Source organism: Afipia broomeae ATCC 49717 (assembly GCF_000314675.2).
In the GTDB taxonomy this organism is placed as follows: Bacteria; Pseudomonadota; Alphaproteobacteria; order Rhizobiales; family Xanthobacteraceae; genus Afipia; species Afipia broomeae.
In genome coordinates this window covers 271168-328141 of record NZ_KB375283.1, presented here as the reverse complement: position 1 = coordinate 328141, position 56974 = coordinate 271168, and the positions used below count along the sequence as shown (strand labels likewise).

The 56974-nt window shown below is 58.6% G+C and carries 51 protein-coding genes (2 of these 51 running past the window's edge); 40 read left to right on the top strand and 11 right to left on the bottom strand.

Going from position 1 to position 56974, the window contains the following annotated elements; translation table 11 throughout:
• Positions 1-946: the 3' portion of an ABC transporter ATP-binding protein gene (locus tag HMPREF9695_RS14030; protein ID WP_006021518.1), read on the top strand. 788 nt of this gene lie to the left of the window's left edge; only the last 946 of its 1734 coding nucleotides appear in the window; its start codon lies off the left edge, out of view; the stop codon is at positions 944-946.
• A gap of 8 nt (positions 947-954) precedes the next feature.
• On the opposite strand, the gene rfbC is transcribed toward HMPREF9695_RS14030, so the two are convergent.
• The 3 genes from rfbC to rfbG are packed head-to-tail and all read right to left on the bottom strand — an operon-like array spanning position 955 to position 3765.
• Positions 955-1488: a dTDP-4-dehydrorhamnose 3,5-epimerase gene (gene rfbC, locus HMPREF9695_RS25830; RefSeq protein ID WP_006021517.1), complete on the bottom strand. Its 534-nt coding sequence runs from the start codon at positions 1486-1488 to the stop codon at positions 955-957.
• A 7-nt stretch (positions 1489-1495) separates the two neighbouring features.
• A complete protein-coding gene (locus HMPREF9695_RS14020; RefSeq protein WP_006021516.1) occupies positions 1496-2719 on the bottom strand; it encodes a class I SAM-dependent methyltransferase in 1224 nt (407 codons plus the stop codon).
• Positions 2716-3765: a CDP-glucose 4,6-dehydratase gene (gene rfbG, locus HMPREF9695_RS14015; RefSeq protein WP_006021515.1), complete on the bottom strand. Its 1050-nt coding sequence runs from the start codon at positions 3763-3765 to the stop codon at positions 2716-2718. The genes HMPREF9695_RS14020 and rfbG overlap by 4 nt, the downstream gene beginning before the upstream one ends.
• Positions 3766-3940: 175 nt before the next feature.
• On the opposite strand from rfbG, the gene HMPREF9695_RS14010 reads away from it, so the two are divergent.
• Complete coding sequence (locus HMPREF9695_RS14010; protein WP_006021514.1) at positions 3941-4684, top strand: cephalosporin hydroxylase family protein; 744 nt, start codon at positions 3941-3943, stop codon at positions 4682-4684.
• A 14-nt stretch (positions 4685-4698) separates the two neighbouring features.
• On the opposite strand, the gene HMPREF9695_RS14005 is transcribed toward HMPREF9695_RS14010, so the two are convergent.
• Positions 4699-5604: an NAD-dependent epimerase/dehydratase family protein gene (locus HMPREF9695_RS14005; protein WP_006021513.1), complete on the bottom strand. Its 906-nt coding sequence runs from the start codon at positions 5602-5604 to the stop codon at positions 4699-4701.
• Positions 5601-6800 (bottom strand): class I SAM-dependent methyltransferase, encoded by a 1200-nt coding sequence (locus HMPREF9695_RS14000; protein WP_051055013.1) that lies wholly within the window; start codon positions 6798-6800, stop codon positions 5601-5603. The genes HMPREF9695_RS14005 and HMPREF9695_RS14000 overlap by 4 nt, the downstream gene beginning before the upstream one ends.
• Before the next feature lie 164 nt (positions 6801-6964).
• Here HMPREF9695_RS14000 and HMPREF9695_RS13995 point away from each other — a divergent pair, with 164 nt between their 5' ends.
• Together HMPREF9695_RS13995 and rfbF are read left to right on the top strand one after the other, a co-directional pair.
• The gene (locus tag HMPREF9695_RS13995) at positions 6965-7963 is read left to right on the top strand and encodes a glycosyltransferase family 2 protein (RefSeq protein WP_006021511.1); all 999 of its coding nucleotides are present in this window, start codon (positions 6965-6967) and stop codon (positions 7961-7963) included.
• The gene (gene rfbF / locus HMPREF9695_RS13990) at positions 7960-8730 is read left to right on the top strand and encodes a glucose-1-phosphate cytidylyltransferase (RefSeq protein WP_006021510.1); all 771 of its coding nucleotides are present in this window, start codon (positions 7960-7962) and stop codon (positions 8728-8730) included. The genes HMPREF9695_RS13995 and rfbF overlap by 4 nt, the downstream gene beginning before the upstream one ends.
• A 79-nt stretch (positions 8731-8809) precedes the next feature.
• Here rfbF and HMPREF9695_RS13985 read toward each other — a convergent pair whose 3' ends face one another.
• Positions 8810-9643 carry a class I SAM-dependent methyltransferase gene (locus tag HMPREF9695_RS13985; RefSeq protein WP_006021509.1) on the bottom strand — a complete coding sequence of 278 codons (834 nt, stop codon included), beginning with the start codon at positions 9641-9643 and terminating at the stop codon, positions 8810-8812.
• Between the two features lie 271 nt (positions 9644-9914).
• Between HMPREF9695_RS13985 and HMPREF9695_RS13980 the strand changes: the two genes are divergently transcribed.
• The 17 genes from HMPREF9695_RS13980 to HMPREF9695_RS13900 all read left to right on the top strand — a co-directional run bounded on the left by HMPREF9695_RS13980 (position 9915) and on the right by HMPREF9695_RS13900 (position 30732).
• A complete protein-coding gene (locus HMPREF9695_RS13980; RefSeq protein WP_041712427.1) occupies positions 9915-11831 on the top strand; it encodes a carbamoyltransferase C-terminal domain-containing protein in 1917 nt (638 codons plus the stop codon).
• 54 nt (positions 11832-11885) lie between these two features.
• Positions 11886-12761, top strand: coding sequence for an SDR family oxidoreductase (locus HMPREF9695_RS13975; RefSeq protein ID WP_006021507.1), 876 nt, complete (start codon positions 11886-11888; stop codon positions 12759-12761).
• The gene (locus HMPREF9695_RS13970) at positions 12758-13834 is read left to right on the top strand and encodes an N-acetylneuraminate synthase family protein (protein ID WP_006021506.1); all 1077 of its coding nucleotides are present in this window, start codon (positions 12758-12760) and stop codon (positions 13832-13834) included. The genes HMPREF9695_RS13975 and HMPREF9695_RS13970 overlap by 4 nt, the downstream gene beginning before the upstream one ends.
• Complete coding sequence (locus HMPREF9695_RS25825; RefSeq protein ID WP_006021505.1) at positions 13816-14496, top strand: glycosyltransferase family 2 protein; 681 nt, start codon at positions 13816-13818, stop codon at positions 14494-14496. The genes HMPREF9695_RS13970 and HMPREF9695_RS25825 overlap by 19 nt, the downstream gene beginning before the upstream one ends.
• A 75-nt stretch (positions 14497-14571) precedes the next feature.
• The gene (locus HMPREF9695_RS13960; protein WP_006021504.1) at positions 14572-15861 is read left to right on the top strand and encodes an aminotransferase class III-fold pyridoxal phosphate-dependent enzyme; all 1290 of its coding nucleotides are present in this window, start codon (positions 14572-14574) and stop codon (positions 15859-15861) included.
• 403 nt (positions 15862-16264) lie between these two features.
• Positions 16265-17293, top strand: a complete 1029-nt coding sequence (gene pseB, locus HMPREF9695_RS13955; protein ID WP_041712795.1) for a UDP-N-acetylglucosamine 4,6-dehydratase (inverting) — start codon at positions 16265-16267, stop codon at positions 17291-17293.
• Positions 17294-17342: 49 nt separating this feature from the next.
• Positions 17343-18344, top strand: a complete 1002-nt coding sequence (locus HMPREF9695_RS25295) for a GNAT family protein (protein ID WP_006021502.1) — start codon at positions 17343-17345, stop codon at positions 18342-18344.
• 39 nt (positions 18345-18383) lie between these two features.
• Complete coding sequence (locus HMPREF9695_RS13945; protein WP_006021501.1) at positions 18384-19337, top strand: aldo/keto reductase; 954 nt, start codon at positions 18384-18386, stop codon at positions 19335-19337.
• Positions 19334-20023 carry a pseudaminic acid cytidylyltransferase gene (gene pseF / locus HMPREF9695_RS13940; protein ID WP_006021500.1) on the top strand — a complete coding sequence of 230 codons (690 nt, stop codon included), beginning with the start codon at positions 19334-19336 and terminating at the stop codon, positions 20021-20023. Before HMPREF9695_RS13945 ends, pseF begins: the two co-directional genes overlap by 4 nt.
• Positions 20024-20031: 8 nt before the next feature.
• On the top strand, positions 20032-21216 hold the full coding sequence (locus HMPREF9695_RS13935; RefSeq protein WP_006021499.1) for a polysaccharide pyruvyl transferase family protein: 1185 nt from the start codon (positions 20032-20034) through the stop codon (positions 21214-21216).
• Positions 21217-21247: 31 nt separating this feature from the next.
• Positions 21248-22747, top strand: a complete 1500-nt coding sequence (locus HMPREF9695_RS13930; RefSeq protein WP_006021498.1) for a hypothetical protein — start codon at positions 21248-21250, stop codon at positions 22745-22747.
• Complete coding sequence (gene wecB, locus HMPREF9695_RS13925; protein WP_006021497.1) at positions 22744-23883, top strand: non-hydrolyzing UDP-N-acetylglucosamine 2-epimerase; 1140 nt, start codon at positions 22744-22746, stop codon at positions 23881-23883. Before HMPREF9695_RS13930 ends, wecB begins: the two co-directional genes overlap by 4 nt.
• The gene (locus tag HMPREF9695_RS13920) at positions 23880-25121 is read left to right on the top strand and encodes a glycosyltransferase (protein WP_006021496.1); all 1242 of its coding nucleotides are present in this window, start codon (positions 23880-23882) and stop codon (positions 25119-25121) included. The genes wecB and HMPREF9695_RS13920 overlap by 4 nt, the downstream gene beginning before the upstream one ends.
• 38 nt (positions 25122-25159) lie before the next feature.
• On the top strand, positions 25160-26020 hold the full coding sequence (locus HMPREF9695_RS13915) for a class I SAM-dependent methyltransferase (RefSeq protein WP_006021495.1): 861 nt from the start codon (positions 25160-25162) through the stop codon (positions 26018-26020).
• A 33-nt stretch (positions 26021-26053) separates the two neighbouring features.
• A complete protein-coding gene (gene asnB / locus HMPREF9695_RS13910; protein WP_006021494.1) occupies positions 26054-27988 on the top strand; it encodes an asparagine synthase (glutamine-hydrolyzing) in 1935 nt (644 codons plus the stop codon).
• Positions 27981-29171, top strand: a complete 1191-nt coding sequence (locus HMPREF9695_RS13905) for a glycosyltransferase (RefSeq protein ID WP_006021493.1) — start codon at positions 27981-27983, stop codon at positions 29169-29171. The genes asnB and HMPREF9695_RS13905 overlap by 8 nt, the downstream gene beginning before the upstream one ends.
• 121 nt (positions 29172-29292) lie before the next feature.
• Positions 29293-30732: a glycosyltransferase gene (locus tag HMPREF9695_RS13900; protein ID WP_006021492.1), complete on the top strand. Its 1440-nt coding sequence runs from the start codon at positions 29293-29295 to the stop codon at positions 30730-30732.
• Between the two features lie 66 nt (positions 30733-30798).
• On the opposite strand, the gene HMPREF9695_RS13895 is transcribed toward HMPREF9695_RS13900, so the two are convergent.
• Positions 30799-31761 (bottom strand): lysylphosphatidylglycerol synthase transmembrane domain-containing protein, encoded by a 963-nt coding sequence (locus HMPREF9695_RS13895; protein WP_006021491.1) that lies wholly within the window; start codon positions 31759-31761, stop codon positions 30799-30801.
• 217 nt (positions 31762-31978) lie between these two features.
• Here HMPREF9695_RS13895 and HMPREF9695_RS13890 point away from each other — a divergent pair, with 217 nt between their 5' ends.
• The 8 genes from HMPREF9695_RS13890 to HMPREF9695_RS13855 all read left to right on the top strand — a co-directional run bounded on the left by HMPREF9695_RS13890 (position 31979) and on the right by HMPREF9695_RS13855 (position 42753).
• Entirely contained in the window at positions 31979-33262 is a 1284-nt protein-coding gene (locus HMPREF9695_RS13890) for a nucleotide sugar dehydrogenase (protein WP_006021490.1), read from the top strand.
• A 19-nt stretch (positions 33263-33281) separates the two neighbouring features.
• Positions 33282-34298: an NAD-dependent epimerase gene (locus HMPREF9695_RS13885; RefSeq protein ID WP_006021489.1), complete on the top strand. Its 1017-nt coding sequence runs from the start codon at positions 33282-33284 to the stop codon at positions 34296-34298.
• Between the two features lie 24 nt (positions 34299-34322).
• A complete protein-coding gene (locus HMPREF9695_RS13880; protein WP_006021488.1) occupies positions 34323-35735 on the top strand; it encodes a mannose-1-phosphate guanylyltransferase/mannose-6-phosphate isomerase in 1413 nt (470 codons plus the stop codon).
• Between the two features lie 180 nt (positions 35736-35915).
• Positions 35916-36929 (top strand): Gfo/Idh/MocA family protein, encoded by a 1014-nt coding sequence (locus HMPREF9695_RS13875; RefSeq protein WP_024918896.1) that lies wholly within the window; start codon positions 35916-35918, stop codon positions 36927-36929.
• A 42-nt stretch (positions 36930-36971) separates the two neighbouring features.
• A complete protein-coding gene (locus HMPREF9695_RS13870; protein ID WP_006021486.1) occupies positions 36972-38117 on the top strand; it encodes a DegT/DnrJ/EryC1/StrS family aminotransferase in 1146 nt (381 codons plus the stop codon).
• 168 nt (positions 38118-38285) lie between these two features.
• Complete coding sequence (gene murJ, locus HMPREF9695_RS13865) at positions 38286-39815, top strand: murein biosynthesis integral membrane protein MurJ (protein ID WP_006021485.1); 1530 nt, start codon at positions 38286-38288, stop codon at positions 39813-39815.
• A 72-nt stretch (positions 39816-39887) separates the two neighbouring features.
• Entirely contained in the window at positions 39888-42188 is a 2301-nt protein-coding gene (locus HMPREF9695_RS13860) for a xanthine dehydrogenase family protein molybdopterin-binding subunit (RefSeq protein ID WP_006021484.1), read from the top strand.
• A 115-nt stretch (positions 42189-42303) separates the two neighbouring features.
• Positions 42304-42753, top strand: a complete 450-nt coding sequence (locus HMPREF9695_RS13855; protein WP_006021483.1) for a cytochrome c — start codon at positions 42304-42306, stop codon at positions 42751-42753.
• Positions 42754-42849: 96 nt separating this feature from the next.
• On the opposite strand, the gene HMPREF9695_RS13850 is transcribed toward HMPREF9695_RS13855, so the two are convergent.
• On the bottom strand, positions 42850-43278 hold the full coding sequence (locus tag HMPREF9695_RS13850; protein WP_006021482.1) for a CHRD domain-containing protein: 429 nt from the start codon (positions 43276-43278) through the stop codon (positions 42850-42852).
• 88 nt (positions 43279-43366) lie between these two features.
• Here HMPREF9695_RS13850 and HMPREF9695_RS13845 point away from each other — a divergent pair, with 88 nt between their 5' ends.
• Both HMPREF9695_RS13845 and HMPREF9695_RS13840 read left to right on the top strand, forming a co-directional pair.
• A complete protein-coding gene (locus HMPREF9695_RS13845) occupies positions 43367-44284 on the top strand; it encodes a c-type cytochrome (protein ID WP_006021481.1) in 918 nt (305 codons plus the stop codon).
• Positions 44285-44414: 130 nt separating this feature from the next.
• Positions 44415-45392, top strand: a complete 978-nt coding sequence (locus HMPREF9695_RS13840; protein WP_006021480.1) for a DMT family transporter — start codon at positions 44415-44417, stop codon at positions 45390-45392.
• Between the two features lie 17 nt (positions 45393-45409).
• Here HMPREF9695_RS13840 and HMPREF9695_RS13835 read toward each other — a convergent pair whose 3' ends face one another.
• Positions 45410-45652, bottom strand: a complete 243-nt coding sequence (locus tag HMPREF9695_RS13835; RefSeq protein ID WP_006021479.1) for an Lrp/AsnC ligand binding domain-containing protein — start codon at positions 45650-45652, stop codon at positions 45410-45412.
• A 305-nt stretch (positions 45653-45957) separates the two neighbouring features.
• Here HMPREF9695_RS13835 and thiD point away from each other — a divergent pair, with 305 nt between their 5' ends.
• From thiD to HMPREF9695_RS13810, 5 genes are all read left to right on the top strand, one after another.
• Positions 45958-46758: a bifunctional hydroxymethylpyrimidine kinase/phosphomethylpyrimidine kinase gene (gene thiD, locus HMPREF9695_RS13830; RefSeq protein ID WP_006021478.1), complete on the top strand. Its 801-nt coding sequence runs from the start codon at positions 45958-45960 to the stop codon at positions 46756-46758.
• A gap of 298 nt (positions 46759-47056) precedes the next feature.
• Positions 47057-47716, top strand: coding sequence for a class I SAM-dependent methyltransferase (locus HMPREF9695_RS13825; protein WP_006021477.1), 660 nt, complete (start codon positions 47057-47059; stop codon positions 47714-47716).
• Between the two features lie 57 nt (positions 47717-47773).
• Positions 47774-48571 carry a UDP-2,3-diacylglucosamine diphosphatase gene (locus HMPREF9695_RS13820; RefSeq protein WP_006021476.1) on the top strand — a complete coding sequence of 266 codons (798 nt, stop codon included), beginning with the start codon at positions 47774-47776 and terminating at the stop codon, positions 48569-48571.
• Positions 48571-49644: a glycosyltransferase family 4 protein gene (locus tag HMPREF9695_RS13815; protein WP_006021475.1), complete on the top strand. Its 1074-nt coding sequence runs from the start codon at positions 48571-48573 to the stop codon at positions 49642-49644. The genes HMPREF9695_RS13820 and HMPREF9695_RS13815 overlap by 1 nt, the downstream gene beginning before the upstream one ends.
• A 63-nt stretch (positions 49645-49707) precedes the next feature.
• Positions 49708-50688 (top strand): threonine ammonia-lyase, encoded by a 981-nt coding sequence (locus HMPREF9695_RS13810; protein WP_006021474.1) that lies wholly within the window; start codon positions 49708-49710, stop codon positions 50686-50688.
• Positions 50689-50746: 58 nt separating this feature from the next.
• Here HMPREF9695_RS13810 and HMPREF9695_RS13805 read toward each other — a convergent pair whose 3' ends face one another.
• Positions 50747-51766, bottom strand: a complete 1020-nt coding sequence (locus tag HMPREF9695_RS13805; RefSeq protein WP_006021473.1) for a hypothetical protein — start codon at positions 51764-51766, stop codon at positions 50747-50749.
• Positions 51767-51830: 64 nt separating this feature from the next.
• Here HMPREF9695_RS13805 and HMPREF9695_RS13800 point away from each other — a divergent pair, with 64 nt between their 5' ends.
• On the top strand, positions 51831-53090 hold the full coding sequence (locus tag HMPREF9695_RS13800) for an MFS transporter (protein WP_006021472.1): 1260 nt from the start codon (positions 51831-51833) through the stop codon (positions 53088-53090).
• Here the strand turns inward: HMPREF9695_RS13800 and dgcA are convergent.
• Complete coding sequence (gene dgcA / locus HMPREF9695_RS13795) at positions 53087-54091, bottom strand: N-acetyl-D-Glu racemase DgcA (protein ID WP_006021471.1); 1005 nt, start codon at positions 54089-54091, stop codon at positions 53087-53089. The genes HMPREF9695_RS13800 and dgcA overlap by 4 nt on opposite strands.
• A gap of 125 nt (positions 54092-54216) precedes the next feature.
• Here dgcA and HMPREF9695_RS13790 point away from each other — a divergent pair, with 125 nt between their 5' ends.
• The 3 genes in view from HMPREF9695_RS13790 to HMPREF9695_RS13780 are tightly spaced (at most 27 nt apart) and all read left to right on the top strand, a layout consistent with a single transcriptional unit that may run on beyond the window.
• A complete protein-coding gene (locus HMPREF9695_RS13790; RefSeq protein ID WP_006021470.1) occupies positions 54217-55350 on the top strand; it encodes an ABC transporter permease in 1134 nt (377 codons plus the stop codon).
• A gap of 9 nt (positions 55351-55359) precedes the next feature.
• Positions 55360-56130 (top strand): ABC transporter ATP-binding protein, encoded by a 771-nt coding sequence (locus HMPREF9695_RS13785; RefSeq protein WP_006021469.1) that lies wholly within the window; start codon positions 55360-55362, stop codon positions 56128-56130.
• A gap of 27 nt (positions 56131-56157) precedes the next feature.
• Positions 56158-56974: the 5' portion of an MlaD family protein gene (locus HMPREF9695_RS13780; RefSeq protein WP_006021468.1), read on the top strand. The gene runs 23 nt beyond the window's last position; 817 of the gene's 840 nt are visible here — the first part of the coding sequence; it begins with the start codon at positions 56158-56160; the stop codon falls past the right edge of the window.

The following is a 56974-nucleotide window of genomic DNA, read 5'->3' as shown; positions in this document are numbered from 1 at the left end:
TTTCGAATACAGCGGCGGTCTGTTGATTGTCGCGCTGCTCGTTGTTGGGCCGAGCCTGCTATCTGTTGATATCGGTGCAATCCTTGTAACGGTTGCGATATTTATCAGGCTGTTCCCGCGCGTGACGGGATTGCGTCAGAATCTGCAGATCGCCGACTTTCACATGCCTGCATTCCGCGGAGCCATGCAGTTGGTCCAGAATGCACAATCGAAACGCGAGGCAATTTTGCCCGAGCCACTAGACGCGTGGCGCGCAAACGGGCCGGTATCTATTGTTTTCGACGGCGTTTCGGTCACATTGGGGGAGCGCGTGGTGCTCGATGATATCAACATTGAAATTCCGGCTGGGGCTTTCGTTGCTTTGACGGGGCACACTGGTGCAGGCAAGACGACGTTGCTCGATTGCATTCTCGGATTGCGGCGGCCGACGCATGGTTCGGTTAGGGTCAACGGGCATACGTTGGACAGTCTATCAACGGCAACCTGGAGGCGCCGGATTGGCTATCTTGGCCAAGACCCTATCCTCTTTAACGCTTCCATCCGTGAGAATCTAAGTTGGATATTTCCGCAGGCGTCAGACGAGGAGATGCTGTTTTCTCTGGATAGAGCTGCAGCAGGTTTCATAGGCCGCTTGCCCGATGGACTGGATACGCTCGTTGGAGATCATGGAAGCAAGCTGTCTGGCGGTGAACGCCAGCGCATCGCGCTCGCTCGCGCTTTGCTGGGGGCGCCCGATCTGTTAGTGCTCGATGAAGCGACCAGCGCGCTCGACGCTGAGACGGAAAAAACTGTTGTCACGGCTCTTTCAAAGCTCAAGGGGAGTATGACAGTCGTTGCGATCTCACATCGCCCGGCGCTGGTCGATGAGGCCGACTTTGTGATCAATCTCAGTGGGGGTAAGGCCGATAGGGTTGTGTCGCCGCTCTTACATCAGGCGCAGAAGTAACTGCAGTTTTAGTCTGGGAGGAAATCAGGATACCCGGCGTCGCGGCTATTGATGATCGCCGGCTCCCTGGGCCAGACAATTTTGAAGATAGGATCGTTCCACCGCACGCCCGCTGCATCGGCGGGAATCTCTATATGGCTGATCTCGTACAGGATATTGGTGTTATCCTCGAGGGTCAAAAACCCGTGCGCAAAGCCAGCTGGCACGAACAGTGCACGATGGCTATTCGCACTGAGCTCGAGGCCAAACCATCGGCAATAGGTCGGAGATTGCGGCCGCAGATCAATCGCAACATCAAACAGTCTCCCATTCAGGCAGCGAACCAGCTTGGCTTGTGCGCTCGGATGCTTTTGGTAGTGCAGGCCGCGCAGCGTTCCTGTGTGCGCGTTGTGACTGATGCCACTTTGGCGGGCGATAAAGGGGATACCTGCGGCTTCGAAAGTTTCTACATCGAAGAGCCGGTGAAAATAGCCGCGTTCGTCACGATGGGGATCGCTCTCGACAACGATTAGATCCCTGATATCTGTCGGAACAAGGCGCATCGCAATCCTAGAAGATGTTTATTTGTGGGATCGCGGTAACGAAACGGCCGCCCCATTCCCGGATCACGCTCTGCTCTTTCGCGATCTCCGAACTTAGATTCCATGGCAGAATAAGAATGATATCGGGCTTGATTTGCACGATCTCTTCAGGGGATTTTACAGGAATTCTGGAGCCTGGAAGCAAATTTCCCTGCTTGTGGGGATTTTTGTCGAAGACTGCGGACACCAGAGTGCTGTCGACTTCACAATAGTTCAACAGCGTATTCCCTTTTGCTGCGGCGCCGTAGGCAGTCACAGTCAGGCCATCCTTTTTGGCCTTCTCCAGGAATTTCCGAAGCTGTTCTCTGATCTTCTGAGCCTGAGGAGCAAAAAGTTCGTATGCTGCGGAACGATCAAAACCAGCAGCCTTTTCTTTGCTCCGTATAGTGTGGAGACCAGCGCCCTCGGCAAAGTTGGCTGTAAGATGGCAAACGAACAAGCGAAGTGAGCCCCCATGTGTCGGCAGTTCCTCGACATCGAAAACGCGCAGTCCGTGGGCTGCGAGTGCGCGTTCGGAAGCCAGCAGCGACAGATATGAATAGTGCTCGTGATAGATCGTATCGAATTGACATTGCTGAATGAGATTGAGCAGATGCGGGAATTCGATTGTTAGTACGCCCTGAGTTTTGAGAACAAGGGGGAATCCGGCGATAAAATCGTTCAGATCCGGCACGTGCGCCATCACATTGTTCGCGGCAATCAAATCTGCTTGGACACCCGCTGCGCCCAGCCTGCCCGCCGTATACTTGTTAAAGAATGCGATCTCGGTTTTGACGCCATGGGCTTCGGCCTCCCGAACGACATTGGCCGCAGGTTCGATGCCGAGCACATCAATCCCTGCTGCCTTGAAATGTTTCAAGAGGTAGCCATCATTACTCGCTATTTCGACAACCAGCGACGAGGGTTTAAGCGCAAGGCGCGAGATCATTGCTTCTGCATAAAGGCGCGAATGTTCGACCCAGCTGGACGAATAGGAGGAGAAATAGGCATAGTCTGAAAAGATGGCTTCGGCTGCGACGTCGTGGTCGGCCTGCACCAGAAAACATGAATCGCAGACCTTTGCGTGCAGCGGATAGCGCGCCTCCGGTTGTGTCAGTTGATCGTATTTGAGATAGGAGTTCGCAAGCGGTTGCTGGCCGAGATCTATGAACGTTCTTGTTACTGGGGTTCGGCAGAGGCGGCATAAACTCATAATTTGTCTTCGAAGCTGGCGATCTGACGATCGGTTAGTGTTCTGACGTCTTCATCTAGCGCCCATGCCTTGTACCATTCAATGGTGCTGGCGATAGCATCGCTTCCGTTGAAAGTTGGCTTCCATCCAAGCGTCATGTGCGCCAGTGAGGCATCCAGCGCCAATGCATTTTTTTCTTTTGTTTCGGGGACAGGAACGTGTTCCCATCCTGGAATGCCAAATATCCTTGTCAATGAATCCGCAATTTCGCGGACTCTCAGTTGCGTTGTGTCGTCTGGGGCGAAGTTCAGACTCGAGGGCAGAGACTTTCCGGAGGCCAGTTCCTGTGCATAGAGAAGATACCCATGAAGTGGGTCTAGAACGTGTTGCCATGGACGCGTAGCGTCAGGGCGCCGGATTTGGAGGCGATGACCTGAGCGGGCGGCTCGAATGATATCCGGAATGAGGCGGTGCGCAGCCCAATCCCCGCCACCGATCACATTTCCGGCGCGTGCTGTGGCGAGAGGCGGCCCGTCGAGCATAAACGATCGCTTCCAGGCGTGCACGATGATTTCTGCTGCAGTCTTGGACGCGGAATAGGGATCATCGCCTCCAAGCCGGTCTGTCTCGGTGAATGCGACGCCGCTTTCGTCGTTTGCGTAGACCTTATCTGTCGTCACAACGATAATGGCTTGCGAACCCTTCCATGCCTGCAGCGCGTCCAGGAGATGAATCGTTCCCATGGCATTTGTGCGAAACGTCCCGGTGGGATCTTCGTAGCTTGCAGGGACAAGCGACTGAGCCGCCAGATGCAGAACAATATCCGCGCGTGCGTTATGAACGGCACGCCGCGTAGTGACAGGATCGCCAAGATCAACGATGTATTCGGCCGCCAAAGGGGTCGAAAGAATCTCATGCAGGCTAGGAGATGTCGGCGGTGGCAGGCTAAGGCCCACAACTTCCGCGCCCAGCTGCGCCAGCCAGCGCGAGAGCCACGCGCCCTTGAAGCCTGTATGCCCGGTGAGGAGGACACGTTTGCTGCGCCAGAACTCTCGGTTAAGCGGCATTTGGTTGCCCGTGGCTCAGCCGTACTGATAAAGCCAGTACAAATCGGTGTATGAGGTTGATGGTTTCCAATCTATGCCCGATCCGGTAGGTTTTCGTCAATCAATCCAACAAGAGAAGCCAGATGAGGGATGGCGCCTTCCCACGCTGCTTCCACAGCTAGAAAATTCGCATCAAATGACCGCATCTCCGACTTCGCCTGCCGATCAGTTCCGTCTTGAATGTGAGGAGGAAATTGCCCGCCAGGGGACGGATCAGGCTCTGCAGGCCGCCACGCGCGAGTGGTTCAATGCCTCAGCCCGGACCAAGTATTCCTACCATTTTGAATGGATGGGGCGGCCTATCATCCAGTATCCGCAAGACATGATTGCAATGCAGGAGATACTGTGGCGCGTCCAGCCGGATATTCTGATCGAGACAGGTGTCGCACATGGCGGGTCGCTGATCTTTTACGCGTCGATGATGGAACTGATCGGGAAGGGCGAGGTCTTGGGCATCGATATCGACATTCGCTCTCACAATCGGGCGGCTATCGAGGCGCATCCCATGTTCAAGCGTATCCGCTTGCTACAGGGGTCGAGTATCTCACCGGACATCGTTGCGGCTGCAAGTTCGGCTGCTGCCGGCAAGCGAGTGCTGGTGGTGCTCGATTCAAATCACACACACGAACATGTGCTGGCTGAGCTTGACGCTTATGCGCCTCTGGTTTCTGTCGGCAGCTACTGCGTTGTCATGGACACAGTCGTGGAAGATATGCCCCCGGACTGGTTTTCAGATCGGCCATGGGACAAAGGAGATAATCCAAAAACCGCGGTGCGGGATTACATCAAGGATCATTCAGAGTTTGAGATTGATCATGCGATTGAGAACAAGATCATGATTACGGTCGCCCCGAGCGGATATTTGAGGCGTGTGCGATAATAGTTATAATCCCCTCAATTTTCAGTCCGGCTTCTCCAGAAGTCAAAAGTCTCGGCGAGCCGCTGCTCCAATGAGGGAATGGACGAGAAGCTTGGCATGGAGGAAACTCGTTTGGTGTCTCCGGTGATCCGCAAAGGATCACCATCGCGGTCTGGTAGTGCTCCAAGGTGAATCAGATCTGGCTTGTCAGATATCTCGCCGAGACAAGTCGCTATGTCCGCAATGCTTGTCGACCGGCCGGTAGCAATGTTGACGCTACCCTTCACGTCACTGAGGCAAAGGTCAGCGAGTAGCCTTCCCGCATCCTCGACGGCAATAAAGTCGCGGATTTTGTCGCCTCTGGTGCAGCGCGCGGGCGCACCGCGCGCCAAAGACTGACAGATATAGGGGATCAACCGCTCCGCCGCTTCTCCAGAACCGAATGGGAAAAACAGGCGAGGCCAGCAGAAATCCATTCCTGTTTCGAGAGCGACGCTCTCAATGGCAAGCCGGGTCTGGGTTTTCGCGGTATCGTAGGGAGTGTGGGGCGCGATCGGGGTGATGAGCTCATCGCAATCGGCGTCGACAGGCCAGTCGTACTCATGACATGTTCCTAGCGAGACAAATCTCCGGACTCCGAGGCCGGCGGCTTGTCGGGCCAGCGCGATTGTCGCATCGCGCCAATCATCATTTATGGCATGGTTCCAGAATTTTCCATGTTCGACATACCAGGCTGCATGAAGAACGTGCGAAATGTTTTTGTCACGAAGAAGGTTGTTAAGATCCCCCGACAAGATATCCGCTTCGCGCCATGAGTAATTTCCCGCGATCAAGGGGCGTCGCCGTGAGACAGCAACAAGTTCAACGTTCCGCTGAAGAAGGGATCGCAGAATGTGGCTGCCGACGAACCCGGTCGCTCCAGTGAGGAGGACTCTGATCAATGATCGTCTCCGCCGATCACAGGAATCACCGTTGCCGATGAGCCCAGTGATTTCAGTTTTCTGGTGATTTCTTCCAAATAGTTCGGATTCATGACAAGAACGGTCTGAATCCCGAGGTCGATGGCGGCGCTCGGTGAAATGATAGGGATCCCGGTCTTTGGTAGATAATGACCTTGCTTCTCAGGATTTATGTCAACAACGGCTTTGATGGCATCGGCCCCGGGGTCCACCAGCATGGCAAAGGTTACGCCCTTTGCTCCGGCGCCCCAAAGAGCGATTGGTTGATTAGCTGAGTGGATGACCTGCTTCCAGTGACTCAAAAAATTATGCGGATCGAGTTTTTTGGATTCCGCTGCTTTGTTAAGCGCATGAGATAGATCCGTGGCGACGTGTGAAGTTGTCCCAGTTGCCAAAAGATACTGATCGCCAAACACCCGATCGATGCGTGAAGGATTCCATCCCGCGCGACCCATGGCCAACGCAAGACTATCGGCTGTAAATAGAGAGCAGTGCTCATAGAAGAGGTCTTGGAATTCTCCTCTCGATACAATCCACTCTACATCAGGAGTTTCAATTAACAGGGTTGCATCGCCGTTGATCGCATCTCGAATGCTTGATAAAAAGTGGACCGGATCCGGCACATGTTCGATTGTATGTCTCGTAACGACAATGTTAGGCCGAACAGTCATCAGGGGGGCGGTGTCGCGATTAAAGTACTTTTCGGCAATGGTGACATTGCTGGGCATCTTTCGTTCGCCGCGATAAGTTGGATCATATCCTGTTGCCGACAAGAGAAGATCGCCTGCTCGGTTGGCTAGTTCGGCGAGGAAGACGCCCTGGCCGCAGCCAACCTCAAGAAGGTGAAAGGGACGGCTTTCAGCAGCTGCAATTGTACGGTCGGCAACTTCGGCGAGATGTTTTTGGAATGCAGCCGAATGTGTCTGATCGTTTTCATAAGCCTGATCGTAAATGACACGATCAGGTTCGAAGGCGCTGTTCCAGACAAAGCCGCATTTTGTGCACTTCTCAGTTGAAAGCGCCCCGATTTCAGCAGCCCTAGCCGCCGCTCTCGAAGTCCAGCGGCGATTGAGGAAGACGGGTACCTGTTTAATAGAATAGAGCTGTGTAAAGATGCTTGATCTGCATACCGGACAATTCATCGCGCGGTGCTCCAGGTAGTAAACGTGTCGGCCCATTCAGGCGCCCAGTAGCTGTCGATCGGATAACCCTTGTTTCCCCGTGAAGCAACCTCACACCCGGCCTCCTGTTGAATGGTCCTAGACGAATTGGAGCGGGATCGGCTACATAGTGTGGGCATGGGTCGTTGGGGGGCCGTGCCGCCGGTCTGCCTGTGAGTGCCATGCGACAATGCACAATCATCATTCCGACGCACGCCAGGCCTGAATATCTCGCTAGGTGTGTACGTTGGTTTTCCGAGTTTGGATGCCCGATCATTATCGCAGATAGCTCGGTGGAGATATCTTGCGGTGGTTTCCAAGCTCCCGGCATCACTCACATCCATTGTCCCGGCGGGTTTGAAGTATATCCGAGGAAGCTGCAGCTTGCCTTCGAGCGGGTGGCGACGCCATACGTCGCAATGTGCGCTGATGATGATTTCATCACGCTCTCAGGGTTGCAGGCCAGCGTTTCTTTTCTGGAAGAAAGTCCGGAGTATGCGTTCAGCCAAGGCTATGCATACCTTTATCAGGTATTCGGGCGACGAGTGATCGTGTGGCCAATGGTTTATCCGTTTCACAACAATGAATCCGACGATTGGGTAGCTAGGGTTGAGAATGCGAAAAGCACAATTTATTACGGCGTCAATCGGACCGATCTCATACGGGATGCGATAAAGCTTGTTGCACAACAAGATTTCAGAGAGATCGCGGATGGCATCGCAGGGTTTGTCGATGCTGCGTTAACGTTCAAGATAGCTCGCGCCGGAAAATTCAAGTGCTGTGAAATTCCGTTCGCGCTTCGAGAGTATTCCGCAAACGTGAGCGCTGTTGGTAGGCGCTTTGGAAGTATCGTATCCCGAAACGTCCCCGATTTTTATGCTAATCTTGTCCGGTCGCTTATGGGCGCTGACCATGATTCTGAGACCCGCAAGCGGCTACACCGATTGTTTGCCGCCGACTATGCAGGGCAGATTATGTTTGATCTTTCCGCGCCCGAAAGCCGTAAAGCACGCTTGGAAAGGTTGCCTGGGTGGGCTTTGCAGCAGGCGGAGTATTTGTTTCGCCTCTACAGCTCTGCCAAATTGTATGCAACGCCCGAGTATCGCTCTTTCCTGCAGGTTTTCTCAGTCTCGGACTATCATCGTTTCAAGAGCTTCGTTTTGGAGAAACCTGAGCCATGAAGGTTGTGATTTTGGCGGGTGGTCTCGGCACGCGTATTTCCGAAGAGACACACTTGAAGCCCAAGCCGATGATCGAAATCGGTGGCCGCCCGATCCTTTGGCATATTATGAAAATCTACTCCGCTCACGGGCACAACGATTTTATCATTTGTTGTGGTTATAAGGGTTATGCAATCAAGGAATATTTCGCGAACTATTTCCTGCACATGTCAGACGTCACATTCGACATGGTTCACAACAAAATGGAAGTTCATCAGCGGAACGCCGAACCATGGAAGGTCACGCTTGTAGACACCGGCGAAGCGACGATGACGGCGGGGCGTCTCAAGAGGGTGGCGCCCTATATCGAGAACGAGGAAGCGTTCTTCTTCACTTATGGCGATGGCGTTGCGCATATAGACATCACACGGCAACTCGCATTCCACAGAGGTCATGGGAAACTTGCGACCGTCACATCGGTTATGCCGCCGGGGCGTTACGGTGCGTTGCGGCTTGACGGAGATCGGGTCGACGGTTTCGAAGAGAAACCTCAGGGTGACGGCGCTTCCATAAATGGCGGCTTTTTTGTTCTTTCACCAAAAGTACTTGATTACATCGAGGGAGATGCGAGCAGTTGGGAGGGCGCTCCGATCAAGGAGATCGCGAATCAAGGGCAGTTGATGGCCTTTGTTCACAACGGCTTCTGGCAGGCAATGGACACGCTGCGTGACAAGATGCTGCTGGACAGTTTGTGGGGCAGTGGACAGGCGCCGTGGAAAGTCTGGTAGATCGAATTCTCCCCGCCGCCCTAACTAATGGATACACGATAGGAAGGCTTGAATTCCCTTCCGCTTGCAGACCATAGCCTCAAGCTTCTTGCTGGGAGCGGTAAACGTATTCATCGCAACCAGAGCCAAATATTCCGCTTGATTTTGGTCGCGCAAATACGCGCTCTGCCTTGAATCCAAGTGCGGAGAGCCGCTGGTCGACATCCGGTGCAAGTGCCGACTCGTAAGGATATCCGCCCAGCCAGTCATGGACGTCGTGTTCGAAGTCCATGCCGCGCCGGGAAGAGTATTTTGCAATGTAGTCTGCAAACGGTTCCTGCCGAGTTATGGCCCGGGCAGCGCGGAATGCGTTGATGTAACCGCTCTTGATGAGATTTTGAACAGAGGGCGAAGCGCTTGTATAAAGACGCTTCTCAAGTTTCCAGAATGGATCGAGATAGGTCTCGCGATAGAGCGCCACTGCGAGCAAGCCGCCTGGTGCGACCAGCGCCGCAGCTTTGGCGACGGCTTGCCAGAGATTGCCTGTGTGATGCAGCACTCCCCAGGAATAGACGATATCAAATGTCCCGAAATGAGCCGGCGTAAGATCAAAGATACTGATGTTTTCGACTCGCCACTGCGCATCCGGGTTCCGTTCCGTCAGAACCTTCCGCGCGGTGGCAACGCTATTGGGATCGATATCAATGCCGACGATACGAGATGCGCCTAGCCGTGCGGCTGCCAGCGCATGAAGTCCGGACCCGCAGCCGATATCAAGAAAAGAGCAGCCCTCGAAGTTTTCCGCCGGGATCAGTTTTAACAGCCCTTCCTTCGCGTGATCGATCTGTGGTTCTCCGATCAGCTTCGAGTAGGAGGCCCAGTTCTCGCCGAACGCAAAATGGCTGTCGAGATTCTTGAGAGATTCTTTCGACATACCCGATCTTCCTTTTGCTCTGTCTTCGCTTGTGCGCGGGTGAAACGCAAGCTTGGCAATGCTCGGCGCGTCGTGATGGACTCGTTTCACATAGCCGATATCTTCATAATCAAATGATGCATTTTTCGATCTTGTAGTATTCAATTTTGATATTTACTAAGCATCGTCAATAGTTTAACGACGATGGCGGTCGAGAGTGCCGTTCCGGCAGTTACGACAATTGCACCTCTGGCTGAAAGCCGGGCTGTTTCAGGAACGAAAGCGATCCAAAATGAATGAAGCTGATTTTGCCCAGCCGCCAGCGGAAAAGGTGGGCAGCAGCCGCTACGTTGTCGGCATCAACTGGGAGCAGAATTCGACGGCGGCTTTGTTTTGCGATGGTCAACTGCTGGGTTGTTTGTCTGAAGAAAGAATCTCGAGAGTAAAGAACGACGAGCGGTATCCGCGTCACGCGATCGACTATCTGCTCAAGGAGCACAAAGTCTCGATTGGGGATATCGAAGCCGTCGCATTTGTTTCGGATGCCTGGGCGCCCGGATATATCTTGACGAGACATTACACGACGTTCTCGATCGATGATTACATCTCTGAGCAGAAACGCATTTGGTATCCGCGCATTTTCGAGAACAACACCTCAGTTTCGCAGCTCGATGTATTTGAGAACAAGCTTGATATCGATCAGTTTCCGGGGCGGGATTTCTGGAAGCAGGTGATCGAGGATTACCATGGCGGCAGCGGTCACGCGTCTGACGTGGATCAGATTGCACAGGGAAAAGCCGTAAGACGGAAGGTTGTGAGTCGGCATTTAAAGCTGCCCGAAGAAAAGGTGTTCTTCTTCGATCATTCATTCTGCCACGCTGCTTACGCTTTCTATGCGACTTGCAATGACGATAAGCCGCGTCTTGTTTTGACGCTGGATGCCTTTGGTGACTTCGTAAATTATTCCGCAAGAGTCATGCAGCGGGTCCGATCTGGCGATAATTTGCCGGTCGTGAAGGAGCGCCTTGTTGCCAGCGGTGGAAATTTCATCATCGGCCGTTTGTATCGATATGTGACGCTCATACTTGGCCTGAAGCCGAATGAGCACGAATACAAGGTGATGGGCCTCGCGCCTTACTGTAAGGCTCGATACTTCGAGCGGCTTCTGAACAAATTCAGACGTTTCCAGAAGGTCGTTGGCTGCGATTTCGAAGATGTGGAGAGACCTAGAGACACTTATTTCTCGATCAAGGAACTGGTTGATGGCGAACGGTTCGATGCTATCAGCGGTGCCCTTCAAGCCTATACCGAAGAGCTGGTCGTGGATTGGGTCAAGAATTGTGTGGCTGAGACAGGTGTTCACGATGTGTGCATCGCCGGCGGTGTTGCGATGAATGTCAAGGCGAACATGCTTGTATCTGACATTCCAACAGTCTCTTCACTGTCTGTCCCGCCATCGCCTGACGATAGCTCTCAAGCTATGGGGGCAGGTTATGCCTACTATCATTTGCTCAACAAGAATGGGGGGGGCGCTATATCGATAAGCCCGTTCTCGACGCCCTATCTGGGAAGAGTTCCGGTCAGCGAGAATGATGGAAAGAGCTGGGCACAGTACGAAACATTGCTGGAAGCGAGAGGATACAAAATACTGCGACAGGAGAACTTGGCCGCGCCGGCCGCGCAACTTCTTGCTTCCAAGAAAGTTATCGGCCGCATTGTTGGTCGCGAAGAGTTCGGCGCGCGGGCGCTTGGCAACAGGTCAATCCTTGCGGATCCGCGCGATCCGTCAATCAAGAAAATCATCAATGAAAAGATCAAAGATCGGGATTTCTGGATGCCCTTCGCGTGTTCTGTTCCTGCTGAATACGCTGATCGGTATCTGGAGCTTGGGTCTCCGCACGAAAATTATGCGTATATGACGCTTTGTTGTCCTTCGACGCGTGAGGGAGCATCCGTTTCAATTCCTGCGTCGGTTCACCCCTATGATGAAACCTGTCGACCTCATATTCTCGGGAATGGTTCGAACTCCGGCTATGAAGCGCTGATCAACGAATTCGGCAAAATCACAGGTACTTTTGCGTTGCTGAATACATCCCTTAATCTCCATGGTTTGCCGATCGCAAGTTCGATGGACGATGCCCTTCATGTTCTTTTTGAATCTGATCTTGATGCACTTCTTACCGAGGAATTCCTGGCAGTGAAGTCGTAGGTCGGCGCGCTGGGAAGGTAAGAGTTCGGCGGCAATTCGGGGATTGATAGCTGAATGGAAAAGAAAGTTCTCGTGCTCGGTAGCACTGGTCTCCTTGGCCAAGCCGTTACAACGGAAGTCCGGTCGCGGGGATATACTTTGCTCGCTGCGGCGCGACGCGGTGCGCCGATTGGCGTAGATATTAGTGATGCCGCAGCGCTGGCCGCGACGCTAGCTGCTTACTCCCCGGATATCGTTGTGAATTGCGCCGCTCTCGCCGATGTCGATGCATGCGAGAAAGATCCGGGCGGCGCTTGGCTCATCAACGCGCGGCCGCTTGCATTTCTCGCTGCATGGTCCAGAGCGACAGGCAGGAAATTAATCCACGTCTCGACCGATCACTATTTTATAAGCGGGGGGCCGAAATCTCATAGCGAAGTCGATCCAGTCGATCTGGTCAACGAATATGCCCGCACCAAATTTGCCGGAGAGGCACTCGCGCTGACCGCTCAGAATGCATTGGTGTTGCGAACCAACATTGTTGGGATTCGCGGTTGGACGCAGCCGACCTTTGCCGAGTGGGCTATCGATGTTGTCATGAACAATCGCCCCGCCACGCTTTTTACCGATGTTTATGGGTCATCCATCGACGTGCCGGCATTCAGCCGTGCGCTTTTCGATCTGGAAGCACGCCAGGCTACCGGCTTGATGAACTTGGCGGCCGGGGAAATATCTTCTAAGGATACGTTTGTGCGTGAACTGGCCCGTCAACTTGGCTGTCAGCTGAGCGCTGTCCGATCGGAGGCATCTGTTATGCGGCCCGTTCCCCGCGCTAACTGCCTCGGTCTTGATGTCAGCCGCGCGGAGTCCATGCTCGGTTATAGCCTGCCATCGCTTCAGCAGGTGATCTCGTCGCTCATAAGCCAATTTCGTGAGTCTACCGAAAAATGACCTATCAAACCGCGTTCAATATCGGCAGCCGCGAAATATCGATCGAAGCGCCGACTTATTTCATTGCCGATATTGCCGCAAATCATGACGGCGATCTCGAGCGCGCGAAGGCACTCATTTGGCTTGCGAAGGAGGCTGGAGCGGACTGTGCCAAGTTTCAGCACTTTCTGGCGGACCAGATTGTCAGCAGCGTCGGGTTTTCCGATGCAAAGACACAGGTGTCGCACCAGGCCAGCTGGAAGAAGTCGGTCAGCGAAGTCTACGATCAGTATCATACCCGCCGCGAATGGACACCCGTTCTGGTCGAGACGTGCAAGCAGGCGGGTATCGAGTTCATGACCACGCCGTATGATTTCGATGCGATCGACATGTTCCGGGATATCGTGCCCGCCTACAAGATCGGTTCCGGCGATATCACGTTTCAGGCGGCGATCGAACGCATCGCTCGCGTGGGTAAACCGGTTCTGCTTGCGTGTGGTGCTGCGACAATGGGGGAGACCGCACAGGCTGTCGATCTGGTGCTCAAGCACAACCCGGCACTTTGCCTCCTGCAATGCAATACGAACTACACGGGAAGTCTCGATAACTTCCGTTATGTGAATCTCCGAGTGTTGCAGTCGATGGCTGCCCGGTGGCCCGGCATGGTTCTCGGGCTGTCCGATCACACGCCCGGACACTCGGCAGTGCTTGGCGCGGTTGCGCTCGGCGCTCGCGTGGTCGAGAAGCATTTCACAGATGACACGTCGCGCGAAGGGCCGGACCATTCTTTCGCGCTCGACCGGACGACCTGGCGAGCCATGGTTGAAGCGACCCGCGAACTGGAAGCTGCGCTTGGGGACGGGGTGAAACGCATTGAGGAGAACGAAGTCGAGACCGTTGTGATCCAGCGGCGCGCGCTGCGTGCGAAGACCGCGCTTCCCGCCGGAACGGAGTTGCGTGAGGAAGACCTGATCGCGCTAAGGCCGTGCCCTGCTGACGCGGTGCCTCCGAATGCTCTGTCCCAGGTGGTTGGCCGGACGCTTAAAGTTGCCTGCGAAGAAGGAAAAGAGTTGCGATGGACCGACCTGAGTTAGTCGTAATTATCCCGGCCTATCGGGAGGGTATGACAATAGGTCCGGTGGTTGCTGCGGCTCTCAGGCATGCTCCGGTCATCGTGGTCGATGATTGCTCGCCTGACGACACCGCCACGCGCGCGGCTGCCGAGGGCGCAACAGTTGTCCGTAATGAAGTGAATAGCGGTTACGAAGGCTCGCTGAACCGCGGATTCGCAAAAGCTCAGGAAATGGGCTTTGCTTATGCTGTCACGCTAGATGCGGATGGCGAGCACGATCCATCGCTTGTCGCGGACTTCGGAAGACTTCTCACCGAAGAAAAGATTCCCCTTGTGCTCGGCGTGCGCGCACGCAAACAGCGCTTTGCGGAAATCGTCATGGGATTATACGTGAAGCTTCGCTTTGGAGCCGACGACATTCTCTGCGGCATGAAGGGATACGAACTCCGCCTCGTTACCGAGCGCGGAGGGTTTGATCTCTCTCGATCCATCGGCACGGAAACTGCAATCGACGCCATGCGTCGTGGAATCCCGTTTCGCCAGGTCCCCGTGTACGGATGCCCAAGGCAGGACAGCCCCCGCTTTGACCGCCGCTTTGCTGCAAACTTGCGTATTCTGAAAGCACTTGGGGCTATCATAAAGCGTGATTTGCGGGGTAAAGACGTCAACGTTATAGCGCGATAGCCGAATACGCCGGTGAGCGTCTTCGGGTCGCCGTCATCAATGACCAACTTACTTCCGTTTAAGGCTGAGGCTGTCATGTCGATCAGGTACGAAAAATCAGAGCTTCAGCTCGAAAGAGCGCGGCAGACTATTCCGCTCGGTGCCCAGACGTTTTCGAAGTCCATTACGCAATTTCCCTATGGAATTTCGCCGTACTTTGCCGCGCGTGCGCGTGGGTCTCGAATTTGGGATGTGGATGGCCATGAGTACGTAGATTTCACAAACGCTCTTGCGGCTGTAACCCTTGGCTATTGTGATCCCGACGTCGACCGCGCCGTTGCAAAACAGCTTGAGGACGGAACGATCTATTCTTTGTCGCACGCTCTTGAAGCGGAAGTGGCCGAACTGATCTGTGCCTGCGTGCCTTCCGCGGAAATGGTCCGGTTTGGCAAGAACGGCTCGGATGCGACAGCTGGAGCGGTGAGGGTAGCCCGTGCCTATACCGGCCGGGATCATGTCCTGACCTGCGGGTATCACGGCTGGCAGGACTGGTTCATCGGCTCGACATCCCGCGACAAGGGGGTACCCCAGGCAACGCGAGATCTGGTTCATCCGTTTGTCTACAATGATTTGCAGTCGCTCCGATCCCGGCTGAATGAGTTCGATGGCAAGGTTGCCGCCGTCATCATGGAGCCGATGAACGTTGCCCAGCCTGCTCCCGGTTTTCTGGAAGCCGTCAAAACCATGACACATGAAGCCGGCGCTGTTCTGATTTTCGACGAGACGATTACGGGCTTTCGGCTTGCTAACGGGGGTGCGCAGGAAAAGTTTAATGTCATCCCCGATCTAACAACTCTCGGAAAGGGCCTCGCCAACGGTTTTCCACTCTCTGCTGTTTGCGGCCGCCGGGAATTGATGATGGAAATGGAAGAGATCTTTTTTTCCTTCACCATGGGCGGCGAGGCCTTGTCGCTTGCTGCCGCTAAGGCCGTCATAGAAAAAATGCAGCGCGAGCCCGTCGTGCAAACCATGCGCGAGAACGGTTCGCTGCTGAGTGCTGGTGTCGCCGAACGTCTTGAACGTCACCGCCTATCGGACTTCCTGAGCATTTCCGGCGACCCGACCTGGAGTTTCCTGACCTTCAAGGATTACGAGGCCGTTGAGTCGTTTGAAATCAAAACTCTCTTTTTACAGGAAATCTTTGCGCGGGGGATTTTGTCGCTCGGAACGCACAACATGAGCTACGCGCATACTCGTGAAGACGTGGAACAGCTTCTTTCCATTTACGACGAAGTCTTCCCCATCTTGGCGAACGCAGCCCGGAATGGTGCTCTCCGGCAGTATCTCAAGGGCGAGCCACTTAAGCCGCTGTTCAAGGTGCGTTGAAGTCGATTGATCATTGGCATCTGCCATGGACCGGTGCACGGCTGGCCGTGCGGCGGGCTACTCCATTGAAATAATTTGACTTTTCGAGATGAGGCTCGAGAGCGGGCTGGAGCGTATTTCCGCATTGCGTGTTGACGTTCATGATATGAACATGATAGTCGTCATGTGGCTTTTGGCTGCTAAAATATTGATAGTTTGGGCTTTTCACCCGAACTGCGGTAGCATGTAAAGCGTCTCCAATCGGTCGATTTCCGTTCCTCCCAACAAGCAACCGACACCGCCTCCGAAGTTGTCCGAAGTCAGAACGTTGCGCTCTGAGCGTGCAGCCGCTTCTGCTTGAGAATGACTTGGTGCCTTTATTGGCAATCAGGCGGCCTTGCTGTTTCTAAAGGTCATCAAGGTAATGAACGCTCTTTCTGATCATCCGAGTTCTTCCTCTCCATCATGGCGATACTTCGATGGGAAATCGGTACTGGTGACAGGAGGAACGGGCTCGTTCGGTCAGAGTTTCGTGCGCACCTTGCTGTGCTCCGGAAAGCCACGCAGGCTGATTATCTTTTCCCGCGACGAGATGAAGCAGTTCGAAATGCAAAACGAACTGGCTCCGCATGACCACAATGGTGTTTTGCGCTTCTTCATTGGCGACGTAAGGGATCCGAACAGGCTGGAGTTGGCCCTTCGTGGAATTGATCTGATCGTCCATGCCGCGGCCCTCAAGCAGGTGCCGATTGCCGAATACAATCCATTTGAATGCATTAATACGAATGTCCTCGGCGCCGAATACATCGTGCAGGCCGCGCTGCGCTGCGGTGTTCAGCGCGTCATCGCGCTGTCGACTGACAAAGCTGCGAGCCCGATCAATTTGTACGGTGCCAGCAAGCTGGCATCGGATAAGATATTCATCGCTGCCAACAATCTTAGCGGTACCAACGGGCCGCGCTTCTCTGTCGTCCGTTATGGGAACGTCATGGCATCGCGAGGAAGTGTAATTCCGTTCTTCAAGCGATTGGCCGCGGAGGGTGCGAAGACGCTACCGATCACGGACACGCGCATGACACGCTTCTGGATTACGCTTCCGGTGGCGGTGGATTTTGTCGCTTCGTCCATGGAGCAAATGATTGGCGGAGAAATTTTTATTCCCAAGATCCCGAGTATGAAGGTCACCGATCTCGCGGAAGCCATTGCGCCGGGTATTCCGCATGAGATCGTGGGAATTCGTCCGGGCGAAAAGCTTCATGAGGTGATGATCACCGAGGATGATGCACGAAACACGGTTGAGCTTCCGGATCGCTATGTCATCGAGCCGAGTTTCGGCGCGTTCGATCGCAGCAAGGCGCTGCAAGGCAAGCCGGTCGACGAGAATTTTCGATACGCAAGCAATACGAACACGCAGTGGCTCGACGCGAAGATACTCCGGACCATGCTCAGCTGACGCTGATTTTGGAAGCGATGGCCCCGTATATACGACCCGCGTTAACAGGATGAATAACCTGACCGTCCAGTTTCGCAGCGATTCACCGGATGTCTTTTCTCGCTGGGAGTTGTTGCCGGAGTTTTCCCACGGGCTCGCGCATCCGGCAGATACGCCGCTCGGCAATCGCTACTACGCCGCTACCATAGATGCGGCCGTTGACCGGTCTTTCGCCTTAGTGCTTGGCGATATGCCCGTGATGCTGGTGCGTTGCAACTTGCTCAATGGTCATCTTGGCAATTATTCCCGCCCGATTTCGTTGCTGATATCGAGCGCCGTCGATCCGGATGGGAATAGGCGCCTGATCGGCGAGGCACTGAAAGCTTTGGATGGAATTGCGTCGCAGGGCACAGTATCGGTGTCGCTGCGAGAGGATATTGCGGGTTCGGCGTTGAGCCCCTTGGGGGCAGCCTGTGTCAGCAGGGGAGCGGTTCCTCAACTCCTGCAGGTTGGGCAATGTGATCTCTCGCTGGAACAGAAAAAGATCCACAGCAGCCTGCGGAAAAGCTTTCGGTCGCTTGTGAATTGGGGACGGAAAAATCTGTCGATCGAATATTACAACGCTCGGAATCCCGATTCCGGCATGTTCGAGCGCTATCGCGAGTTTCATGCGGCGGTGGCAGGTCGTATCACGAGGTCTGATGAGTCTTGGCAGTCAATGCGTGATTGGGTGCTGGAAAGTGGCGGAGAGATCGCCCTCGCGCACCTGGGCGAGCGCCTTGTAGCCGGTACGATGACTGTCGATGGCGCCCAAACGGCTGTTTATGCCTCTGGAGTCTACGACCGGACGCTTTTTGAGAAGCCGCTGGCGCACTTTCCGCTCTATGATGCGATTTTGAGAAGCCGCGAGCGGGGCTTGAAGTACTACGAGCTTGGTGACTTGCCCAGCAGGGGCACGGTCACTGACAAGGAGTATAATATCGGGTTTTTCAAGCGCGGTTTCGCTACCGGTGTTCAAATCCATGTCGTTTGGACCTGGCAGGCAAAGTGGTCGTTGGAATCCATGTGGTGATGAGTTGAAAGGCTTTGCTTGCCCAGCTTTTCCAGAAATATGAGCGAAACTAAATTTTCTAGTCATCTGACGGACGATATGGCACGGCGACTCATCCTCGGCACCGCCCAATTCGGTATGTCTTACGGAGTGACCAATCGTCATGGTCAGGTTTCTGCGCGCGATGTTCGCGAGATACTCTCGTACGCGCGCGATGCCGGCATCTTGCTTGTGGATACGGCGGCGGGCTATGGAGCCAGCGAGGCATCTCTCGGTGAATGCCTGCCTGATTTCCCGGAGATAGGCGTTGTCACCAAAACAGCGGTCATCGCCAACCCGACAATCGGCGTGGACGAAATGCGGAAGATCGAAGATGGCGTCTTGCATTCCGTGGAGACGCTCCGGCGACCGCGTCTTGACGGCCTGCTCGTTCATACTGGAAGCGATTTGCTTAAGCCTGGAGGCGAGACTCTTGCGGAGTATCTGGTATCGCTCAAGTCGGATGGACGTGTCGGACGTGTTGGCGTGTCGGTTTATGATGCGAGCGAAATCGATCGTATTCTGGAAGTTTTTCAGCCCGATATAGTTCAGGTACCGCTCAACATCTTTGATCAGCGATTGATACGAAGCGGGCATATTCGCGCACTGCAGTCCGCAGGCATTGAAGTGCACGCGCGTTCGGCCTTCCTCCAGGGAATCCTGCTGGCCGAACCAGCCGGCTTGCCGACTTATTTTCAGGGCTTCGACAGAATTTTCGCGAAGTATTTCGGGTTTCTTCACGACACAAGGCTAACTCCGCTCGCCGCATGCATGGGCTTTATGATGCAGCAGAGTGGGGCTGACCGCGTGATTATCGGCGTCACGACGCGATCAGAATTAGCCGGGATATTGGCTGCGCTGCCGCCCGGAATGACGTTGCCTTCGATGGATATGCTGGCTTGTGATGTGAAACAACTGATTGACCCGAGGGGGTGGCCGAAGTTGCGTGAGGATGGAGAGGCTGCAAGGCAATGAGGATTGCCATTGTTCCCGCCAGAGGCGGCAGTAAGCGAATTCCGGAGAAGAATATCGTCAATTTTCTCGGAGTTCCGCTCATGAGCTATCCAATCCGCGCAGCGAAGGCGTCCGGGCTTTTTGATACCATCCATATTTCGACGGATAGCGACCGTATCGCCAGCGTTGCAGCCGATCTTGGTTATCCTGTCGATTTCATGCGGGCGCCCGAACTTGCGGATGATCACACGCCGCTGATGCCGGTGCTGCAATGGACACTGGATCAGTTTGCTCGGCGGGGAAAACTGTTTGACACGGTGTGCCTTCTGTTTCCCACCGCACCGTTGATCGATGCCGACGATCTCGTTCGCGGTGCAGAGTTGTTTGATCGCCGCGGAAACAACCGGACGGTTATGGCTATTTCCCGCTTCAACGTGCCGATCGAGTGGGCTTTTCATCAGGAATCCGACGGAACTCTGAAAGCCTGCCAACCCGGCATGGCAGACGTCCGCTCGCAGGACATTCGACCGACATTCTACGACGCCGGTACTTTCTCCTTTATTCCTGCACAAGAAGTGCGGGCCGGGAAAATCGATGAGACGCGTATGGTGGGGCTAATGATACCGCGTCACAAAGCTGTCGATATAGACGACGCCGAAGACCTGGAGCTTGCAGAGATGCTGGCTCGAGGGCGGCAGAAGACCTGACTTTCATCATGTCCAGCGTATCGGACGAGCACTTTTTCCTCTTCGGATTTTACGGCCAGAGCAATCTTGGTGATGATCTGCTTCTGCGGGCCACAGTCGAAGGTATCAGGCGCATTCGGCCGCGAGCCACATTTATCATTCGTAATGAAGGGCCAGTAGGAGGGCTAGACGATTTTGGAGAGGCGGTCGAATTGACAGGCATCGACCGGCTTCTCGCCGACCAGTCGAAATCGAAAGCGCGCCGCCTTGTTGAGACCCTGCTGGCCTATCGTCAATACTTTAGCAGGTGCCACTGGTTTGTTTTTGGCGGAGGGACGGTATTTCACGAGCGATCCTCGGCCGCACCGCTATTGCTGATTTTGATGATATGTACGCTCGCGCGCGTCATGGGACTTCGGATCGCAGCGCTTGGGGTGGGGATTTCAGAGCTCAAATCGGCCCCAGCCAGGATTGCTTTACGCCTGATCATATCCATGTCCGCGCTTTTTGCTGTACGCGACAAGGCTGCGTTTACGGAATGTGCGAAGGCAGGAGCATCGAAGCGAGTTAAACTGACCAGTGATCTGGCCTTTACCTTTGCTCCTGCCTTGGCGGAAAGCGGGGGGAAAGCGGAAAGTCGTACAGGCCCGCACATTGGCTTTTCGGTTTATCCGCCTGCGCTCGTCAGCGGCGCAGCAGCGCCATCGAGCATGCTGGCAGTCCGGGATGCATTGAGCGCGCTGCTTGATCGTGGATGGACTGTTTCTCTTTTGGCATTTCACGACGACCCTGAGAAAGCGAACGGGTGTCAAGACAAGGATGTTCTGACAAGGTTGATGGAGAGCTTTTCGCCGGAACAGAAGTTGCTCGTAAGTCAGCGAGTTCTTCGGGCCGATTCGGGGGAGATTAGACGCCTATTTTCGGAGATTAATGTGCACTGTGGAATGCGATTTCATGGCCATGTGCTTGCAGCGATGTTTTCGGTTCCGTTTGTGGGAATTTCCACGGACAACAAAACCGCTTCAATTTGCCGGTTGTTCGGAATGCCCGTCGTAAGCGCTGATCACCTGGTTGCACGTGATCTGCTGGAGGCAATCGAACAAGCGGATTCAATGAAGGTAGATGTGTCTTTGCGAGAGGCCTGCATTGCGGGGGCGGAGCAGAACTTCTTCGAGTTCGCCCGTCTTTTGTCTTCTAATCCTGCGAATGCGTGAAAGGCTCGCTCGCGATGACGGAGCTCACAAAATGAATAGCAAGATCAGTATCGCCATTCACGGCTACGGGACTTATGCAGCCCTGTATCGGAACCTGATCGAACACGCGAAGATTGCGGCGCCGGATGTTGACTGGGCTATGATTCTTCCGACGTCACATCATCTGGACGCGGTGCGCGAAGTGCTTCCGCCGGACAGGCTGCTTTGTCTCGAATATATGCAAAGCCGGACGCTTCCTGAAGATACGCATCCCTCGGAGTTTACCGAGTATGCCGGGAATGTATATGCGGACATCGAAACCGAGAAGAAGGTCTACAAGCATCGTCCTGCTTCTGAACAGGTCGCTCGCGCTGCCGAAGCCTACAAGATATACAGGGCCTTTCTAAAGCGCATCAAGCCAACGCATCTACTTTTCGCGCATGTCGAGACGTTCGAGGGAAAGATGCTGTTCAGCATTGCAAAGGAACTGAATATTTCTGCGATTTTGCCGGTCGACTTGCGAAGCTTCGGAGGCACGGCATTCTGTTCGGGGCCTGACGAAACTCTCCCGAGCTATCGCACCGCGAATAAAGCGTTTGTATCGCAGTCCGCCCGTTTCCTGGATGACTTCCGTAAGAATCCTAAACCTTCCTGGAATCCCGGGATGTTCGCGCTGCCGGTTGGTGACGAGCCGCTACCACTTTACGAGAAGCCGTTTCTGCAACGTGCCCTGAGTTTTGCAAAACGGACACTCAAGAATCCGGATTTATTCGAGCCTGTCCTTCTGGCGACCAGCGTCAAGTATGCCTTTCCGAAGGCGGTCGAGGCATTTCGAAGCATTCGCGCGTCGCGAAACCGGCGGCAATTCGATCTGGAGACGCTTGAAGAACTTCCCGCTAAGTTTGTTTATTATCCACTGCAAACGACCCCTGAATCGTCCATCAACACTCCCGCCCCGTACTTCATCGATCAAATGCGGGCAATCGATGCAATCCGTTTCGCAATGCCGAGCGACTGCACCCTCATTGTCAAGGAGCACTGGGCTTCGTTGAATATCCGGCCTGGATCATTCTACAAAGCGCTGCGCCGCAAGGCGGGCGTCAAGGTTGTGCATTCCAATCTCTCTTCGGTAGAGCTGATCAAGCGGGCGCAATTGACGATATCGGTAACGGGAAGTGCAACCTTGGAAGCTTATCTTCTTGGCCGGCCATCGCTGGTTTTGGGCGGATGCTTTATTGCTAGCTATCTTGGTGGAGTTTGCTCCATAGATAGTCTCGCCAGCCGTGTACAACATGCAATTGAAAATCCTCCGCGCGACGAGGATGTTTTGAAAGCGCTCACGGAGATATATGACGCTCGGTACGAGTGCCTCATTCGCCCGGCCGATGAACCGGGTTATTACAGCAATCGTCCGGAGAACATTCGGCGGATGCTGAACTCGATCTTGGATCATATCGAAAGATCCAGGAGGTTCTCTGAAACACGGCAAGGTCTAACGGGGGGTGGTGTGGAGGCTGCGGAATCCGGCAGCTTCGCGCTGGGAAGGCATTGAAACTCTTTTTTGCGCTAGGGACTCGTCCGGAGGCCATCAAGCTCGCGCCGTTGATTTTGTGCTGCCGGGCGGCCGATCATATCGATTTGACGGTATGCAATACCGGACAGCACAAATCGCTTGCACGCGATATGCTGAATGCGTTTGGCATCGAAGCAGATGTCAATCTGGATATTATGCGGCCCGGACAGACGCTCACTGAAATCACCACAAACATACTCGGGTTGATTGAAGTTCCCCTTAAGGACCGAAGGCCGGATTGGGTTGTGGTTCAGGGCGACACGACAACAAGTTTCACGGCGGCGCTGGCGGCGTTTTACCAGAAGATCCCGGTCGCTCATGTCGAGGCCGGGCTTCGCACCGGCGATCGTTACTCCCCATGGCCCGAAGAAATCAACCGCCGACTCAATTCAGCATTGGCGTCGGCGCATTTTGCGCCGACTGAGCGTAGCCGCTTGAATCTGGTTGCCGAAGGCGTTCATCCAGACAAGATCGTGGTGACAGGCAATACCGGCATCGATGCGCTTCTGCAGGCCGTAGAGATTCTTGAGCGGGATGCCAGGAGAAACGAGGCCGTCCGCCGCGATCTGAGTGCCTGCGGACTGCATTTTCTCTCAACGGACCGGAAGGCGAAAGACGTCGTGATCGTCACCGCCCACCGCCGCGAGAATTTTGGAGAAGGCATCGAGTCGATCTGCAGGGCGATTGTTGCGCTGGCCGAGCGGTACCCGCAGCTCAAATTCGTTTTCCCTGTGCACCCCAATCCCGAAGTGACGGGTCCTGTCGACCGGGTCATCAAGGCTGCGGGTCTATCGAATATCTTCCTGATCGAGCCACTCGATTATTTTCCCTTTGCCTATCTTCTGAAGGACGCGCGGCTGGTTGTCAGCGATTCAGGCGGAATTCAGGAAGAGGCTGTAGCCTTGGGCAAAAGGCTTGTCGTTCTGCGCGACACAACTGAGCGCGTCGAGCTTGTCGGCCAGCCCAATGTGTGGATCGTCGGAACCGATCGCCACTTGATCATCAAAGCTGTCGATCAGGCCCTTAATCAAACGGCGGATTGCAAGCCTCTGGGCATATTCGGAGATGGCCGCGCATCGCAGCGGATCGTCAGCGCACTCAAAGCGATGCGATGAAGATTCTTGCGATTTCCTATGCTTTGCCTCCAATGCTTTATCCGCAGGCAATTCAGATCGGCCGATTGCTCTCGCATAGCAATCTTGATGTTTGCGCGGTTTCCGGCGGACATAAGGTCGATCAGTCAGGTTTCGGCGGACGCGTGGCGCATCACGTCGTGCCATTTGCAAACGAGCCAAAAGGTGCACTGCGCTCGATCGGGATTCGCGTGGTGCCTTTCTACGGCACCGTGCCCGATACGTTTCGGGCGTGGACCAATCTCGCTTATGCGGCTGTGGGCAGCATTATCAGACAGCAGGGCAAGCCGGATCTTATTGTGACGTTCGGCGAGCCGATGAGCGATCACCTTCTCGGAATTCGCTTGAAGCGCGAGCTCGGCGTTCCCTGGCTTGCGCATTTTAGCGATCCATGGTCGGACAATCCCTTCCGCGGACTTCAGCCGTTGTCAAAATTCGTAAATCGCACTCTGGAACGGCGCGTCTTAGAAAATGCGGATCGGACCATATTTACATCGGAGGAAACAGTCGATCTGGTCTATCGGAAATACGGCCGCTTCCTTCGAGAGAGGACGTCCGTCTTGCCCCATTCGTTCGATCCTGGTGCCTACGCCGGGGGAGATGGCGATAACCAATCCGGAAAGATCGTCATGCGATATATCGGAAATTTTTACGGTCATCGCAGTCCACGCCCTCTGATTGCCGCGCTCGCTTATCTCTTTCGTGAAAGTCCGCGCCTCCTAGCTGACGTGAGGGTCGAACTCGTGGGCGGAATTCCGCGCCGGATGCTGCATTCAAGCGAGTGGAAGGCGCTGCCGGAAGGACTGCTGGTCGCGCGCGGCAGCGTGTCCTACGCTGAATCGCTTCGTCTTATGAGGGCGTCGGATATTTTGCTAACGATCGATGCGCCGGCGGCCAAGAGCGTGTTCTTTCCAAGCAAACTTGCGGACTATATCGGTGCGGACAGGCGCCTTGTCGGAATTGTGCCACCAGGCGCGGCCTCGCGCATTATCAGCGAGTCCGGTGGGAAATCTGTTTCGCCGACGTCGCCCGTTGCGGACATCGCCGACCTGCTTCGCAACGAAATAACTGCGGCTCGCTCCCGGCGGCAGAGCGGAGCTGGAAAACTGCCGCCCGGACAAAGTATGACCCGTTACGATATCGCGAATGTCGCGCCTGTGTTTGATGCCTTGTGCCGTTTGACGGTCGAAACCGCACAGCGTTCGGAAGTATCGTCGTGAACGCGTGTCCTTTGTGTGGATCGAACGAGAGATGGCCGATGAACTGGAGCGCCGACCCTGCGGTTCAGCAGTGGCGGGCGGATCATGGAGATGCGCGCCCTTACGGGTGGTCGCTCTGTCAACAATGTGGAAACGGTTACCCGGCTTTCCAGCCGTCGTCAGATCTTCTGTCTTTCTTCTGGAATCGCGACCGGCAAGACGCATTCGATAGCGACGCGCAACGCGAGGCCGCATGGACGGGGCGGAGAGCTGCGAGTCAGCGAAACGCCGCGCGCAATTTCGGCATTTTTGCGCCGTTGCACGTCGGCGCCCCCGGCCGGTTTATCGACATCGCTTGCGGCATGGGGGAAACGGTAAAATATTTCTCCGACAGGGGTTGGGACGCTGTCGGCATAGATGCCGACCCCGCGCTCAAGCAATTTCATGAGCGCATCGGGATACGATCGGAGATATCGCAGATCGAGGCGGCGATAATCGACGGAGAGTTCGACATTATCCATATCTCCCATGCGATTTATTTTATCACGAACCCCGGCAGCTTTTTAAAACGTCTCCAGTCGTCTCTGAGGCCAGATGGGCTTTTATGCATCGTTATCTCTAATTTTCTCGCCCCGGAAGATCCGAGCTTTCCGGGCTATGCGCATAGTTTTCTACCCGCTGCAGCCTCCATGCGGTATGCCTTGGCAAGCGCGGGTTATAAGATTGTTTTCTCCCAGAAGAAGTCAGGCAGCATTTATATCGCTGCCCGAAAAGGAGAAGACCAGCTTCCTCAGGTTTATCCGCGTCTCATTCGACTTGGTTACAGCACAAAGGCCCTGCGATACGCTTTGATAGGCAGGCCAAAACTTTTGCTTCATCGGATTGCGAAGATGATCCTTTCGCTGATAGGTCTGCGTTGAACACCGCAGCGCAGATGTCGTAGGTAATGGTCGATGTGCGGCATCGCCGGTTTTATCGATCCTGGCCTTGTGTCCGACGCGGCTGCTCTGTCGCGGCGCGCGCGTACCATGGGCGATGCCATAGCCCATCGCGGGCCCGATGCCAGCGGAATCTGGACTGACGATGCGTTCGGTCTCGCACTGTCGCATCGGCGCCTGTCCATTGTCGATCTGACAGCCGCCGGCGCGCAGCCCATGGTGTCAGCCGATGGACGCTGGGTGATCTGTTACAATGGCGAAATCTACAACAGCGAGGATATCCGCCGCGATCCCGCGCTGTCCTCTCTCGTATGGCGTGGTCATTCTGACACGGAAACGATTGTCGAATCCGTCGCACGCCGCGGATTAAACGTCACGCTCGATGACCTGAATGGAATGTTCGCCATTGCGCTGTGGGATCGCAAGGAGCAGATGCTCCACCTTGTCCGTGATCGGCTAGGCATCAAGCCGCTGTTCGTGGCTCAATTCGCAGAGCAGGTCTATTTCGCTTCCGAATTGAAGAGCTTTCACGCGGCTCAGGCATTCGCGCTCGAAATTGATCCATCGTCGGTGACTAGTTTTCTTCGCTTCGGTTACGTGCCGGCTCCTCATTGTATCTATCAGGGCATCCGCAAGTTGATGCCCGGAGAGCATGCCACGTTCTCGGTCCGCGGTGATTGCTCCAGCCGCCGCTACTGGTCTGCAGCGGACACGGCCCTGCGGGGCATCGAGTCGACCCTCGATATTTCCGATCACGAGGCAATCACGCAATTATCTGGTCTTCTTGCCGATGCGGTATCGCGGCAAATGCTTGCCGACGTTCCGCTTGGTGCGTTTCTTTCCGGCGGCATCGACTCATCGGCTGTCGCGGGCCTGATGGTCGCTGCGGGGCGTGGGCCGGTTCGCACGTTCTCGATTGGTTTTCCTGAGTTCGGCTTCGATGAATCGAAGGATGCCGCCGCTGTTGCTCGGCATCTCGGAACGCAGCATACCGAGCTGGTTGTCCATGCGTCCGATGCTCTCGACGTGGTTCCGCTACTCGCTGAGATGTATGATGAGCCATTTGCGGACTCGTCTCAAATTCCAACTCATCTGGTCTCGAAGCTCACGCGCCGACACGTCACGGTCGCATTGTCGGGGGACGGCGGCGATGAATTATTCGGCGGCTACAACCGCTACCGGCTGGCTGAAGGGATGTCGCAGCGGCTTTCGCACCTCCCGCTGGGTGCGCGGCGTGTCGCGGCGAGCGCGCTGCACGCGATACCTATGGCATGGGTCGATGGCGCCGCATCGTTCGCGCCGCGCGGGATGTTGCCGTCTCAGATGGCCGACAAGGTGCGCAAACTGGCCCATGTGATGACGCTCGACTCCGAAGGGATCTATCGCAGGCTGGTCAGCCAGTGCGAAGACCCGGCGGTCCTTGCACCATTGGCGGAGGAGCATGCCCTGACACCATGGTCGACCGGTGTAATTGGGGCGTTACCCACCTTTCTTGACCGGATGCAATTGCTCGACACGATGACCTATCTTCCTGACGACATTCTGCAGAAGGTCGACCGTGCCTCGATGGCTGTGGCGCTTGAAGCGCGTCCGCCGTTGCTGGATCACCGCGTGGTGGAGTTTGCGTGGCGTTTGCCGCGGCGTTTCAAGATCCGCGATGGCGAGACGAAATGGCTCCTGCGGCGCGTCGCCGAGCAAATGGTGCCAAGGCAATTGCTGGATCGGCCCAAGATGGGATTCGGCATTCCGCTTGCCGAATGGCTGCGCGGTCCGTTGAAAGAGTGGGCCGAAGACTTGCTCGATCCACAGCGACTTGGCGGAGGTTTTCTCAATGTCAGCGCGGCGCGCCGTTTGTGGGCGGATCACCAGACGGGCCGGCGAAGCTGGGCTTATGCGCTTTGGACCATTCTGATGTTTGAGGCTTGGCGTAGGCGCTGGGCGGATGTCTGACCTGATGGCTGGCCGGCGGCCCGATCTGCCGCACATTCTGTTTGTCACCAAGAAGCTGGTGATGGGCGGCGCTGAGCATCACCTGGCGCAGCTGTTGCCGGCCCTGGCGGCGCGTGGGTTTGCAGTCGAGCTATTCGTGCTGGAGAGGGGCGGAGAGCTGGAAGTCAAACTGGCTGAGGCTGGTGTGACGATCTCCGGTCTGCCGCGCCGTTCGGGCCGGCTGACGCATCTGCTTGCCGCGGCGATCGAACTTCATCGCCGCATCCGCCAGACGCGGCCTGATATTCTGCACTTCTTTCTGCCTGAACCTTATCTGGTCGGCGCGGCCGTTGCGACCGCTGCCGGCCATCGCACATTGGTGATGAGTCGTCGTTCGCTGGCCCATTATCAACGCAATCATCCGTGGTTTGGGCGCATCGAGCGTATGCTTCATCGCCGCATGACGGCACTGTTGGGAAATTCTCAGGCTGTCGTCGATGAACTGATTGCCGAAGGAGCGGATCGCCGGAAGACAGGTCTGATCCATAACGGCGTGACCCTCGCTCCGCCCGCGGATGAGAGCGTCCGCGCGGCGCAGCGCACAGCATTGGCTATTCCCGGCGACGCCTTTGTCATGGTGATTGTCGCCAACCTTTTTGACTATAAAGGGCACGCGGATCTTCTCGATGCACTCGAAAGGATCGCGTTACAGTTGCCACAGCCCTGGCGTCTGGTTGTCATCGGACGTGACGAGGGCGAAGGTCCCCGGCTGCGCGCACAGGCGGAGCGTCTCGGTATGGCGGACAGTATTCTCTGGCTCGGAGAGCGTCGCGATGTTGAAGCGATTTTGCCTGCGGCAGATGTGGCGCTGCTCGTGTCTCACCAGGAAGGTTTTTCGAACGCCTTGATCGAAGCGATGGCGCAGGGATTGCCGGTCATCGCCACGGCAGTAGGAGGCAATCTCGACGCAGTAGCCGACGATGTTTCCGGGCTGTTAGTGCCACCGCGGGAGCCTGCCGCTCTTGGCGCGGCTATTCTTGGCCTTGCAATGGATGAGTTGAAGCGCCGGGCGATGGGGCACGCGGCACGGCAGCGGACGCTGGACATGTTTTCTCAGGGCGCCTGCATCGCGCGCTATGACCATCTATACCGAGGGCTGGGGAGGTCTCCCGCGCGCGCAGTTCAGGCCCTTATTGACGGCTGAATTTTGCCGTCTGCCTCCATGAATTAAACGCTATCGCCCGTTTTCACCCTTGGTGACGCGGCATTTGCGTGCCAGAAGGGCCCGCGAAGTACCAGCCCCCAAGAAAAACGATACGATTGCCATGTCTTCTTCGTCACTGACCAACCGCAAAGCTGCGATCCTCGCGCACTCCGAGCAATATGCAGCCTCTCGCCCCGAGTGGCGCCAAAAGGCGTCCTTCTTTCATCAGGAAGACGAAAGATATCTCCGGTTTCTTATTCCGGAAGGTGCCCGCGTGCTGGAGATCGGCTGCGGCACCGGCGATACGCTCGCCGCGCTCAAGCCTTCTTACGGCGTGGGTGTCGATTTCAGCCCTGGCATGATCGAGCAGGCAAAACGTCTGCATCCCGAACTGGAATTTCATATCGGTGATGCGGAAGAGCCTGAAACAATCAATGCGCTGAAAGGGCCGTTCGACTTCATCCTGGTACAGGACACGATCGGCTCGCTGGATGACTGTCAGGCGTTTCTTGCCGGACTGCATCCTCTTTGCGCGCGCCATACGCGCATTGTCATCGGCTATTTCTCGCATCTCTGGCAGCCTGTTCTGCGCCTTGCGGAAGCCATCGGCCGGCGCATGCCCTATCCGGAGCAGAACGTCCTGTCGCCCGATGATGTGGCGGCGCTTGCGGTTCTCGCAGATATGAATCCGGTCAAATCGGAACGGCGATTGCTGATGCCGGTGTCGCTGTTCGGTATCGGACGGCTGGTCAACCGCTTCATCAGCGTGCTGCCTGTGATCCGGCAGTTGTCGCTTCGCCATTATGTGGTCTGCCGATCGCTGCGCGTCGCCGATGATGAGCTGAAATCCGCGACGGTCGTCATTCCCGCACGCAATGAGCGTGGCAATATCGAACCGGCCGTGCAGCGCCTGCCGCAGTTCTGCGATGACATCGAGATCATTTTCATCGAAGGGCACAGCAAGGACGGTACCTTTGAGGAAATGGAGCGCGTCAAGGCGGCTTATCCGGACAAGGATATCAAGCTGATGCGCCAGCCCGGAAAGGGCAAGGCGGACGCGGTCTTCACGGCTTACGATGTGGCGCGCGGCGACGTGCTGATGATCCTTGACGCCGATCTCACCATGCCGCCCGAGCAACTGCCGAAATTCTGGGAAGCGATCAAATCCGGGAAGGGCGAGTTCATCAACGGCTCACGCCTCATCTATCCGCTTGAGGAAGACGCGATGCGCTTTCTCAATCTCATCGCGAACAAGACCTTTTCGTATTTGTTCTCTTGGCTGTTGAACGAGCGCTATACCGACACGCTGTGCGGGACCAAGGTTATGCGCCGGTCCGATTATTATCGGCTACGTGACGGCAAAGCCTATTTCGGCGATTTCGATCCGTTCGGTGATTTCGATCTGATCTTCGGCGCCTCGAAGCTCAATCTCAAGGCCATCGATCTTCCCATCCGCTATGCCGCGCGGTCCTACGGCGAGACGCAGATCTCGCGGTTCCGGCATGGCGTGATGCTGCTGCGAATGGTGGTTTTTGCGTTCTTCAAGATCAAAGCGATCTAGTCTGCGGACATCACGGCGTTGAGCACACGCGGTCACCGGCGAACGGGCTTCAGTGCCCTTAGCTTGTTAGAGCCCTGCCTCCGGCTCAATAACCTCAGGCCTTGACGTTTTCTCGGAGCTCAAGATCCAGACCAGCCCGCCGATGGCGCCGACGACGAAGGATGACGCGCCGAACAGAAGGGACACCACGGTGCCGTCGGTGGGGGCGAGACCAGCGTAGCCGAACGCGACCATCATCGTCGCCTCGCGCACGCCCCAGCCGGCGATCGAAATCGGCAGCATGGTGATCAGCATGATCGGCGGCACCAGCAGGAACAATTGCTCGAAGGCCGCCGGAGCAGCGATGGAGCGAACCGCGCACCATGCGATCACCACGGCCATCACATGAATCAGCAATGAGAGGACGGCAACTTTCGGTCCGCTGCTGCGGTTGAAGATCACCTGATTGGCGATCACCGCGCAGGCATGGATGTGGCGTAGCGGCCAGAGCTTCTTGAGCCAGTTCCAGCGCAGCGCGCCGTAAACGAGAAAGCCGATGCCTGCCGAGATCGCAGCTAGGTCCACCAGCAGCAGCGCCAGCCGCCCGCGCGGGCTGCCGATCAGATCGTAGCTCCAGGGCAGGCTTGCAACGACGATCAGCGCAAGCGCGATCAGGCCGATGGCGCGGTCGACGAGGACGGAGTAGGTGGCGGCGCGCCAGCCGGCACCCGTGTGCCGTACCAGCCAGAGCCGCATCGCGTCGCCGCCGATTGTGGACGGCAGCGTCTGATTGAAGAACGCGCCGATCATGTTGTAACGGAAGGCCTGTCCTGTCCCGAGCGGTGCGGCGCATCGCGCGCTGATCTCGCGCCAGCGCAGCGCGCCAAGGAAAATCTGGAAGATCGTCGCCAGCACGGCGAGCAAGAACCAGCCGGGGCTGATCTGGCTCAGGCGGGACTGGATCGCTGCGAAATTGATGCCGCGAAACGCGATATAGAGCAGCGCCGCCGACACCAGTATTCGAGCGGCAAGAAGGAGAAATCCGCGCATTCCGGACCGCGATGGTTAATGTTGCTGAATATCTGACAAGGAGCGCTGAATACCGCGCTTGAGGGCCCTTTTCAGGCGTCTTGGTATGGCTTTAGGGCTGTTCTGGCAATAGGTAAGGTCCGCTATTGCCGCCGCCGCCGCACGGCGGCTAAAGAGGGCGACTTGTTCGGGGCATCTGGCGTGGGTGACGCCTGTTGAGGCTTGGGGACGGAAACGCGTGACACACGGGCGCAAAATTGCGGTCATTGGACTGGGTTATGTCGGATTGCCGGTCGCGGCCGCTTTTGCCCGCGCCGGGGTTCCGGTGACCGGTTTCGATATCGATCAGCGGCGCATCACCGAACTGTGTAATTTTCATGATCGCACCAACGAAGTCGCGGCCGCCGATCTGCGCCATGCGTCGCTCTCGTTCACGCACGACGTGAGTGCGCTGGCCTCGTCCGACTTCTTTATTGTGACGGTTCCGACACCCATCGATGAAGCGCGCCAGCCCGATCTCGGCGCCATGTTCGCTGCCTCACGCACGGTCGGCACCGTGCTGAAGAAGGGCGATATCGTCGTCTATGAATCGACCGTTTATCCGGGCGCTGTCGAAGACGAATGCGTGCCGCTTCTGGAGAAAGCATCCGGCCTCAAGGCAGGAGATGATTTCAAGGTCGGCTACTCGCCCGAGCGTATCAACCCCGGTGATAAGCAGCACCGCTTCGAGACCATCATGAAAGTGGTGTCGGCGCAGGACGCGCCAACCCTCGACATCGTCGCCGACGTCTATGGGTCGGTTGTGACCGCGGGCATCCACCGCGCGCCGTCCATCAAGGTCGCGGAAGCTGCCAAGGTGATCGAGAATACGCAGCGCGATCTGAATATCGCTTTCATGAACGAGCTGTCGTTGATCTTCCAGGCTCTGAACATCGACACCGGCGACGTGCTGGCCGCAGCGCGCACCAAATGGAATTTCATGCCGTTTCAGCCGGGTCTCGTCGGCGGACACTGCATCGGCGTCGATCCCTACTACCTGACCTATCGTGCGGAGCGGGCAGGGTATCATCCTGAAGTTATTCTGGCGGGGCGCCGCATCAATGACGGGATGGGCCAGCGCGTTGCCCGCGAATGCATCAGAGGTCTGCTGCGGCGTAAGAGCAGCGGCGGTATCGTTACAATTCTCGGACTGACCTTCAAGGAAGATGTGCCGGATACACGCAACTCGCGTGTCGTCGATATTATCCGTGAACTGGAGTCATTCGGCCTCAATGTGCAGGTCAGCGATCCGATGGCAGATCCTGCGGATGCCATGCACGAGTATGGTGTGAAGCTGATTGATTCGGATTCGTTGCAGCCCGCCGATGCAATCATCGTCGCGGTCGCCCACAAGACTTACGTCGATGCGGGATGGCCCATGATCCAGAAATTGTTGAAGGGCGGAAGCGGTCTCGTTCTCGACGTCAAGATGCGGCTCGATCGCGACAGACTGCCCGCCGGTATCGAGTTGTGGCGCCCTTGATTGCTGGATGGTGAAAAGAATGTCGGATGAGACAATACTCGTTACGGGAGCCGCGGGTTTTATCGGCTTCCACGTCACGCAGAAACTCTTGCAGGCCGGCCGCCGTGTCGTCGGACTGGACAACATCAACAGCTACTACGATCCGAAACTGAAGGAAGCGCGCCTCGACGTGCTGAAAAACGATCCGGCCTTCAGCTTCGTCAAGCTCGATCTCGCCGACAGGGCCGGCGTGGCGGACCTGTTCAGCACCCACCGCTTTCCCGTGGTCATCCATCTCGCGGCACAGGCGGGTGTGCGGTACTCGCTCGAAAATCCCCACGCCTATGTCGACGCAAATCTTCAGGGCTTCACGAATATCCTTGAAGGCTGCCGGCACAATGCATGCCGCCATTTGCTGTACGCGTCGTCGTCATCGGTGTACGGCGCCAATACCAAGCTGCCGTTCTCGGTGCACGACAGCGTCGATCATCCCATCAGTCTCTATGCCGCCTCGAAGAAGGCGAATGAACTGATGGCGCATGCCTACAGCCATCTTTACCGCATTCCCTCTACCGGCCTGCGGTTCTTCACGGTGTACGGGCCGTGGGGCCGTCCGGACATGGCGATGTTCTTGTTCGCCAAGGCCATTCTTGAGGGGCAGCCGATCAAGCTGTTCAATCACGGCAACATGCAGCGCGATTTCACCTACGTCGATGACGTGACGGAAGCCATCGTGCGGCTGATCGATCACGCCCCCAAGGGACAGGCCAAGGCGCCGAATGCAGCTCCCGATCCCGGGACGAGTGCTGCGCCCTGGCGGGTTTTCAATGTCGGCAACAATCATCCCGAGGAATTGCTCAAGGTCGTGGCGCTCCTTGAAAAGGAGTTCGGACGCACCGCGGTCAAGGACATGCTGCCGATGCAGCCGGGTGATGTGCCTGCCACTTACGCCGACGTCGATGATTTGATGCGTGAAGTCGGTTTCCGTCCTTCCACCACGATCGAAGACGGCATCGCGCGGTTCTCGGCGTGGTTTCGCGACTATCATCGGCTATAAGCCTCTGAAACATTTTGAGGACGCATGAGCGAGCGAATTATTCCACTGATTATGTGCGGCGGTGCAGGCACGCGGCTGTGGCCGGCTTCGCGCGAAGGGCGTCCCAAGCAATTCCTTCGGCTGTTCGGTTCGAACTCGACCTTTCAGGAAACGATGCTTCGCGTAAGCGATCCGAAGCTGTTCGTGCGGCCCATCGTCATTACCAACGCGGCCTATCGCTTCATGGTGCTCGAGCAGCTCGGTGAAATCGGGCTCGAAGCGGATATTCTTCTCGAGCCGGCGCGACGTGATTCCGGTCCTGCGATCGCCACCGGCGCGGCTTTCGCGCTGACCCGCGATCCGGATGCGGTTGTGCTGGCGCTGGCCGCGGATCACGTGGTGCGCGATGCGGCTGCGTTCGTCGACGCCTGCCGGAAAGCGCTGAGCGTTGCGAATGCCGGCAGCATCGTCACGTTCGGTGTTCTGCCGGAGCGGCCCGCGACCGAATACGGCTACATCCGGCCCGGCGAGGTTGTGTCCGGTGACGTTCGGAAGGTCTCGAAATTTGTCGAGAAGCCGGACCCCGCGACCGCGGCGGGCTACGTTGCCGACGGCTATCTGTGGAACTGCGGTAACTTCATGTTTCGCGCCCAGATGCTGCTTGATGAATACCGCGGCGTCGATCCCGACAGCGTTAGCACGCTCGTCGATGCTGTGGCCAACGCCGGCCGCGATCTCGATTTCGTCACGCTCCCGCTCGAGTCGTTCGGGAAAGCGACGCCGATCTCGATCGACTATGCCGTCATGGAAAAAACCACCCAGGCTGCCGTTGTGCCGGTTGATTGCGGCTGGTCCGATGTCGGCTCCTGGCACGCGGTGTGGGAGCTGTCGGACAAGGACGAGCACGGCAATGTTTCGCAGGGGCTGACGGTGTTCGAGGACTCGCGCAACTGCAATGTCTCGACCGACAAGGCGCTGGTGGCGCTGGAAGGCGTCGATGATCTTGTTGTCGTGGCGACGCAGGATGCCATTCTGGTGTCCCGCCAGAACGATCCCAATGGTCTGAAGCGGCTGGTCGGCAAGCTGCGAACCGTGGCTCCGCAGGTGACCGAAGACCATCTCAAGGTGCATCGGCCGTGGGGGTCATACCAATCGCTCGATATCGGCGAGCGTCATCAGGTGAAGCGGATTATCGTAAAGTCCGGCGGCCGTCTGTCGCTGCAAAAGCACCACCACCGGTCCGAACACTGGATCGTCGTGCGCGGCACGGCGCTGGTGACGGTGAACGAGATGCAGAAGATGGTTCACGAGAATGAGTCCATCTACATCCCGATCGGCGCCGTCCATCGCATGGAGAATCCCGGCAAGATTCCGCTGGAACTGATCGAGGTCCAGACCGGCAGCTATCTCGGCGAAGACGACATCATCCGCATCGAGGACGACTACCGGCGCTCGTAAACGGGAATCCTTCTGAAAATATTCCGGTTTTCAACGGGTTACGCCGGCCGCCGATGTAATTCTTTGAATCAAAACGTGTCCGAATTCCGGGCTCGTTCGTTCGCCACACATGTGACGGCATGCTAGGACATTTGCGGCGAGTGGGCAGGTGACTCGTGCCCGGTTTCAAGGAATCAGATGATGAGTTCGACGGCGTCGACGAAGAATACGGCTGGCAATGAAAAGGCGCTGCGCATTGGCGTTGTTGGCGCGGGTGTCATGGGCACCAATCATGCCCGCGTGCTTGCCGGTCTGCCCGGTGTCGAACTTGTCGGCATTGTCGATCCGCTTCAGGCGCATCGCACCCGCGCGGTAGAGATCGTCGGCTGCCCGACTTTCGCGACTCTTGAAGAGATGCTCGACACCGGACCCGATGCGGTCACCATTGCCGCGCCGACGCATCTTCACCGCGATGTTGCGCTCGCCTGCATCGCGCGAAAGATTCACGTCCTCGTCGAGAAGCCGATCGCGTCTTCTGTCGAGGAAGGGAACGAGATCGTCACCGCCGCCCGCAGCGCCGGCGTCACGCTGATGGTGGGTCACGTCGAGCGCTTCAATCCGGCGGTGGCGGCGATCAAGCAGGCGATCAAGGATGAGGAAATTCTGTCGATTGCGATTACCCGCGTCGGCCCGTTTCCGCCGCGCATGTCCAATGTCGGCGTGGTGATCGATCTCGCGGTCCACGACATCGACCTGATCCGCTGGTTTACGGAATCCGACATTGTTGACGTGCAGCCGCAGCTTGCGAGCGCCGTTGCCGAGCGCGAAGACATCGCGCTGCTTCAGTTCCGCACCGCCTCCGGCGTGCTTGCGCATATCAACACCAATTGGCTGACGCCGTTCAAGGCGCGCAGCGTCACCGTGGCGACGCGCGGCAAGTACGTTCAGGGCGACTTGCTGACGCGGCAGGTGACCGAATGCTTCGGTTTCCAGCGCGACGGCAGCTACTCGATGCGGCATCTGTCGGTTGGCCATGACGAGCCTCTGCGCGCCGAACTGGTTGCCTTCCTCGATGCCGTGCGCAGCGGGAATGCGCCTGCGGTCACCGGCGACGAAGGCGTCGCAAGCCTCGAAATTGCGATCAAGTGTCTCGATGCTCCGGCCGGCTCGATTGCCGCGCCGCTGCGCAAGGGACCGCGCGCCGTCGCGAGCTGACGGCAACATCGAACATCTTTCGGAATGGATTCGGCACGCACCATGAACCAGCATCTGCGATCAGAACCCGTGGCCTTTATCGACATCGGTGCGCAGCGCCGCCGTCTCGGCACGAAGATTGATGACGCCGTTGCGCGCGTGTTGACCCATTGCCAGTTCATCAACGGTCCCGAGGTCGCCCAGCTTGAGGCCGATCTCGCGGCCTATTGCGGGGCAAAGCATGTTGTCGCCTGCGCCAGCGGCACGGATGCGTTGTTGATGGTGCTGATGGCGCAGGGCATCGGCCCCGGCGACGCGGTGCTCTGTCCATCGTTCACCTTCTGCGCCACCGGCGAAGTGGTCGCACTGGCCGGTGCAACGCCGGTGTTTGTCGATGTGAATGAGACATCGTTCAACATGGATATCGCGTCCCTGAAGAAGGGCATCGCGACCGCGCGCAAGCTCGGCCTGAATCCAAAAGCGATCGTGCCGGTCGATCTGTTCGGCCAGAGCGCGGACCATGACGCCATTGCCGAAGTCGCCAAAAACGAGGGTCTATTCGTGCTCGACGACGCCGCGCAGTCCTTCGGCGCCACCTACAAGGGCAAGCGTCTCGGTACGTTCGGTCTGGCGACGGCGACCAGCTTCTTTCCGGCCAAGCCGCTCGGTTGCTACGGCGACGGCGGCGCCATCTTCACGAACGATGCCGATCTTGCCGAGCGCCTGCGCAGCATCAGGGTACACGGGCAGGGCACCGAGAAATACGACAACGTCCGTCTCGGTCTGACCGCGCGGCTGGACACCATGCAGGCCGCGATCCTGATCGAGAAGCTGAAGATTTTCGACGACGAGATCGAGGCGCGTAATAAGGTCGCGAACCGCTATTTCGACGCGCTGCATAACATCGTGATCGCGCCGCGTGTGGCGGACGGCAATGTGTCGACCTGGGCGCAGTACACCATCCGCCTGCCCAAGGGCGGCCGCGAGGCATTCGCCGATGCCCTCAAGGCGCAGGGCATTCCGACCGCGATCTACTACCCGAAGTCCATGCACCAGCAGACGGCCTACAAGCACTATCCGACCGTGGAGGGCGGGCTCCCGGTCAGCGAGAAACTGTCCGCGGATGTCATCAGCCTGCCGATGCATGCCTACCTCGATCAGGCTGCGCAGGACCGCGTCATCAAGGCTGTGCGCGACGCGCTGTCCTGAATTTTGCCAGAACTGCCAGATGATCGTCATGCCCGGGCTTGTCCCGGGCATCCGCGTCTTGGTGGCAACGTCAAAAAGACGTGGATGGCCGGAATAAATCCGCCCATGACAGGGCAGGGCAGGACTTCACCGGTTCGCGAACGGGACATCATGCGGTAGGACTAGCGGATGCTCGGACGCATTTTCACCGTCGGCGGCTATACCCTTCTTTCGCGGGTCACCGGGTTCGCGCGCGACATCATGCTTGCGGCGATCCTCGGCGCCGGCCCCCTGGCCGATGCCTTTTTCGTGGCGCTGCGGCTCCCCAATCACTTCCGGGCGATCTTTGCGGAGGGGGCTTTCAATGCCGCCTTCGTGCCGGCCTATGCGCATGTCCATGGCGAGCGCGGCGAGGCCGCGGCAAAGCTGTTCAGCGATCGCATCTTCACCCTGCTGTTCGTTTCGCAGGTCGTGCTGCTGGTCCTGGCGATGGTTTTCATGCCGCAGGCGATGTCGATCCTCGCGCCGGGCTTCACCGACGATCCGGCGCAGCGCAATCTTGCGATCGAACTCACCCGGATCACGTTTCCCTATCTGCTGCTGATCACGCTGGTGACGCTGTATGGCGGGATGCTCAATGTCATGCACCGGTTCGCCAGCGCGGCGGCGGCTCCGATCTTCCTGAACCTGTCGATGATGGCGACGCTGGCGCTGGCCGCGTTCTTTCCGACCGCCGGACATGCGGCGGCATGGGGCGTGCTGATCTCGGGTTTCCTGCAATATGTCCTGCTTGCAGGCGACGCCAAGGTTCACGGTATTCTCCCCAAGTTCACCTCGCTGAAGCTCGATGAAGATGTGCGCGGGTTCTTCCGCGCGCTTGGTCCTGCGACGCTGGGTTCGATGGGGACGCAGGTCGCGCTGTTCGCCGATACGATCATTGCGACGTTCCTGGCCGCCGGTGCGCTATCGGCGCTGTATTATGCGGACAGGCTCAACCAGTTGCCCATCGGGGTAATCGGCATTGCCATCGGCACCGTGCTGCTGCCGGAAATGTCACGGCGAATTACCGCCGGCGATCATGAGGGCGCGATTGCTTCGCAGCGGCGCGCATTCGACTTCACATTGCTATTCTCGGTCCCCTTCGTCGCCGCCTTTCTTGTCGTGCCAGATGTCATCATGCGCGCCATGTTTGCGCGGGGCGCATTCTCGAAAGCCGATGCGGCCGCCGCCGGTGCGACGCTCGCGGCCTACGCGGTCGGACTCATTCCGTTTGTTCTGATCAGGAGCGCCGTCGCCACTTTCTATGCCCGCAAGGACACCGCGACACCCGTCAAGGCTGCGCTGACCGGCGTGGCCGTCAATGTCGGGCTGAAACTCGCGCTGGTCGGGTCACTGGCGCAAATCGGGCTCGCGCTGGCCACCGCTGTTGGCGCATGGGTCAATCTGCTGCTTGTTGTGCTCTTTGCGGTGCGCCGCAAGTTCTTCGTCTTCGATCGGGCTTTTCTTGTGTCCTTGGCGAAGTTCGCGACAGCGGGCGTCGTATTGGCTGCGGCCCTGTGGCTCGCGTCCCGCTGGGCGGCGACAGCATTGGCGGGGATGACATCGCTTCGCGATGAAACTGCTCTCGGAATTTTGATCGTGGTCGGCGTCATTGTTTACGGCGGCAGCGTGTTGCTGCTGTTCGGAAAGCGATGGCTGACAGCGCTGATTCGCGGGTAAGCCATTTGCGCTTCCTTCCATTCCGCTGCATGATGGACGTTAGAAACGTTCCAGATCGCAGCCGGAGATAGCATGGCTCCCGTAAAATTCGGTGTCGGGCAGAGCGTCCTGCGCAAGGAAGACGACGCGCTCATTCGCGGCAAGGGCCGTTATACGGACGATTATACGCCGGCGGCGGCGATGCATGCCTTGGTACTGCGGTCTCCGCACGCCCATGCAAAATTCAAGATCGATGTGTCGCGTGCCAGAGGGCTCCCCGGCGTTGGGGCGATTCTCACCGCCGACGACATCCAGGAGCTCGGCAGTCTTCCCTGTCTGTTCAACCTGCCTGACGAGCCTTTTACGGGGCCTCCGTATCCGATCCTCGCGCGCGACGTGGTGCGTCACGTTGGCGATGCCATCGCCTTCGTTGTCGCGGATACCGTCGAGCAGGCACGCGACGCCATTGAGGCGATCGAGGTCGAATGGACGGCACTTCCAGCCGCCATCGGTCTGGTCAATGCGGTGAAGAAGGATGCGCCGCAGGTCTGGCCCGATCATGCCGGCAATATTCTGTTCGACACGTCGATCGGCGACAAGAAAGCAGCCGAGGCCGCCTTCGCCAAGGCGCATGCGGTGGCGGAAGTCACCATCGTCAATCCGCGCATCGTGACGAACTACATGGAAACCCGCGCGGTGGTTTGCGAGTATGATGCGAAGCGCGATCATCTGACGCTGACCATCGGCAGCCAGGGCAGCCACCGCCTGCGCGATATCCTTTGCCAGAACGTCCTCAATATTCCTGTCGAGAAGATGCGGGTGATCTGTCCGGATGTCGGCGGCGGTTTCGGCACGAAGCTGTTTCCTTACCGCGAGTATGCGCTCGCGGCGGTTGCGGCGCGCAAGCTGAAGAAAACGGTGAAGTGGACCGCGGAGCGCGCCGATCATTTTGTCGGCGACGCGCAGGGACGCGACAATGTCACCACGGCGCGCATGGCGCTGGCGGAGGACGGTAAATTCATTGGCATGGACGTCGACCTGATGGGCGACATGGGAGCGTATCTCTCGACCTTCGGGCCGTACATTCCGCATGGCGGCGCAGGCATGCTGCCGGGCCTCTACGATCTTCAGGCGTTTCATTGCCGCGTCCGCACGGTATTCACCAATACCGTGCCGGTGGATGCCTACCGCGGCGCTGGACGCCCGGAAGCCGCCTATGTGGTCGAGCGCCTGGTCGATGCAGCGGCGCGCAAGCTGGGCATGACGCCGGACGCGATCCGCCGCAAGAATTTCATTTCTCCGCGCGCGATGCCGTACACAACCGCCACCGGCAAGATTTATGACTCCGGCGACTTCGCCGCGCACATGAAGCGGGCCATGGACATTGCCGAGTGGAAGGAATTTCCCAGGCGCGCCAAGGCGGCGAAGAAACAGGGCCTTGTGCGCGGCATCGGTATGGGCACCTATGTCGAAGTCTGCGGCACGATGGGCGAGGAAACTGCGCAGGTGCGGCTCGATCCCGACGGCGATGTCACGATCCTGATCGGCACCCAGTCCAGCGGGCAGGGGCATCAGACCGCGTATGCGCAACTCGTCGCCGAGCAGTTCGGAATCGCGCCGGAGCGTGTGCATATCCATCAGGGCGATACGGACGAGATTCCGACCGGTCTTGGCACTGGCGGTTCAAGCTCGATTCCGTCCGGCGGCGTCAGCGTGGAACGGGCGACGCGCAAGCTTGGTGAAAATCTGAAAGAGATTGCCGCAGACGCGCTGGAAACCGGCGTAGGAGATCTTGAATTTCGCGATGGAGCGATCCGGATTGTCGGCACCGACCGCACGATCTCGTTCGCCGACCTCGCCAAGCGTGCCGATCCGTCAAAGCTCAACGCAAGCGCCACCTTCAGCAGTGCGGACGGCACCTATCCGAACGGCACCCACATCGCCGAAGTCGAAATCGACCCGGCGACCGGTGTGATCCACGTGGTGAATTACGTCATCGTCGATGACTTCGGAGTGACGCTGAATCCGCTGCTGCTGGCGGGGCAGGTTCACGGCGGCACCATGCAGGGAATAGGGCAGGCCCTGATGGAGGCTGCGGTTTCTGGCGCCGCCGACGGCCAGCTCGTGACCGGCACATTCATGGATTACGCGCTGCCGCGCGCCGCCGACGGCCCGTCGATCAAGTTCGAAACCCACAACGTGCCGTGCAAGACCAATCCGCTTGGCGTCAAGGGGGCGGGTGAGGCGGGCGCGATCGGCTCGTGTCCTGCGGTGGTGAATGCGATTATCGACGGTCTCTACCGTGAGTATGGCATCGACCATATCGACATGCCGGCAACCGCGGAGCGGGTCTGGATGGCGATCGCGAAAAGCCGCCGCGAGCACCGATTGTAAAAAATTCCCGCCACACAAAGAAATTGTTGGGCTTGTCAGTTCGCGACGGGAATGTTGGATTCTGCCAGGTGTTGCGGAAAGAACAATTTTGAAACCGAGGGAAGGAAATATCCTGATGATCCGTTCCGTTCTTGTGGCCGCCGCGATCTTGCTCGGCGTGACGGCTGTCTCCGCCCAGCAAGACATCGCCGAGCAGCAGGATAAGCTGATGAAGACACTGGCGAGACCGATGTATGGGGTGCTCGGCCGCACGGTGAGAGGCCAGTCCGCCTACGATCAGGCGGCTATCGATGCCGCACTGGTTCAACTCGAAGAGAATGTCGGAAAGATTGCGAATGTTTTTGCGGTGAATCCGAAGGAAGATGTTTTCGGTGCGGACTATGGATCGTCGCAAAAAATCTGGCAGAACAAGGCGGATTTCGAATCGAAAATTCCTCCGGTTGCCAAGGCCATTGCGGATGCCAAGGGCAAGATCAAGGATGCGGATAGTCTGAAGGCGGCTTACACCACCATCAACGACCGGTGCAACGATTGTCACGAAACCTACCGGGTCAAGCTGAAGTGACGGCTTGATTTCATCCAGTTCAGGCCAATGATCACGGGGCGGTCGCATTCAAGCGATCCGCCCCTTTTGTTATCCGGTAAGATCTCGGCTGCGAAACTACTTCGTGACCTGCCCGCGAATTTCGCCGCCTGGATTCGCTGCGGTGTGGACGTTGATGTACAGCTTTCCAGCCATCAGATCAGCGGCCTGCGCATCGGTCAGGGTCGCGCTGCCTTCGGCTCCGCTTGCGGCGTCCTTGAACGGGATCATGACGGGAGCGTTCTTGCCGGCTTCGGCGGGGCCATGAAAATGCGCCATGGTGGCGGGCCCGGTGAGGCCGGAATAGGTCGTCTTCCAGGTCAGCATCTTGCTTGCGGTATCGTAGGTCACGTCCGCTGTGCCCTTGCCGGGGCTGGTGTTGGCAGGTACCTCGGCGGCACTGGTCAGATTGGCCTTCATGCTGATTTTCTCGGCGAAAGCCGGCCCGCTGAGTGCGACGCAAGCGCCGATGGCAAGGACTCCACGCGCAATTGCTTTGCTGTTCATCGTTTTCTCCCTTAGTTTTTGGCTTTCCAATACCGATTGAACACTGGCCGAGGCCGTTTAGTTCCTGCCGTTTTCTCTGGGGGCACTTATGTTTCGGAAGCTTTTCCTGCTGGCGATCGTTGCGCTCGCTGCCGGTCTGGGAGTTTTCTGGTTCGTCACCGTTCCGGCTGTGGTTTCCGCCGAGGCGTTGCCGGCCTATTCGCCAAACATCGCCAACGGACAGGCCGTCTTCAACGCCGGGGGCTGTGCGTCATGCCATGCAGTGGTGGGCGAGCCGCGCACCATGCTCGGCGGCGGGCTGGCTATTCCATCTCCGTTCGGCACTTTCTATGCGCCGAACATTTCGCCGCACAAGCAGAACGGGATCGGTAGCTGGAGCGAGGCGAATTTCGTCACGGCCGTGAAGCACGGCACCTCGCCAAACGGAGAGCACTACTATCCATCGTTTCCGTATGGGTCGTATACGCACGCCACCGACAACGACATCCGCGACCTGTTCGCCTATATCAAAACCTTGCCGCCGCTGTCCGGGCGCCCGCGTTCTCACGATGTGAATTTTCCGTTCAACGTCCGCCGCCTCATAGGCGGATGGAAATTCCTGTTCATGGACGACAAGCCGTTCGCGCCAGACCCGAAGCAGTCAGCGGCGTGGAATCGCGGCGCGTACCTGGTCAACGGACTGGGCCACTGCGCCGAGTGCCACAGCCCTCGCAATTTCCTCGGAGGCATTGTGTCCTCGCAGCGCTTCGCCGGAGGCCCGAATCCCGAAGGCGAGGGCTGGGTGCCCAACATTACCCAGAAGGGCCTCAAGGACTGGAGCGAGAAGGAACTCGCCTGGTTCCTCAAGACCGGCGAATTGCCCAGCGGCGACACCGCGGGCGGCTCAATGGCGCGCGTGATCAAGAACACATCGCAGTTGAGCGAGGAGGATCTCGCGGCGATGGCGGCTTACATCAAGTCCCTGCCGGCGGTGGACGGGCCGGTGCGGCCCAAGAAGAAGACCTGAGGCGGGGTCAGTTCGGGGCGGAAAGAGCCCTGCATACCCCGGCCAAAAGCCATGTTGGGAGCGGGGTTTCCCGGATCGCCACCCCGTGCTTTGTCGGCCCGGAATTGCCGCAGGAATCTCGACTTTTTCCATGAATATCGTCAAAGCCGTTTCGTTCAAGGTCGCCAGCACATTGATGTTCGCGGTGATGGGCGCCCAGGTCCGTTATCTGGCCGGGGCCTATCCGGAAGGTCAGGTCGCGTTCTTCCGTTCAGTGTTTGCGCTGATCCCGATTCTTGTCGTCTTCGGCTGGCGCGGACAGCTCAAGGGGGCGCTTCGGACCGAGCGGCCGTCCGATCATCTCCTGCGCGGTGTCTTCAGCGTGGTCGGCACGTTTGCCACCTTCGCCGCGCTGGCCCGGATTCCGATTGCCGACTTCACCGCCATCGCGTTCGCGTCGCCGCTCATCACGGTGATCTTCGCGGCGGTGTTCCTGAAGGAAAAGGTTCACGCCTATCGCTGGTCCGCCGTCGCCTTCGGCTTCTGCGGCGTGATCCTGATGCTGATGCCTTACTTCCGCGATCACGCCGCGCTGACGGCGTCAATGATCGTTGGAATTCTGTTCGCGCTGACCAACGCATTCACCGCAGGCGGGGCGTCGATCCAGATCCGTCGCCTGACGGCGACCGAGACGACGTCGTCCATCGTGATCTTCATGACGCTTCTGGTGTTGCTGGTGTCGCTGCTGACCGCGCCGTTCGGCTGGCGCATGCCGGCCACCTGGCAGGATGTTGCGATCCTCGCCGGGATCGGCATCGCGGGCGGGCTCGGCCAGATTTTCTTCACGGACAGTTATCGGTTCGCACCGGCATCGTTTCTGGCGCCGTTCGATTACACGGCCATGCTGTGGGCATTCCTGCTCGGCTACTGGTTCTTCGGTGAAGTGCCGACGCTCTATGTCGTGATCGGCGCGATCGTTGTCGCCGGCGCCGGAATTTTCGTCATCCTGCGCGAACGTTATCTCGGGCTGAAACGGCTGCGCGATACGCCGGTCGCGGCGATCGCCACCATGGCGGACGATGAAGAGAACCCGGACGCGCCGGTGTCCGACGAGGCCAAGGCCGCCTGAAGAGCCGGCCTGACCACTTACGTTCCGAAGGCCTTGAACGTGATGATGGTGTAGGTGTCCTGGATGCCGGGGATGACCTGCAGCTTCTCGTTCACGAAATGGCCGATGTCGGTCCCGCTGTCGACGTAGAACTTGACCAGCAGATCGTAATCGCCCGCAGTCGAGTAGATTTCCGACGCGATCTCTGCCTCGGCAATAGCGTTTGCGACCGTATAGGACTGGCCCAGCTTGCATTTGATCTGGACAAAGAAGGGCACCATCGCTGTGTCTCCGGCAGGGCAATATTGGCTCTTGGAGCGCAATAGAGCCAAATCCGATCCTCGTGGCAAGGCGGGTTGCCGGACGTTTCTTCTTGCTTCACCTCTCCCGTGGGGAGAGGGCGGCGAGCGAAGCGAGCCGGGTGAGGGCGTAGAATCCCTCATCATATCGAACCCCCTCACCCCAACCCTCTCCCCGGCGGGGAGAGGGAGCAGATTGCCTGCGTGGCAATGCTTCTCTCCCCAGTCAAAATGATCTAGAGCCTTGATGCAGGCCGCTGAGAGTTCGGTCGAATGATGAGAGAGCCATGAGCATACCGATTGCGCTCACCATTGCCGGTTCGGATTCGAGCGGCGGCGCCGGGATTCAGGCCGACCTCAAGACGTTCGCGGCGTGCGGCGTTTACGGCGCGTCCGCGATCACCGCGCTGACGGCGCAGAACACAACGGGCGTCACCGGCATTCATGATGTGCCGGCGGATTTCATCACAGCGCAGATCGATGCGGTGTTCAGCGATCTCGACGTCAAGGCCGTCAAGATAGGTATGGTCGCGCGCCGGGAAGCGATCGAAGCCATCGTGGCCGGTCTCGGCCGCTGGGCGCCGAAACACGTCGTTGTCGATCCGGTCATGGTCGCGACGTCAGGTGACCGGCTGCTGTCGCCAGATGCCATCGATGCTCTGCGGACAAAGCTGTTTCCCCGCGCGAGCCTGATTACGCCGAACCTGCCGGAGGCCGCCGCGCTGCTGAACGAGAGCATCGCAGAGAGCGGGCAGGATATCGAACAGCAGGGCAGGCGATTGCTCGCCATGGGATGTCCGGCTGTTCTGATCAAGGGCGGTCACGGGCATGGACCGGAGAGCACGGATTATCTGATCGATGCGAGCGCCGTGATCCGGCTCGCTGCGCCGCGCATCGCCACCGGCAACACGCACGGCACCGGCTGCTCCTTGTCGTCGGCCATTGCTGCGGGATTGGCCAAAGGGCGCGATCTTGAAACCGCGGTTCGCGACGCCAAGGCTTATGTCAGTGCCGCCATCGCTGCAGCCGACCGGCTCGACGTGGGTCATGGCCACGGGCCCATCCACCACTTTCATGCGTTCGATTGATCGCGAAGCCTGAGAGTGGCTCCCTTCACCTCTCCCGTGGGGAGAGGTCGTCCGGCGAAGCTCGCGCAGCGAGCGAAGATGGGCGGTTGAGGGCGTAGAATCTCTCGATTTACCGACCCCCTCACCCCAACCCTCTCCCCACGGGGGAGAGGGAGTACATCGCGCCTGGAGATGAGGTTGCGAACGGCTCAGAGCACGCGACAACCTGACGCGTTTGTCGCCTGTTTGTCGTACTCCGCTGCTAATCGCCATTAAGCGAAACAAAATCTGATTCTTCAGAACGCTTATTGGAACCAAGATGAGCTCGACCGATCTCGACAAATCCGTTGTTGAAACCGCCTATGCCCGCTGGGCGCCGATCTACGATGCGGTCTGCGGTCCGGTCATGGTGAAAGGCCGGCGTGCAGCCGCCGCCGCCGCGCGGGCCATCGGCGGGAAAATTCTGGAAGTGGGTGTCGGCACCGGCCTGTCGTTCGACGACTACGACAGCAGCACCGAGATCACCGGCATCGATATGAGCGCGCCGATGCTGGAGAAGGCACGCGCGAAGATGGCGAGCGGCAAGTATCCGTTCGTCAAGGCGGTCCACCAGATGGACGCCCATCACATGACCTTCGGCGATGCGACGTTCGACTGCGTCGTGGCGCAGTTCGTAATCACGCTGGTCGCCAATCCGGAGCAGGTGCTGTCCGAGTGCCACCGCGTCGTGAAGCCCGGCGGCCGCATCATCCTCGTTAATCATCTCTATTCGGAAGTCGGCGTCGCGGCGGCTGTCGAGCGCTGGGCGGCGCAGAAAACCCGTGCGCTCGGCCTGCGGCCTGAATTTCCGTTCGCGCGCCTTCAGGCATGGGCGCAATCAAACGCAGGCACGACCCTCGTCGAGCGGCGCAAAGTTGCGCCGTTCGGCATCTACACACTTGTTTGTTTCGAGCGAACTGTCAGCTCGCAGGCTGCCTAGTCCGTCATCGGACTGTCATGCGATTCTGATAAGCGCTCGCCCATGGAAAGACAGGCTATGAGCGACAGTAGTCCAGAACGGCTCTTTCGCACGTTGTTTATCTCCGACGTCCATCTCGGAGCCCGCGGCTCGCAAGCCGACCGCCTTCTTGATTTTCTGCGCTGCCATGACGCCGATACCATCTATCTGGTCGGCGACATCATCGACGGTTGGGCGCTGAAATCGAACTGGCACTGGCCGCAATCCCACAACGACTTTGTGCAGAAGATGCTGCGCAGGGTCCGCAAGGGCGCCAAGGTCATCTACATCCCCGGCAATCACGACGAATTCCTGCGCTCGTATTACGGCACGCATTTCGGCGGCGTCGAAGTTGTCGAGACCGCGATTCATGAAGGTGCGGACGGCAAGAAGTATCTCGTTATTCACGGCGATATCTTTGATCTTGTCGTGCAGAACGCGCGATGGCTCGCGCATCTCGGCGATCGGGCCTACGATTTTGCGATTCAGATGAATCGCATGGTCAATGCGTTCCGCAAGCTGTTCGGCCGGCCTTACTGGTCGCTGTCGCAATGGGCCAAGCTGAAGGTGAAGAACGCCGTCAACTACATCGGCGCGTTCGAACAGACGCTGGCGGGCGAAGCAAAGCGCCACGGCGCGGACGGCGTGATCTGCGGGCACATTCACTACGCGACGATCCGGGACGAGAACGGCATCCGCTACATGAACTGCGGCGACTGGGTCGAGAGCTGCACGGCGCTTGTCGAGCACGAAGATGGCCGCTTTGAAATCCTGACCTGGACCGACCCGGTGCGCCGGCCGCAGCCCGCACCGCGCGTCACGGCGCAGGCCGCCTGATGCGTATCCTGGTCGCGACCGACGCGTGGCACCCGCAGGTCAACGGCGTTGTTCGCACGTTGACCAAGATGGCGGAAGCCGCCGCGTCGATGGGCGTCGACGTCAAATTCCTGACGCCGGAATCTTTTCGCACGATCTCGCTGCCGAGCTACGCCGACCTGCACGTCGCATTGCCGCGGCCCGGCAAGATTGCAGGCATGATCGAAGAGGCGCAGCCCGACTACATCCATATCGCGACCGAAGGACCGATCGGGATTCTGGTGCGGCGTTATTGCCAGAAGAACAAGGTGCCGTTCACCACGAGTTTCCACACCCGCTTCCCCGAATATGTCTCTGCGCGTTTTCCGATCCCTGAATCTTGGGTCTGGGCCGCGCTTCGCTTCTTCCACGGAACGAGCGATGCCGTGATGGCGGCGACGCCCGCGCTTGCAGATGAACTGCGCGGGCGCGGCTTCCGCAATGTGGTGCTGTGGTCGCGCGGTGTTGACGCAGAGTTGTTCCGGCCGCGCGATTTCGATCTCGCTCTGCCGCGCCCGATATTCCTGTCGGTCGGTCGTGTCGCGGTCGAGAAGAACCTCGAGGCGTTTCTGGATCTCGATCTGCCCGGCACCAAGGTCGTGGTCGGTGATGGCCCGGCCAAGGCCGAGCTTGAGCGCAAATATCCTGACGCCGTGTTCCTTGGCACCATGCAGGGTGAAGCGCTTGCCGAGACGTATTCCGCCGCGGATGTGTTCGTGTTTCCGAGCAAGACCGATACCTTCGGTCTGGTCCTGCTCGAAGCGCTCGCCAGCGGTGTGCCTGTCGCGGCGCTGCCGGTGTCCGGCCCGCTCGATGTGATCGGCGACGCGCCGGTCGGTGTGCTGAACAATGATCTGCAGGCGGCATGTCTGGCGGCCTTGAATATCCCGCGCGATATCTGCCGCGAATTCGCGGCATCCCGAAGCTGGGGCGCATGCGCGCAGGCCTTTATCGACAACGTGACGCGGGAGCGTCCGCCGCAGGTCAAGCGCCGCTGGCGTCGCCGTCTTGCCCGCCGGCTCCGGCTGACCTCGGAATCCCTGCCAACCGCCTGATCGCCCATGGCGGCCGCGTCCGCATGACCTTGCCGGGACAGGTGAGGGCGCTATACATGCGCCATGACCGAACCTGCTCTCCCCACCAACGCCGATGTCGAAGCCGCCGCGCGTGTTCTGGCGCCCGTCGCGGTGCGAACCCGTCTCATCTCGTCGCCGGCGCTTGATGCGCTCGTCGGCGCGCGCGTGTTTCTGAAGCCCGAGGTGTTGCAGCGAACGGGTTCTTTCAAGTTTCGCGGCGCTTTCAACAAATTGTCTTCCATTCCGGAGGCGGCGCGCAAAGCCGGTGTCGTCGCGTTCTCATCCGGCAACCATGCGCAGGGCGTCGCGGCTGCGGCACAGATTCTCGGCATGCCGGCAACGATCGTGATGCCGTCCGATGCGCCAGTGTCCAAGATCGAGCGGACCAAGAGTTACGGTGCTGAGGTCATTCCCTATGACCGCGACAAGGAAGACCGCGATGCCATCGCTCGCGATCTCGCGAGCAAGCGCGGCGCGACTGTCGTTCCTCCTTACGACGATCCGTGGGTGATTGCGGGGCAGGGCACCGTGGGCCGCGAGATTGCGGAGGATTTGTCGGCGCTTGGTGTCGCACCGGACATCGTATCCGCGCCGGCATCCGGCGGCGGGCTGATGGCAGGCATCGCGCTCGCAACCAGAGCGAAGTTTCCCGATGCGGGGCTGGTCACTGTCGAGCCTCATGGCTTTGACGATCACGCGCGTTCGTTCGCGGCCGGGCATCGCGAGCCGCACCGCGCGGTGGGCCGCACCATCTGCGACGCGCTGATGGCTTCCATTCCCGGCGAGATCACATTCGCGGTCAATCAGAAGCTCGGTGCGCAGGGCGTCACGGTGACAGACGATGAAGTCGCAAAGGCAGTGGGCTTCGCGTTTCGCGAACTGAAACTCGTCGTCGAGCCGGGCGGCGCGGTCGCGCTGGCGGCGCTTCTTGCGGGATACCTCAACGCCAAAGGCAAGACCGTTGCCATCGTCCTGTCCGGCGGCAATGTCGATGCGGACCTCTACGCGAAGCTGATTCAGTAGGCGCCACAATCCGGCCTTTTGCCCGCCTTTTGCGGCGAAGACCGTCACAACTTCGCCTTTAGCTAAAAAAGGCTACTTTCTCGGCCTGGCTCATTCGCCGGATCGGCGCCAGCGGATCGCTGCGCGGCGTCGCGGGCCTTGCGATAATTCCGCTGGCGATCAGGCTCTCACCAAGCGATGCCGGCGCGGTCATCGCGATCTCGGGCACAATCTCCAGAGCCGGCTCGGGCGCTTCCGGCAGGATTTCCAACTGTATGGCCATCGCCGGCTCGGACGCCTCGATCGCCTCCGCCGGAATTGCCAGCTCGACCGGCAGGCTTTCTTCCACCAGCAGCACCGCTTCTGTCGCCATCTCCGGGGACGAAGCCTCAGACACGGCCGCTACGTCGAACAATTCCTCATCGGCAGCGGCAATCTGCACCTCATCGGAGGCCTCGATAGCGGCCGTATCGGCGACGTGGGGTGCCGCAACGGATTCAGCCTCGCACTGCGGCGCGATGGTGGAGGGGGCAATGGCATCGATCTCGCGCGCAGCCTGATCGAAGGCTTGCAACACGCCGTCCCGAATGCCGCCCGCTGCAACGTGATCGCAGGCGGCGTTGATCGCATCGACCTGCGACTCGAGCAAAAAGCAGATTCGTCCATCCGCACCGGATTCGCGCAGCCCCCAGGCGATCTCGCGGATCACCCGCGCACACTTGCGCGACGGCGCGAGGGATTCCTCGAACACGCTACCGGACAGGCTCGCGGACACGCTTTCGCGGGCCGCGGCTACGATGGCGCGGACCGCGGCCATTGCCTCAGGTAACTCGTTCGATGGCGGTTCAACCGGCGGAATTTCAACAGCGGCCTGCTGTCGCTGTTCTTCTTTCTGGGCAGCGAGCGAGCTTTCGATGCGGGCGACGGCTTCAAGCACCATCGCGGTGTCGGCGTTGCGGTTGCGCCGTGTGTATTCGTCCAGAAACCAGCGGCCGCGCGCGGTCTCCAGAAACGCCTCGCGAATAGCCTCGAAGTCCGCGTCGGTCGGCGACGCGGCGCGGGATGAGATCGGCGACAGGGCGAAGGCTTCGTTGGCCATGAAAACCCGTGAAACAGAAACCTGTAGAACAGAAACGCGGTGACGCGATCCACACGCAAAAGCGATGTCCAGATACACCGAACACGCGCTAGATAACGATCACCACGAACCGCAGCGAATCGCAATTCCCTTGCTCACCAGCGAATCACAAAAGCACCCGGCCGGGCAATCCATCGCCCGCCGATTTGCCGTGCGGATCAGCCTGTTTTACGCCTCGACTTTCGGCATCATCGGTGTCCACCTGCCGTTCTTCCCGGTCTGGCTGAAGGCGATCGGCGTCGACGTGTCCTGGATCGGATTCATCACGGCCGCGCCATCGCTCTCCCGCTTTACCGTCTTGCCGTTTGTGACAGCGGCGGCCGAGCAGCGCCAGATCCTGCGCGGGACCATGATCGCGCTTGCGTTCATCACGGCCGTTGGCTTTGCCATCCTGGGGCTGCTTCGCGACCCGCTCACCATCCTGATCGTGTACGCCATTATCGCCTGCCTCTGGACGCCGCTCAGTCCGCTGACGGACGGTTACGCGCTAAAGGGCGTCACACGTCACGGGCTCGACTACGCGCAGATGCGGTTGTGGGGGTCTGCGTCGTTCGTGGTGTTCGCGATGATTGCGGGCCTTCTGTTCAAGGTGATCGATCCGCAGAATCTGATCTGGATCATCGTTGCAGTCGCGCTTCTCAGTGCCGTTGTTGGTCTCGGCATTGTCCCGCTGGATGCGCCGCCGGCCGGCACCGCACCGCAGGGGCGAGCCAGCGGCCTGTTACGGAAGCCGCTGTTCCTCGCCATCATTGGTGCCTCGGCCCTGATCCAGGGCAGCCACGCCGCCTATTACGCGTTTTCCTCGATCACCTGGCAGAATGCCGGATTTGGCGGATTCGCCATCGCGGCGCTGTGGTCGCTCGGGGTGGTCGCTGAGATCGTCGTGTTCGCGATTTCGCCGCGTCTCGCGTTATCGCCAACGGTCATGGTCCTGATCGGTGCCGTCAGCGCGGTGGTGCGCTGGGCTATCACCGCGCAAGAGCCGCGGATCGAGTTGCTCACGGCGGTGCAGGTGATGCACGGGCTGACCTTTGGGATCACGCAGGTCGGCACCGTCGCCTTGATGGTTCGCAACGTGCCGCATCACATGCTCGCAAGCGCGCAGGGCTATATGGTGGCCTCGCAGGGGGCGGTGACCAGCCTGACCATGATGCTGTCCGGTTTGATCTATGCGCGAGTCGGCGAGGGCGTCTATTACGCCATGGCCGTGATGGCGTTCTCCGGTGGGCTCATTATGGTCGCCGCACGCCGGCGGCTCGATGCGCACCACGCGGTGACGGACTAACCCCAGAGTTCTGCACCGGGCGGATAGACCGTGCTGCCGTCATAGCGCAGCCCGTCATCGCGATCCCTGGCCAGCAGCAACGGCCCGTCGAGATCGACCACCCGCGCACCCTGCGCGATCGTCAACGCGGGCGCCATCGCCAGCGAGGTGGCGACCATGCAGCCGACCATCAGATCGAACCCCAGTGCCTTGGCGGACTCGGCCATCACCAGCGCCTCGGTGAGTCCGCCGGTCTTGTCGAGCTTGATATTGATGGCGTCGTAGCGTTCCCGTAGGCCTTCCAGCGACGCGCGGTCGTGCACGCTTTCATCGGCGCAGACCGAGACAGGCCGCTTGATCCTGGCCAGCGCCTGATCCTGTCCGGCGGGCAGGGGCTGCTCGATCATCGTCACCCCGGCAGCGGCGCAGGCCGCGAGATGCCGTTCCAGGTTACCGTCGGTCCAGGCCTCGTTGGCATCGACGATCAGTTCGGCGTCCGGCGCAGCCTTCCGTACGGCGGCGATCCGGGCCTCGTCGCCGTCGCCCCCGAGCTTGATCTTGAGCAGCGGGCGGCGGGCAGCCTTGGCGGTTGCTTCCGCCATGGTCTCAGGTGTCCCCAGCGAGATCGTATAGGCCGTGGTCAGCGGGCGCGGCGCGGAGAGGCCAAGGAGCTCCCAGATGCGCTTTTCCGCCACCTTCGCCTCAAGGTCCCACAGGGCGCAGTCGAGCGCGTTGCGGGCGGCGCCTGCACGCATCTCCCCTTGCAGCCCTAACCGGTCCAGCCCGCCATCGAGCGCGCCCTGCATGGCGAGGATGGCCTCCAGTGTTCCCTCCGGCGTCTCGCCATAACGGGCATAGGGAACGCACTCGCCGCGCCCGACAATGGCCTTACCGTTGGGGGCTTGGCGACTTACCTCGGCCACAATCACAACGGCTTCTGTCTTGGCGCCCCGGCTGATGGTGAAGCCGCCGGCAATAGGCCAGCGCTCGATCCGGGCGGCGAGTGTCAGCGATGGCATCATTTGTGAAATCGATTTTCGTGAGGGCGGGCTTGCCCAGATACGTCATTTATGGCTCTTAGTCACATCCCCGTACAGTTCGTTGGCATCGTGATAGGTTGCTTGATCAACCGGCACAGGAGTTGGGCTTGAACGGCAATCCGACATTGGAGCAGATACCCGTCGGCGCCGGTCTCGCGCTGCGTGCGGCTGGCCAATGGACGGTCCATCACGCGCCTGACCTCGAAAAGATCATTGAAGACACCGAACGGCTCAAGAACCGGCCGGACAATATCGTGATCGACGTCTCGCAGGTCTCCAGCCTCGATACGTTCGGGGCCTGGCTGATCGAACGGCTGCGCCGCAGCCTGACCCAGGGCGGCGTCGAGCCCAATGTGGCCGGCCTGTCCGCGAACTACGCGAGCCTCGTGAACGAAGTGCGTCAGGTCAAAGCCGGCGTCGTGCACAAGCGGCCGCGGCAAACCCTGCTTGGCATGCTGGACGGCATCGGCCGCAGCGTCGTCGATGTCGGCGGCACGCTGGTCGGCCTGATCGGCATGCTGGGCGCGATCCTCAATGCGATGTTCCGGGTGATCCGGCATCCGACCAGCTTCCGTTTCACCTCGATGATCCATCACCTCGAACAGGTGTGCTGGCGCGCGGTGCCGATCGTGGTGCTCATCACCTTCCTGATCGGCTGCATTATCGCCCAGCAGGGCATCTTCCATTTCCGCAAGTTCGGCGCCGACGTGTTCGTGGTCGACATGCTCGGCGTACTGGTGCTGCGCGAACTCGGCGTGCTGCTGGTAGCGATCATGGTCGCGGGCCGCTCGGGCAGCGCCTACACGGCGGAGCTCGGCTCGATGCGGATGCGCGAGGAAGTCGATGCGCTGCGCACCATGGGCTTCGATCCCACTGAGGTTTTGATCCTGCCGCGGATCGTCGCGCTGATCATCGCCATGCCCATTCTCGCATTCCTTGGCGCGATGGCTGCGCTTTACGGCGGCGGGCTCGTCGCCTGGGGTTACGGCGGCGTACAGCCCGACGCGTTTCTGGTTCGTCTGAAGGAAGCCATCTCCATCAATCATTTCACAGTGGGCATGGTGAAGGCGCCGTTCATGGCGCTGGTGATCGGCATCGTGGCCTGCGTCGAGGGCGCGGCGGTGAAAGGCAGCGCGGAGTCGCTCGGCCAGCACACCACGGCCTCGGTGGTGAAGTCGATCTTCTTCGTCATCGTCATGGATGGCCTGTTCGCGATCTTCTTCGCAACGATCAATATTTAGGATTGGATGATGGCGGGGAACTTCGACGATCACATCATCCGGGTGCGCGATCTCACGGTGAAGCTGAACGAGAACCTCATTCTCGATCATCTCGACCTCGATGTCCGGCGCGGCGAAATCCTCGGCTTTGTCGGCGCATCGGGCGCGGGCAAGTCCGTTCTGACCCGCACCATCATTGGCCTGATCCCGAAGCTTGCCGGCACCATCGAAGTGTTTGGCGTCGACATGGGCAAGGCCAGCGAGGATCAGCGCCGCGCGGTCGAGCGCCGCTGGGGCGTGCTGTTCCAGCACGGCGCGCTGTTCTCCTCGCTCAGTGTGAAGCAGAACATCCAGTTCCCTGTGCGCGAATTCATGAACGTGTCCGAGCGGCTGCTCGATGAAATCGCTATCGCCAAGCTCGCGATGGTCGGCCTCAAGCCGGAAGTCGCCGACAGGTTCCCGTCGGAACTGTCGGGCGGCATGATCAAGCGCGTGGCGCTGGCCCGCGCGCTGGCGCTCGATCCGGAGATCGTGTTCCTCGACGAGCCGACCTCAGGTCTCGACCCGATCAGCGCCGGCGATTTCGATCAGCTTGTGATGACATTGCAGCGCACTTTGGGACTGACCGTTTTCATGGTAACCCATGATCTCGACAGCCTTAAAACGGCCTGCAACCGGATTGCAGTGTTAGGGGATCGCAAGGTTCTCCTGGTAGGCACGATGGATGACATGCTGGCCTCGCAGCATCCCTGGCTGCGGGCCTATTTTCATGGCAATCGCGCCCGGGCCGTGATCGCGTAATGAGTTTGCGTATTTGGAGTTAAGTCGATGGAAACAAAGGCAAATTTCGTCCTGATCGGGGCGTTCACGCTCGCGGTGGTCGCCGCGGCGTTTGGCTTTGTGTTCTGGTTCCAGAACCTCGGCGCGGCCGCCCAGCGCGTTCCGCTGCGCATCGTGTTCGAGGGCGCGGCCTCCGGCTTGCGCACCGGCGGCAACGTCAACTTCAACGGCATCAAGATCGGTGAAGTCACCTCCATCAAGCTCGACGACCCCAAGCGCGTGGTCGTGATCGCCAACGTCGACAAGAACGCTCCGATCCGCAAGGACTCGCTGGTCGGCCTTGAGTTTGCAGGTCTCACCGGTGTGTCGTCGGTGTCGCTCAAGGGCGGCTCGATCGAGGCGGGTGGCGTGCCGGTCGCCGAGGACGGCGTGCCGACGCTGACGGCTGACCCCAACGCGATCCAGGATATCGGCGAAGCGGTGCGCGGCGTGCTTCAGAACGTCAACAAGCTGGTTCTTGAAAACCAGGAGACCCTGCACAACAGCATGACCAACATCGAGGTGTTCTCGAAGAGTCTTGCCGCCAACTCCGCCCGCATCGACAGCATCATGGCCGGCGTCGATGGCCTGATGGGCGAGAAGGGCGAATTGCAGGCCGCTGCGAAATCGTTCCGCGAACTGGCCGACAATCTCGACAAGCGCTCCGCCGGCCTGATCATCGACGGCCGCCGCACGCTCGCCGACATCAGCCGCGCGGTGAACAACTTCGACCGCAACCCGACCCGCGTGCTGTTCGGCGCGGGGCAGAAGGACGCTGCACCGGCTCCGCCGCCTCCGGCTCCAACCCCGGTCCGAAGTCCCGCCG

Coding starts and splice junctions, on each gene's coding strand:
- rfbC (WP_006021517.1), bottom strand. CDS start 1,488: ATGCGCCTTGTTCCGACAGATATCAGGGATCTAATCGTTGTCGAGAGC.
- HMPREF9695_RS14020 (WP_006021516.1), bottom strand. CDS start 2,719: ATGAGTTTATGCCGCCTCTGCCGAACCCCAGTAACAAGAACGTTCATA.
- rfbG (WP_006021515.1), bottom strand. CDS start 3,765: ATGCCGCTTAACCGAGAGTTCTGGCGCAGCAAACGTGTCCTCCTCACC.
- HMPREF9695_RS14010 (WP_006021514.1), top strand. CDS start 3,941: ATGACCGCATCTCCGACTTCGCCTGCCGATCAGTTCCGTCTTGAATGT.
- HMPREF9695_RS14000 (WP_051055013.1), bottom strand. CDS start 6,800: ATGGGCCGACACGTTTACTACCTGGAGCACCGCGCGATGAATTGTCCG.
- HMPREF9695_RS13995 (WP_006021511.1), top strand. CDS start 6,965: ATGCGACAATGCACAATCATCATTCCGACGCACGCCAGGCCTGAATAT.
- rfbF (WP_006021510.1), top strand. CDS start 7,960: ATGAAGGTTGTGATTTTGGCGGGTGGTCTCGGCACGCGTATTTCCGAA.
- HMPREF9695_RS13985 (WP_006021509.1), bottom strand. CDS start 9,643: ATGTCGAAAGAATCTCTCAAGAATCTCGACAGCCATTTTGCGTTCGGC.
- HMPREF9695_RS13980 (WP_041712427.1), top strand. CDS start 9,915: ATGAATGAAGCTGATTTTGCCCAGCCGCCAGCGGAAAAGGTGGGCAGC.
- HMPREF9695_RS13975 (WP_006021507.1), top strand. CDS start 11,886: ATGGAAAAGAAAGTTCTCGTGCTCGGTAGCACTGGTCTCCTTGGCCAA.
- HMPREF9695_RS13970 (WP_006021506.1), top strand. CDS start 12,758: ATGACCTATCAAACCGCGTTCAATATCGGCAGCCGCGAAATATCGATC.
- HMPREF9695_RS25825 (WP_006021505.1), top strand. CDS start 13,816: ATGGACCGACCTGAGTTAGTCGTAATTATCCCGGCCTATCGGGAGGGT.
- HMPREF9695_RS13960 (WP_006021504.1), top strand. CDS start 14,572: ATGTCGATCAGGTACGAAAAATCAGAGCTTCAGCTCGAAAGAGCGCGG.
- pseB (WP_041712795.1), top strand. CDS start 16,265: ATGAACGCTCTTTCTGATCATCCGAGTTCTTCCTCTCCATCATGGCGA.
- HMPREF9695_RS25295 (WP_006021502.1), top strand. CDS start 17,343: ATGAATAACCTGACCGTCCAGTTTCGCAGCGATTCACCGGATGTCTTT.
- HMPREF9695_RS13945 (WP_006021501.1), top strand. CDS start 18,384: ATGAGCGAAACTAAATTTTCTAGTCATCTGACGGACGATATGGCACGG.
- pseF (WP_006021500.1), top strand. CDS start 19,334: ATGAGGATTGCCATTGTTCCCGCCAGAGGCGGCAGTAAGCGAATTCCG.
- HMPREF9695_RS13935 (WP_006021499.1), top strand. CDS start 20,032: ATGTCCAGCGTATCGGACGAGCACTTTTTCCTCTTCGGATTTTACGGC.
- HMPREF9695_RS13930 (WP_006021498.1), top strand. CDS start 21,248: ATGAATAGCAAGATCAGTATCGCCATTCACGGCTACGGGACTTATGCA.
- HMPREF9695_RS13920 (WP_006021496.1), top strand. CDS start 23,880: ATGAAGATTCTTGCGATTTCCTATGCTTTGCCTCCAATGCTTTATCCG.
- HMPREF9695_RS13915 (WP_006021495.1), top strand. CDS start 25,160: ATGAACTGGAGCGCCGACCCTGCGGTTCAGCAGTGGCGGGCGGATCAT.
- asnB (WP_006021494.1), top strand. CDS start 26,054: ATGTGCGGCATCGCCGGTTTTATCGATCCTGGCCTTGTGTCCGACGCG.
- HMPREF9695_RS13905 (WP_006021493.1), top strand. CDS start 27,981: ATGTCTGACCTGATGGCTGGCCGGCGGCCCGATCTGCCGCACATTCTG.
- HMPREF9695_RS13900 (WP_006021492.1), top strand. CDS start 29,293: ATGTCTTCTTCGTCACTGACCAACCGCAAAGCTGCGATCCTCGCGCAC.
- HMPREF9695_RS13895 (WP_006021491.1), bottom strand. CDS start 31,761: ATGCGCGGATTTCTCCTTCTTGCCGCTCGAATACTGGTGTCGGCGGCG.
- HMPREF9695_RS13885 (WP_006021489.1), top strand. CDS start 33,282: ATGTCGGATGAGACAATACTCGTTACGGGAGCCGCGGGTTTTATCGGC.
- HMPREF9695_RS13880 (WP_006021488.1), top strand. CDS start 34,323: ATGAGCGAGCGAATTATTCCACTGATTATGTGCGGCGGTGCAGGCACG.
- HMPREF9695_RS13875 (WP_024918896.1), top strand. CDS start 35,916: ATGAGTTCGACGGCGTCGACGAAGAATACGGCTGGCAATGAAAAGGCG.
- HMPREF9695_RS13870 (WP_006021486.1), top strand. CDS start 36,972: ATGAACCAGCATCTGCGATCAGAACCCGTGGCCTTTATCGACATCGGT.
- murJ (WP_006021485.1), top strand. CDS start 38,286: ATGCTCGGACGCATTTTCACCGTCGGCGGCTATACCCTTCTTTCGCGG.
- HMPREF9695_RS13860 (WP_006021484.1), top strand. CDS start 39,888: ATGGCTCCCGTAAAATTCGGTGTCGGGCAGAGCGTCCTGCGCAAGGAA.
- HMPREF9695_RS13855 (WP_006021483.1), top strand. CDS start 42,304: ATGATCCGTTCCGTTCTTGTGGCCGCCGCGATCTTGCTCGGCGTGACG.
- HMPREF9695_RS13850 (WP_006021482.1), bottom strand. CDS start 43,278: ATGAACAGCAAAGCAATTGCGCGTGGAGTCCTTGCCATCGGCGCTTGC.
- HMPREF9695_RS13845 (WP_006021481.1), top strand. CDS start 43,367: ATGTTTCGGAAGCTTTTCCTGCTGGCGATCGTTGCGCTCGCTGCCGGT.
- HMPREF9695_RS13840 (WP_006021480.1), top strand. CDS start 44,415: ATGAATATCGTCAAAGCCGTTTCGTTCAAGGTCGCCAGCACATTGATG.
- HMPREF9695_RS13835 (WP_006021479.1), bottom strand. CDS start 45,652: ATGGTGCCCTTCTTTGTCCAGATCAAATGCAAGCTGGGCCAGTCCTAT.
- thiD (WP_006021478.1), top strand. CDS start 45,958: ATGAGCATACCGATTGCGCTCACCATTGCCGGTTCGGATTCGAGCGGC.
- HMPREF9695_RS13825 (WP_006021477.1), top strand. CDS start 47,057: ATGAGCTCGACCGATCTCGACAAATCCGTTGTTGAAACCGCCTATGCC.
- HMPREF9695_RS13820 (WP_006021476.1), top strand. CDS start 47,774: ATGAGCGACAGTAGTCCAGAACGGCTCTTTCGCACGTTGTTTATCTCC.
- HMPREF9695_RS13815 (WP_006021475.1), top strand. CDS start 48,571: ATGCGTATCCTGGTCGCGACCGACGCGTGGCACCCGCAGGTCAACGGC.
- HMPREF9695_RS13810 (WP_006021474.1), top strand. CDS start 49,708: ATGACCGAACCTGCTCTCCCCACCAACGCCGATGTCGAAGCCGCCGCG.
- HMPREF9695_RS13805 (WP_006021473.1), bottom strand. CDS start 51,766: ATGGCCAACGAAGCCTTCGCCCTGTCGCCGATCTCATCCCGCGCCGCG.
- HMPREF9695_RS13800 (WP_006021472.1), top strand. CDS start 51,831: ATGTCCAGATACACCGAACACGCGCTAGATAACGATCACCACGAACCG.
- dgcA (WP_006021471.1), bottom strand. CDS start 54,091: ATGATGCCATCGCTGACACTCGCCGCCCGGATCGAGCGCTGGCCTATT.
- HMPREF9695_RS13785 (WP_006021469.1), top strand. CDS start 55,360: ATGGCGGGGAACTTCGACGATCACATCATCCGGGTGCGCGATCTCACG.